The sequence below is a fragment of the Streptomyces flaveolus genome (assembly GCF_000716535.1).
Lineage (GTDB): Bacteria > Actinomycetota > Actinomycetes > Streptomycetales > Streptomycetaceae > Streptomyces > Streptomyces flaveolus_A.
The window spans coordinates 115,344-161,094 of record NZ_JNWV01000022.1; the positions used below are offsets into that span (position 1 = coordinate 115,344).

At 73.3% G+C, this 45,751-nt stretch carries 38 protein-coding genes, 1 tRNA gene and 1 pseudogene (1 of these 40 running past the window's edge); 22 read left to right on the forward strand and 18 right to left on the reverse strand.

Features of this window, described 5'->3' with window-relative positions:
- The 4 genes from OO52_RS24460 to OO52_RS24475 all read left to right on the forward strand — a co-directional run.
- A protein-coding gene (locus tag OO52_RS24460; protein WP_063738813.1) for a serine/threonine-protein kinase crosses the window boundary here: on the forward strand, positions 1–2,117 show its 3' portion. 349 nt of this gene lie to the left of the window's left edge; only the last 2,117 of its 2,466 coding nucleotides appear in the window; the start codon falls outside the window, past its left edge; its stop codon occupies positions 2,115–2,117.
- A gap of 3 nt (positions 2,118–2,120) precedes the next feature.
- Complete coding sequence (locus tag OO52_RS24465) at positions 2,121–3,602, forward strand: PP2C family serine/threonine-protein phosphatase (protein WP_030648867.1); 1,482 nt, start codon at positions 2,121–2,123, stop codon at positions 3,600–3,602.
- Positions 3,603–3,717: 115 nt separating this feature from the next.
- Positions 3,718–5,061 carry a VWA domain-containing protein gene (locus tag OO52_RS24470; protein ID WP_030648870.1) on the forward strand — a complete coding sequence of 448 codons (1,344 nt, stop codon included), beginning with the start codon at positions 3,718–3,720 and terminating at the stop codon, positions 5,059–5,061.
- Positions 5,062–5,095: 34 nt separating this feature from the next.
- Entirely contained in the window at positions 5,096–6,859 is a 1,764-nt protein-coding gene (locus OO52_RS24475; RefSeq protein WP_030648873.1) for an FHA domain-containing protein, read from the forward strand.
- Positions 6,860–6,865: 6 nt separating this feature from the next.
- On the opposite strand, the gene OO52_RS24480 is transcribed toward OO52_RS24475, so the two are convergent.
- Positions 6,866–7,843 carry a methyltransferase domain-containing protein gene (locus OO52_RS24480; RefSeq protein WP_030648876.1) on the reverse strand — a complete coding sequence of 326 codons (978 nt, stop codon included), beginning with the start codon at positions 7,841–7,843 and terminating at the stop codon, positions 6,866–6,868.
- An 86-nt stretch (positions 7,844–7,929) separates the two neighbouring features.
- Here OO52_RS24480 and OO52_RS24485 point away from each other — a divergent pair, with 86 nt between their 5' ends.
- The 4 genes from OO52_RS24485 (at position 7,930) to OO52_RS24500 (ending at position 15,629) form a co-directional block, all read left to right on the forward strand.
- The gene (locus OO52_RS24485; RefSeq protein ID WP_030648879.1) at positions 7,930–8,334 is read left to right on the forward strand and encodes a globin; all 405 of its coding nucleotides are present in this window, start codon (positions 7,930–7,932) and stop codon (positions 8,332–8,334) included.
- 149 nt (positions 8,335–8,483) lie between these two features.
- The gene (locus OO52_RS24490; protein WP_030648882.1) at positions 8,484–11,795 is read left to right on the forward strand and encodes an FtsX-like permease family protein; all 3,312 of its coding nucleotides are present in this window, start codon (positions 8,484–8,486) and stop codon (positions 11,793–11,795) included.
- Position 11,796: 1 nt separating this feature from the next.
- A complete protein-coding gene (locus OO52_RS24495; RefSeq protein WP_030648884.1) occupies positions 11,797–14,592 on the forward strand; it encodes an FtsX-like permease family protein in 2,796 nt (931 codons plus the stop codon).
- An 86-nt stretch (positions 14,593–14,678) separates the two neighbouring features.
- Positions 14,679–15,629, forward strand: coding sequence for an ABC transporter ATP-binding protein (locus tag OO52_RS24500; RefSeq protein WP_030648886.1), 951 nt, complete (start codon positions 14,679–14,681; stop codon positions 15,627–15,629).
- Positions 15,630–15,698: 69 nt separating this feature from the next.
- On the opposite strand, the gene OO52_RS24505 is transcribed toward OO52_RS24500, so the two are convergent.
- From OO52_RS24505 to ettA, 3 genes are read right to left on the reverse strand one after another with little or no spacing between them, the layout of a single operon-like run.
- Positions 15,699–16,379, reverse strand: a complete 681-nt coding sequence (locus tag OO52_RS24505) for a hypothetical protein (RefSeq protein WP_030648888.1) — start codon at positions 16,377–16,379, stop codon at positions 15,699–15,701.
- Positions 16,376–16,819 (reverse strand): acyl-CoA thioesterase, encoded by a 444-nt coding sequence (locus tag OO52_RS24510; RefSeq protein WP_030648891.1) that lies wholly within the window; start codon positions 16,817–16,819, stop codon positions 16,376–16,378. Before OO52_RS24510 ends, OO52_RS24505 begins: the two co-directional genes overlap by 4 nt.
- A 6-nt stretch (positions 16,820–16,825) precedes the next feature.
- Entirely contained in the window at positions 16,826–18,490 is a 1,665-nt protein-coding gene (ettA, locus tag OO52_RS24515) for an energy-dependent translational throttle protein EttA (RefSeq protein WP_030648894.1), read from the reverse strand.
- 364 nt (positions 18,491–18,854) lie between these two features.
- Between ettA and OO52_RS24520 the strand changes: the two genes are divergently transcribed.
- Both OO52_RS24520 and OO52_RS24525 read left to right on the forward strand, forming a co-directional pair.
- On the forward strand, positions 18,855–19,541 hold the full coding sequence (locus tag OO52_RS24520; RefSeq protein ID WP_030648908.1) for a lytic polysaccharide monooxygenase auxiliary activity family 9 protein: 687 nt from the start codon (positions 18,855–18,857) through the stop codon (positions 19,539–19,541).
- A gap of 184 nt (positions 19,542–19,725) precedes the next feature.
- Positions 19,726–20,967 (forward strand): cellulose-binding domain-containing protein, encoded by a 1,242-nt coding sequence (locus OO52_RS24525; RefSeq protein WP_051819073.1) that lies wholly within the window; start codon positions 19,726–19,728, stop codon positions 20,965–20,967.
- 17 nt (positions 20,968–20,984) lie between these two features.
- On the opposite strand, the gene OO52_RS24530 is transcribed toward OO52_RS24525, so the two are convergent.
- The 4 genes from OO52_RS24530 to OO52_RS24545 all read right to left on the reverse strand — a co-directional run bounded on the left by OO52_RS24530 (position 20,985) and on the right by OO52_RS24545 (position 27,806).
- Entirely contained in the window at positions 20,985–22,343 is a 1,359-nt protein-coding gene (locus tag OO52_RS24530) for a Cys-Gln thioester bond-forming surface protein (RefSeq protein ID WP_030658083.1), read from the reverse strand.
- Between the two features lie 330 nt (positions 22,344–22,673).
- Positions 22,674–23,207, reverse strand: coding sequence for a single-stranded DNA-binding protein (locus tag OO52_RS24535; protein ID WP_078876903.1), 534 nt, complete (start codon positions 23,205–23,207; stop codon positions 22,674–22,676).
- 600 nt (positions 23,208–23,807) lie between these two features.
- Positions 23,808–26,195 carry a YfjP family GTPase gene (locus tag OO52_RS24540; protein ID WP_030658088.1) on the reverse strand — a complete coding sequence of 796 codons (2,388 nt, stop codon included), beginning with the start codon at positions 26,193–26,195 and terminating at the stop codon, positions 23,808–23,810.
- A 3-nt stretch (positions 26,196–26,198) separates the two neighbouring features.
- Entirely contained in the window at positions 26,199–27,806 is a 1,608-nt protein-coding gene (locus OO52_RS24545) for a dynamin family protein (RefSeq protein ID WP_030658096.1), read from the reverse strand.
- Between the two features lie 320 nt (positions 27,807–28,126).
- Here OO52_RS24545 and OO52_RS24550 point away from each other — a divergent pair.
- Positions 28,127–28,202 (forward strand) — tRNA-Arg (locus OO52_RS24550).
- A gap of 178 nt (positions 28,203–28,380) precedes the next feature.
- Here OO52_RS24550 and OO52_RS52920 read toward each other — a convergent pair.
- A complete protein-coding gene (locus OO52_RS52920) occupies positions 28,381–28,647 on the reverse strand; it encodes a hypothetical protein (RefSeq protein WP_234338020.1) in 267 nt (88 codons plus the stop codon).
- Between the two features lie 258 nt (positions 28,648–28,905).
- A complete protein-coding gene (locus tag OO52_RS24560; protein ID WP_030658098.1) occupies positions 28,906–29,187 on the reverse strand; it encodes a hypothetical protein in 282 nt (93 codons plus the stop codon).
- A gap of 131 nt (positions 29,188–29,318) precedes the next feature.
- On the opposite strand from OO52_RS24560, the pseudogene OO52_RS52925 reads away from it, so the two are divergent.
- The 6 genes and pseudogenes from OO52_RS52925 to OO52_RS24590 all read left to right on the forward strand — a co-directional run.
- Positions 29,319–29,674, forward strand: a pseudogene (locus OO52_RS52925) (GntR family transcriptional regulator); the annotation flags it as partial.
- 31 nt (positions 29,675–29,705) lie between these two features.
- Positions 29,706–29,954, forward strand: a complete 249-nt coding sequence (locus tag OO52_RS24565; protein ID WP_030658099.1) for a DUF7660 family protein — start codon at positions 29,706–29,708, stop codon at positions 29,952–29,954.
- 1,010 nt (positions 29,955–30,964) lie between these two features.
- Complete coding sequence (locus OO52_RS24575; RefSeq protein WP_030658104.1) at positions 30,965–31,186, forward strand: hypothetical protein; 222 nt, start codon at positions 30,965–30,967, stop codon at positions 31,184–31,186.
- Between the two features lie 365 nt (positions 31,187–31,551).
- Complete coding sequence (locus OO52_RS24580) at positions 31,552–32,061, forward strand: hypothetical protein (RefSeq protein ID WP_030658105.1); 510 nt, start codon at positions 31,552–31,554, stop codon at positions 32,059–32,061.
- 99 nt (positions 32,062–32,160) lie between these two features.
- Positions 32,161–32,595 (forward strand): hypothetical protein, encoded by a 435-nt coding sequence (locus OO52_RS24585; RefSeq protein ID WP_030658107.1) that lies wholly within the window; start codon positions 32,161–32,163, stop codon positions 32,593–32,595.
- A gap of 317 nt (positions 32,596–32,912) precedes the next feature.
- Positions 32,913–33,872 (forward strand): D-2-hydroxyacid dehydrogenase family protein, encoded by a 960-nt coding sequence (locus OO52_RS24590; RefSeq protein ID WP_030658109.1) that lies wholly within the window; start codon positions 32,913–32,915, stop codon positions 33,870–33,872.
- 93 nt (positions 33,873–33,965) lie between these two features.
- Here OO52_RS24590 and OO52_RS24595 read toward each other — a convergent pair whose 3' ends face one another.
- Positions 33,966–34,556, reverse strand: coding sequence for a DUF2087 domain-containing protein (locus tag OO52_RS24595; protein ID WP_037631002.1), 591 nt, complete (start codon positions 34,554–34,556; stop codon positions 33,966–33,968).
- Positions 34,557–34,740: 184 nt separating this feature from the next.
- Between OO52_RS24595 and OO52_RS24600 the strand changes: the two genes are divergently transcribed.
- Complete coding sequence (locus OO52_RS24600; protein ID WP_030658113.1) at positions 34,741–35,034, forward strand: chaplin; 294 nt, start codon at positions 34,741–34,743, stop codon at positions 35,032–35,034.
- A gap of 75 nt (positions 35,035–35,109) precedes the next feature.
- On the opposite strand, the gene OO52_RS24605 is transcribed toward OO52_RS24600, so the two are convergent.
- The 7 genes from OO52_RS24605 to OO52_RS24640 form a co-directional block, all read right to left on the reverse strand.
- Positions 35,110–35,976, reverse strand: coding sequence for a tyrosinase family protein (locus tag OO52_RS24605; RefSeq protein WP_030658115.1), 867 nt, complete (start codon positions 35,974–35,976; stop codon positions 35,110–35,112).
- On the reverse strand, positions 35,960–36,463 hold the full coding sequence (locus OO52_RS24610; RefSeq protein ID WP_030658117.1) for a tyrosinase family oxidase copper chaperone: 504 nt from the start codon (positions 36,461–36,463) through the stop codon (positions 35,960–35,962). The genes OO52_RS24605 and OO52_RS24610 overlap by 17 nt, the downstream gene beginning before the upstream one ends.
- Positions 36,464–36,563: 100 nt before the next feature.
- Positions 36,564–37,076 (reverse strand): hypothetical protein, encoded by a 513-nt coding sequence (locus tag OO52_RS24615; RefSeq protein WP_030658119.1) that lies wholly within the window; start codon positions 37,074–37,076, stop codon positions 36,564–36,566.
- Positions 37,077–37,353: 277 nt separating this feature from the next.
- Positions 37,354–37,857, reverse strand: a complete 504-nt coding sequence (locus OO52_RS24620; protein WP_030658121.1) for a DUF5949 family protein — start codon at positions 37,855–37,857, stop codon at positions 37,354–37,356.
- Positions 37,858–38,017: 160 nt separating this feature from the next.
- Positions 38,018–38,305 carry a hypothetical protein gene (locus OO52_RS24625; RefSeq protein ID WP_030658123.1) on the reverse strand — a complete coding sequence of 96 codons (288 nt, stop codon included), beginning with the start codon at positions 38,303–38,305 and terminating at the stop codon, positions 38,018–38,020.
- A gap of 133 nt (positions 38,306–38,438) precedes the next feature.
- The gene (locus tag OO52_RS52930) at positions 38,439–39,512 is read right to left on the reverse strand and encodes a hypothetical protein (RefSeq protein ID WP_234339651.1); all 1,074 of its coding nucleotides are present in this window, start codon (positions 39,510–39,512) and stop codon (positions 38,439–38,441) included.
- A 171-nt stretch (positions 39,513–39,683) separates the two neighbouring features.
- Positions 39,684–39,923: a chaplin gene (locus tag OO52_RS24640; RefSeq protein WP_030658125.1), complete on the reverse strand. Its 240-nt coding sequence runs from the start codon at positions 39,921–39,923 to the stop codon at positions 39,684–39,686.
- 214 nt (positions 39,924–40,137) lie between these two features.
- Between OO52_RS24640 and OO52_RS24645 the strand changes: the two genes are divergently transcribed.
- Genes OO52_RS24645 through OO52_RS24660 form a run of 4 tightly spaced genes read left to right on the forward strand, consistent with a single transcriptional unit; the run spans position 40,138 to position 45,335 of the window.
- On the forward strand, positions 40,138–41,235 hold the full coding sequence (locus OO52_RS24645) for a hypothetical protein (protein WP_030658127.1): 1,098 nt from the start codon (positions 40,138–40,140) through the stop codon (positions 41,233–41,235).
- A gap of 54 nt (positions 41,236–41,289) precedes the next feature.
- Entirely contained in the window at positions 41,290–42,552 is a 1,263-nt protein-coding gene (locus OO52_RS24650; protein WP_051819075.1) for a glycosyltransferase family 4 protein, read from the forward strand.
- Positions 42,549–43,970: an exopolysaccharide biosynthesis polyprenyl glycosylphosphotransferase gene (locus tag OO52_RS24655; RefSeq protein WP_030658131.1), complete on the forward strand. Its 1,422-nt coding sequence runs from the start codon at positions 42,549–42,551 to the stop codon at positions 43,968–43,970. The genes OO52_RS24650 and OO52_RS24655 overlap by 4 nt, the downstream gene beginning before the upstream one ends.
- Before the next feature lie 3 nt (positions 43,971–43,973).
- On the forward strand, positions 43,974–45,335 hold the full coding sequence (locus OO52_RS24660) for an O-antigen ligase family protein (protein WP_051819082.1): 1,362 nt from the start codon (positions 43,974–43,976) through the stop codon (positions 45,333–45,335).
- Positions 45,336–45,751 lie beyond the last annotated feature (416 nt).

Sequence of the window (45,751 nt, forward strand, 5' to 3'; positions counted from 1 at the left end):
TCTCGGTGCCGCAGGTGCCGCGGCCCGACCCGCGCGCGATGGTGCTGGAGAACCCGGAGGTGCCGGAGCGGAAGCGGTTCTGCTCGCGGTCGGACTGCGGGGCGCCGGTCGGCCGGGCCCGGGGCGACCGGCCGGGCCGCACGGAAGGTTTCTGCACCAAGTGCGGGCACCCGTACTCCTTCGTGCCCAAGCTGAGGGCCGGGGACATCGTGCACGGCCAGTACGAGGTGGCGGGCTGCCTGGCGCACGGCGGGCTCGGCTGGATCTACCTGGCCGTGGACCGGGCCGTCTCCGACCGGTGGGTGGTGCTCAAGGGCCTGCTGGACACCGGCGACCAGGACGCGATGGCCGCGGCGATCTCCGAGCGGCGGTTCCTCGCGGAGATCGAGCACGCCAACATCGTGCGGATCTACAACTTCGTGGAGCACCTGGACCAGCGCACCGGCTCCCTCGACGGCTACATCGTCATGGAGTACGTCGGCGGCAAGTCCCTGAAGGAGATCGCCAACGCCCGCCGGACGCCCGACGGCCGCCGCGACCCGCTGCCGGTGGAGCAGGCGTGCGCGTACGGCATCGAGGCGCTGGAGGCGCTCGGCCATCTGCACAGCCGGAACCTGCTGTACTGCGACTTCAAGGTCGACAACGCCATCCAGACCGAGGACCAGCTCAAGCTGATCGACATGGGCGCGGTCCGCCGGATGGACGACGTCGAGTCGGCGATCTACGGCACGGTGGGCTACCAGGCGCCGGAGGTCGCCGAGTCCGGCCCGTCCGTGGCCAGCGACCTCTACACGGTGGCCCGCACGCTCGCCGTGCTGGCCTTCGACTTCCAGGGCTACACCAACGTCTACGTCGACTCCCTGCCCGACCCCGACACCATCGAGGTCTTCCGCCGTTACGAGTCCTTCTACCGGCTCCTGGTGCGCGCCACCGACCCCGACCCGGGCCGCCGGTTCGCCTCCGCGCAGGAGATGGCCGAGCAGCTGACGGGTGTGCTGCGCGAGGTCGTCTCGCTCCAGACCGGGCGGGCACGGCCCGCGCTGTCGACGCTGTTCGGGCCCGAGACGAAGGTCACGGACACGGAGTTGTTCCCCCGGCTGCACGGCGACGTGTCCCGGCTGGGCGCCCGGCCGCTGCGGAAGGCTCACGCCACCGCACCGCCGCCCCCGCCGGCCCTGGTCAGGCCCGTCGACACGCCGGCCGCCGCGCTCGCCCTGCCCGTCCCGCTCGTCGATCCGAACGACCCCAACGCAGGTTTCCTGGCGGGCCTGCTGGCCTCGGCGCCGGCCGAGCTGATGAGCGTGCTGGCGGCGGCGCCCACGCAGACCGAGGAGACCCGGCTCCGGCAGATCCGCGCCCGGCTGGAGAGCGGTGACCACCAGGGCTCGCTGATGAGTCTGGCCAAGCTGGACGAGGAACGGCCCGACGACTGGCGGGTGGTGTGGTACCGGGGCGTGGCCGCGCTGGTCACCGGCGACTTCGAGCACGCCGCGCTCGCCTTCGACGCGATCTACGACGCCTTTCCCGGCGAGGCCGCGCCCAAGCTGGCGCTCGGCCTGTGCGCGGAGGTGCTGGGCCAGCTGGACAACGCGGGCGAGTACTACCGCCTGGTGTGGACGACCGACCCGAGTTTCGTGAGCGCCGCGTTCGGGCTGGCCCGGGTGCAGCTCGCGGCCGGGGACCGGCGGGGCGCGGTGACGACGCTGGAGTCGGTGCCGGAGGCCTCCATCCACTACACGGCCGCCCGGGTCGCCGCCGTCCGGGCCCGGCTGAGACAGCGCACGGCGAGCGCGGGTGACGTACCGTTCCTGGACGACCTGACGGCCGCCGCCGGTCAGGTCGAGGCACTCCAGGCGTACGGCCTGGACCCGGCGCGGCGCGAGCTGTTGTCGGCGGAGGTGCTCGGCTGTGCGCTGGACTGGATACTCTCCGGGGGCCAGGGCACCGGGCCCGCCGCCGGAGGCCGGGTGCTGCTGGGCAGCGGTCTGGACGAGCGGGGCCTCCGCTTCGGCCTGGAGCGCGCCTACCGCACGCTGGCCCGGCTGGCGCCCGGCGGCGAGGAGAGGATCGAGCTGGTGGAACGGGCCAACCGTTACCGCCCCCGGACGTGGGTGTAGTCGATGTCGCAGATGCCCCAGCAGGCCGCACTGGCGAAGTGCCCGAGCTGCGCGGAGCCGGTGGAGCCGGGTGACCTGTTCTGCGGAGCGTGCGGATACGACCTTTCGTCGGTGCCCGCGCCGCCGCAGGACCACCCGACGCTCACCATGACGGGCCCCGCCGGGCCCGGGGACGGCACGGCGTGGCCCACCCCCGAACCACCCGGCCCCACGGCCTCACCGGCACCCCACCTGCCGACGGACCTGCCGGGCACCGACTCGGGCGGCACACCGCTGTCCGGTGAGGGACCCGACCCCGCCTCCGCGGCCGCACCTCCGCCGGGACAGGAGTTCGGGCCCGCCACGGGCGGCGTGCCGTCGGCGGCGGGTGAGGGCGGCTCCGGCCCGGGCGGCACGCCGCCGCCCCCGCACGGGAACGGCCCCGTCCCCGGTGGTGCGCAGCAGGGCGGGCAGGAGGCCGACGCTGAGCACTCCTCCGGCTCCGGGGTGCGGTTCGACCGGCCGGACGAGCCCGACGAGTACCCGTTGCAGGCGCCGGACCCGCGGCTGGCCTCCGCACCGGCCGATCCGGCGCAGCTCTGCGTGGCCTGCCGGGCGGGCCGGGTGGACAGCGACGGCTACTGCGAGAACTGCGGGCACGCCCAGCCGCGCGAACGCGACCACGTGGAGCGGGAGTCGGGGCCGGTCGCCGCCGTCAGCGACCGCGGCCTGCGCCACCACCGCAACGAGGACGCCTTCGCCGTCGGCCACACCACGCTGCCCGACGGCACGCCGGCCGCGCTGGCGATCGTCTGCGACGGCGTGTCGTCCGCGACCCGCCCCGACGACGCCTCCCTGGCCGCCTCCCAGGCGGCCGGCGACACGCTGCTGACCGCGCTGCCGCGCGGCACCCACCCGCAGGCGGCGATGCACGAGGCGATCGTCGCCGCCGCGCAGGCCGTCAACGCGCTGGCCGAGGAGCCCGCCACCGCGCGCGAGCACGCCCCGCACCAGAACGCGCCGGCCTGCACGATCGTCGGCGCGGTGGTCACCCCGGGGCTGCTGGTCGTCGGCTGGGTCGGCGACAGCCGCGTCTACTGGGTGCCCACCGACCGCACGGCCCCGCCCGCCCGGCTGACCGAGGACGACTCCTGGGCCGCCCAGATGGTCGCCGCCGGCCTGATGAGCGAGGCCGAGGCGTACGCCGACGCGCGTGCCCACGCCATCACCGGCTGGCTCGGCGCGGACGCCTACGAACTCGAGCCGCACACCGCGTCGTTCAAGCCGGACCGGCCCGGCGCCGTGGTGGTGTGCACCGACGGACTGTGGAACTACGCCGAGACGGCCGAGGAGATGTCCGAGGTCGTCCCGCCGGACGCGGCGGACCGCCCGCTGCACAGCGCGCGGGTGCTGGTCGGTCACGCCCTGGACGGCGGGGGCCACGACAACGTAACAGTGGCGGTCCTGCCGTTCCCGGTGCCGTCGCAGGGGGCAGGATCGGCCTGAGGGCCGTATCCGACGGGGGAACGGCACGGGGAAGCCGCGGCGGACCGGAGGGGACCGGTCCGCTCACAGTCGTCGCCTCGCGTCGGCGAGGTGTCCGAGGGGGATGTGAGCGAGCATGGCCAATTTCGCGAAGTCGAACGTGCCACGGTTCTCGGTGGACGTCTACCAGAACGAGTACCTGCCCGAGGGCGGCAGCGAGGTCAACGCCATCGTCACGGTGACCGCGACCGGCGGCGGCACCGTAGGCGGCGCGGTCACCGCGCCGGTCCACGCGCCGGGCGGGCGGCCGTCCGCCGCCGTGGCGATCATGGTCGACTGCTCGGGTTCCATGGACTACCCGCCGACCAAGATGCGCAATGCCAGGGACGCCACGGCCGCCGCGATCGACACCCTGCGCGACGGCACCCGCTTCGCGGTGATCGGCGGCACGCACGTGGCCAAGGAGGTCTATCCGGGCGGCGGGCGGCTCGCGGTCGCCGACGCCACCACCCGCGAGCAGGCCAAGCAGGCACTGCGCCGGCTGAGCGCGGGCGGCGGTACGGCCATCGGCACCTGGCTGCGGCTCGCCGACCGGCTGCTGTCCGCGGCGGACGTGACCATCCGGCACGGCATCCTGCTCACCGACGGCCGCAACGAACACGAGTCGGCGGAGGACCTGCGGGCCACGCTGGACGCCTGCGCCGGCCGGTTCACCTGTGACGCGCGGGGCGTGGGCACCGACTGGGAAGTGAAAGAAGTCACAGGGATCGCCTCGGCGCTGCTCGGCACCGCCGACATCGTCGCCGACCCGGCCGGACTGGCCGCCGACTTCACGCGGATGATGGAGACGACGATGGGCAAGGAGGTCGCCGACGTCTCCCTGCGGGTGTGGACGCCGGTCGGCACGACCATCCGGTTCGTGAAGCAAGTCGCCCCCGCCGTCGAGGACTTGACCGGTCGTCGTACCGAGGCCGGGCCGCGCGCCGGGGACTACCCGACCGGGTCCTGGGGCGACGAGTCCCGCGACTACCACCTGTGCGTGACGGTCCCGCCGGCCGGGCTCGGCCAGGAGATGCTCGCCGCGCGGGTCTCCCTGGTGATCCCGCAACCGGACGGAACCGCCCAAAGTCTCGGCGCGCAGGGCCTCGTACGGGCGGTCTGGACCGACGACATGACCGCCTCCACCGCGCTCAACCCCCAAGTCGCCCACTACACCGGGCAGGCCGAACTGGCGCAAGCCATCCAGAAGGGCCTCGACCTTCGCAAAGCGGGAGATTTCGATGGAGCAACCGCCAAACTGGGGCGCGCGGTTCAGCTCGCGAACGCCTCGGGGAACGCGGATACTGCGAAACTGCTTGCGAAGGTGGTGGACGTGGTCGACGCCGTGACAGGTACTGTGCGGTTGAAGACGAGGGTCGCGGAGGCGGACGAGATGACTCTGGAGACCCGGTCCACCAAGACTGTTCGTGTGAAGAAGTGACCCTCGGAAGCGTAGGAGAAGGGGAAGCACCGACATGCCGACCTGCCCGAACGGACACCAGTCGGGTTCCGACGACTGGTGCGAGGTCTGCGGTCACCGCATGGCCGGTGCCGTACCTCCGCCCCCTCCGCCGCCCCCGGGCGGTTACGGTTTCCCGCCCCCGCAGGGCGGCCCGGCCGGCGCCCGCCCGCAGCAGGGCGCCGGGTCCGACCCGGAGCCGGAGCTGTGCCCGCAGTGCCGTACGCCCCGCGAGGGCGGCGCGCCCTTCTGCGAGGAGTGCCGGTGGAACTTCCTGACCAACACGGCGACCTCCTACACCCCGGCCGCCCCGCGCCCGTCGCAGCCTCGGTTCCAGCCGCCGAGCTCGACGTACGGCGGGGGTGACGGGTACGAGTACCAGGGCTCGCGGCCCTCTCAGGTGAACCGGCCCGCCGAGCCGATCCCGTCCTTCCACAGCGAGCCGTCGGGCCCGACGCCGTTCGGCGGCGACCGCGGCCCGTCCGGTCCGCCGACCTCCCCCGGCCCCTCGGGCCCGCCCGCCTTCGGCGGCGGCAGCCAGCGCCCGTCAGGGCCGCCGCAGGGCTTCGGCCAGGGGCCGGGTCAGGGTGGTCAGGGCCAGGGCGGTCCGGGGCAGGGCCCGGGGGCCGGCGGCCCGTCCGGTCCCGGTGGTTTCGGTGGCCGGGGCACGGTGCCGGGCCAGGGCTCGGGTGGCCCGGGTTCCGGCGGCCCGTCCGGCTTCGGTGGCGGTCCCGGGCAGGGACCGGGTTCCGGTGGTCCGGGTTCCGGTGGTCCGGGTTCCGGTGGTCCGTCGGGATTCGGCGGCGGTCCGGGGCAGGGGCCGGGTGCCGACGGCCCGTCCGGGTCGTCCGGGTTCGGCCGCGGTCCGGGGCAGGGTCCCGGTGGCCCCGGCGGCCCGTCCGGCTTCGGCGGCGGCCAGGGTCCCGGTGGCCCCGGCGGCCCGGGATCCGGTGGCCCGTCCGGTTTCGGTGGCGGTCCGGGGCAGGGTCAGGGTCCGGGTCCGGGTTCCCAGGGCTCCTCCCCCTTCGGGCGCGAGCGCTCCCGTCCGGGTGGTCCCACTCCGCCCGGCCCCTCCGGCTTCGGCGGTGACCCCTCGCGTCAGGTGCCGCCGCCCGGCGGTCCCGGCGGTGCCCCGCAGGCGTTCCAGCAGTCCGGTGCGTCGGCTCCGCCCGCGTTCCCGGGCCAGACCCGCCGGCCCCCGGCCGCCGACGACGACTGGGTGATCTCCCCGCCGGCGTCCACCGGCCCCGGCGGTCAGGGCGGCGCCTACGGCTACCCGCAGTCCGGGGGCACCCAGACCCCGCCGGGACCGGGCGGACCGGGCGGCTTCCCCCAGGCGCCGCAGGCACCGCACGCGCCGCAGGCCCCCCAGCCGACCACCTGGACCGCGACCATCGGCCCGGACCGCGAGTACTTCATGGCGATGATGCAGCGCTCCGGACCCGAGGCCGCGGGTCTGAACCTGCCCGCGTACTCGCCCGAGCAGCAGCGCACGCTGACCGGGAACCAGGTCACCATCGGCCGCCGCCGGCACTCCACCGGCGACACCCCCGACATCGACCTGTCGGTGCCGCCGGAGGACCCGGGTGTCTCGCACCAGCACGCGGTGCTGGTGCAGCAGCCGGACGGCAGCTGGGCGGTCGTCGACCAGAACTCGACGAACGGCACCACGGTCAACATGTCGGAGGAGCCCATCCAGCCGTTCGTACCGGTCCCGCTCCAGGACGGCGACCGGGTGCACGTGGGCGCCTGGACGACGATCACCGTCCGCCGGGGCTGACCGCGCTCAGGGCAGGGGCCAGGCGTACGGCCCCCGCGGGTCGTCCAGCCACGCCCAGGCGTGCTCGCCGGCGACCGTGACGCCGTACCGCCCGCGCCCCGGCTCGCCCTCGCGCTCCCACAGGGCGTACGCCTCCTGCGGGTCGAGCGTGCCGTGGGTCAGCGCGAGCAGGAAGCGGAACTGCTCCTGCTCGCGGGCCCGGCGAGGCAGCCCGGCCGACGAGACGAACTCGGGACGCGCCCTGGGCCCGCCGCGCAGCGGCACGAAGAAGGCGGCCCCGGGCAGGAACGGGCCCTCGGCGTGTTCCGCGTCCCGGACGGTGAGCGTGAGCAGACCGGTGGCGAGCGGGGTGAGGACGCGCGCGCCGGGTCGGCACTGGGCGAGCCAGGCGCGCGGCACCGTGGGCAGCTCGCAGGTGGCGATGATCCGGTCGAAGGGGGCGCGTTCGGGCACTCCGCGCGCGCCGTCGCCGGTGACGACGACGGGGCGGTGGCCGGCCGCCGCCAGGTGCTGCCGGGCCGACTCGGTGATCTCCGGTTCCAGGTCGATGGTGGTGACGAGGTCGTCGGCGCCGAGCCGGTGGGCGAGCAGGGCCGCGTTGTAGCCGGTGCCGGCGCCCACCTCCAGGACCCGGTTGCCGTCCTCGACGCGCAGGGCGACCAGCATGCGGGCCATCAGGGAGGGCTGGCTGCTGGAGGAGAGCAGCTCGCCGTCGCGCAGCCGGGTGGCCAGCGGTACGTCCGCGTAGGCGCCGCGCACCCAGCGTTCCCGGGCCCGGCGGTCGGGGCTCTCGCGCCAGAGGCGCTCGTAGCCGCGCGCCCCGGTGACGTAGTAGTACGGCACGAACAGGTGCCGGGGCACCGACGCGAACGCCTCCCGCCACACCGGGTCGTCCGTCCAGGCCCCGTCGGCGTCGATCTCCCGCACCAGCTCGGCCCGCGCCGCGTCGGCGAGAGCCTCGATCTCGGTGTCGTAGGCGCCCATGGGTCCACAGTAGGGGCGGGCGGTCCGCGGACCGGGCTGGTCCTAAGCCTCGAGTCCTCGGTCACCCGGTCTGAGACGATGGACGGGTGAATGAGATTCGGCGCGGCACGCTTCAGGAGCAGACCTTCTACGAGCAGGTCGGCGGGGAGGAGACCTTCCGCCGGCTCGTCCACCGTTTCTACGAGGGGGTCGCGGAGGACCCGCTCCTGCGGCCGATGTACCCGGAGGAGGACCTGGGTCCGGCCGAGGAGCGGCTGGTGCTGTTCCTGATGCAGTACTGGGGCGGCCCGACGACGTACAGCGCGAACCGCGGCCACCCCCGGCTGCGCATGCGGCACGCCCCGTTCACCGTGGACCGGGCGGCGCACGACGCCTGGCTGCGGCACATGCGGGTGGCCGTCGACGAGCTGGGGCTGTCGGAGGAGCACGAGCGGACGCTGTGGAACTACCTGACGTACGCCGCCGCGTCGATGGTGAACACCCCGGACTGACGGGACGTCACTGAAGGTCGGATTCCGGTCATGCGTCGCCGCATTCCGATCACAATCCGGTATAGACCGGCGGACAACCGCTTACCCGGCGCCCGACCCTCTGCCAGCATCGCCCGAAGGTCTGGAAGCACCGGACACACGGGGGCCGGGTGACGGGGTTCGTCTTCTCACGCGCGCGTGCGCACCGCCTGCTGCTGGGCGCCGCGCTGCTGACGGTGGTGCTGACCACCACCGTGCTGGCGACGCTCACGGCGTACTCGGGGGCGATCGGCGACGCGGCGCTGCGCCATCTCCTCGCCGACCCGCGGGGCGCCGCCGACACCGCGTTGATCGTCAAGGCGGACGTGCCCCCGGCCGAGCGGACCGCGGCCGACACCGCCGTACGCCGGGGCGCGCGCCGTACCTTCGCCGGGTTGCCGGTGACCGTACGGACCCTGCGCCGCTCGGGGCCGTACGCCCTGCCCCGCTCCCTCCAGCCGCCCGCGAGCAGGGCGGGCGACCCGGACCTGACCTACTTCGCGGCCCTGGACCGCACGCAGGTGCGGGTGGCCGCCGGCCGCCTCCCCCGCCGCACCGACGGCGAGGCCGAGGTGGCGCTCCCGGAGACGGCCGCCCGCGCGCTGCGGCTGAAGCCCGGCGCGCGGCTCACCCTGGCGAACCGGCTGCGGGGCCCCGCGGTCCGGGTCCGGGTCGTCGGCGTGTACCGCCCCGCCTCGGTGACCGCACCGTACTGGCGGCTGGACGACCTGCTCGGGCGCGGGGTGAAGAAGTCCGGCTTCACGACGTACGGCCCGCTGCTCGCCGACCCCGCCGTCCTCACCGGCGGCCGGGTCAGCGCCGGTGCGACGGGCTGGCTGGCGTCGGCGGACTTCGCCTCCGTGACGACCGGACGGATCGGGGAACTGCGCGCGGCGGCCCGGGCCGGCAGCGCGGCCCTGCGCGAGCCGGCCGCGCTGAGCGGTACGACGGTGTCGCAGACAGCGCTGCCGGACGTGCTGGACCGGGTGGAGCGTTCGCTGCTCGTGGCCCGTTCCACCCTGCTGATCGTCGCGCTCCAGCTCGTCCTCCTCGCCGGGTACGCGCTGCTGCTGGTCGCCCGGCTGCTCAGCACCGAACGCGCCGACGAGACCCGACTGCTGAGGGCCCGCGGCGCCTCCCGCACCCGGATCGCCGCACTCGCCGGGGCCGAGGCGCTGCTGCTCGCGCTGCCCGCGGCCGCATGCGCGCCCCTGCTCGCCGGCCCGCTCACCGCCCTGCTGGCCGGGCACGGCCCGCTGGCCCGGCTCGGCCTGCGCCTGGACCTCCCGCCCGCCGGCCGGCCCGCCGTCTGGCTGGTCGCGGCCGGGGTCGCCGTCGGCTGTGCGCTGGCGGTGACCGTACCGGCGGTGAGGGGGACGGGGGCCGAGGTGCGCGCGTCCGGGCGCCGGCGCTCCTGGGCCCTGCGACTCCGGGGGAAGGCGGCCCGGCCGGACGGCGCGCGGGCCGTGCCGGCCCCGCTGCGGGCCGGCGCCGACCTCGGGCTGCTCGCGATCGCCGGGGTCGCCTACTGGCAGCTGAGCCGGCAGGACTCCGGCGCCGTGGCCGCCGACCGGTCCGGCGCGCTCGGCGTCGATCCGCTGCTGGTGGCCGCGCCCGCGCTGGCCCTGCTCGCCGGGACCGTGCTCACGCTGCGGCTGCTGCCGCCCGTCGCGCGGTTCGCCGAACGGTGGGCGGCCGGCGGGCGGGGGCTGCCGGTGGCGCTGGCCGGCTGGCAGTTCAGCCGGCGCACCGCGCGCGGCGCGGGCCCGGTGCTGCTGCTCGTCCTCGCCGTGGCCCTCGGCATGCTCGCGATCGGGCAGGCCGCCTCCTGGGACCGCTCGCAGGACGACCAGGCCGACTTCCGGGCCGGGGTGCCGGTGCGGGTCCTGGCCACCGGGGAGGACGAGTTCGGCCGTACGGACCTGTACGCCGGCCTGCCACGGGTGCGCGAGGCGGCCCCGGCCGTGCGCGCCGCCCAGCCGCTGTCCGGTGACCGCACGGCGACCGTGCTGGCCCTGGACACCGCGCACGCGGCGGACGCGGTCCTCATGCGCCCCGACCTGGCGGACGAACCGGTACGGCCGCTGCTGGGCCGGCTCACCCCCCGGGGCACCCCGGCCGGGGCCGAGGTCCCGGCGGGCACCGCCCGGCTGAAGCTGACGGCGCGGCTGCACAGCTCGACCGGACCGGGCACCACGACCACGGTGACGGTGACCCTGACCGACCGGTACGGGGTGCCGTACCAACTGCCGATCGGGCAGCTCACCGCCGACGGGCGCCCGCACGCCCTGATCCTCGCCCTCGGCACCGCCACCGGACCGGCGACCCTCACCGGTCTCCGCCTGGACCTGACCCAGCCCGCCGAACGGGCCGAGCACCACCGCCTCACCATCGACGGGCTGACCGCGTCGGGCACGGACGGCACGGAGCACCGGCTCACGCTGCCCGCCCGGTGGACCACCACCGCGGAGGCCGGCGGCGCCGCCGTACCGAGCGCCGCCACCAGCCCCACCCGCCCCGAGGTCACCGGCACCCACCCGCTGACCTTCGCCTACAGCACCGGCTACCTCCCGGACGCCGACATCTGGACCGTCGCCTCCGTCACCCTCCGGCTCCAGGCCGCCGAGACCGCGCCCGCCGAAGTGCCGGCCGTCGCGACCGACCGGTACCTGGACGCGGCGGGCGCCCGCACCGGGCAGCGGGTCGACCTCACCATCGGCGACCGGCGGGTGCCGGTGCGGATCGTACGGGCGGTACGGGCGCTGCCGGCCACCGCCGACCCGGCGGCCACGGGCGCCCACGACGGCGGCGCCGTGCTGCTCGACCTGCGCGCCCTGAACCAACTGCTCCAGGCCCGGTACGGCGAGAACGCCGCCCCCACCGAGTGGTGGCTCGCCACCACGCCCCGCGCCACCGCGCAGGTGGCCGCCGCCGTCCGGGCGTTGCCGGACGTCGATCCGGGGCAGGTCGTGGTGCGCGACGAGATCGCCGCCGAACTGCGCGACGACCCGTTCGGCGCCGGGCCCGAGGCCGCGTTCACGGCCGCGGCCGTGGTCGCGGCGGCGCTCGCCGCGGTCGGCTTCGCGGTCGGCGCCGCCGGCGCGCAGCGTGCCCGCGGCGCGGAGTTCGCCGTCCTGCGCGCACTCGGCGTACCGCGCCGCCAGCTGGCCCGGACGGTCGCCGCCGAACAGGCCGTCCTGGTGGGCCTGGCACTCGCGGTGGGCCTGGGCCTGGGCACCGTACTGGCCCGCACCGTCCTGCCGCTGATCGTGCTGACCGGCGAGGCGACCCGCCCGGTACCGGACCTGCTGGTCCAACTCCCGCCCGGGCGCGTGGCGCTGCTGCTCACCGCCGTCGCCGTGGCCCCACTGACGATCGCGGCGACGGCCGCCGTACGCCGGGCGGATCCGGCACGGGCACTGCGTGCGCAGGGGGGTGAGTGACATGAGCCGTCGACCGCCGCGCGTGGCCGCTCCGTGGGTGCGCACCCGGCTGCGCGCCGCGCCCGGTGCCGCTGTCGCGCTCGCGGTGCTGGTCGGGCTGGCCGCGTGTCTGGCCGGTGCCTTTCCGCGGGCGGTGGACCGGTACGAGGACGCGGGACTGCAGCTAACGCTCCGGCAGGCCCGCCCGGAGCACACCACCGTACGGGTGTCGGCGCCCCAGCCCGACCTCGGCCTGCCGCCCGAGCGGCGCGCCGCGGCACTGCGCCCCGACGTGCTGAAGCGGCAGTACGAGAAGGTGCTCGGCACGGTCGGCAGCCCGCTGGGCGTGCACCGCGCCCAGTCCGCGTACGGCGTCACCGGCACCGTCAGCCCCGCGGTGCCCGACCCGTGGCTGCCCCGGCCGACCGGGCTGCCCGCCCACATCTCGCTGGCCGCGCAGAGCGGCCTCGCCGACCACGCGCGCGTGCGCACCGGCCGCCTGCCCGGCGCCCCGCACCCGGTCGACGCCACGACCCCCGAGGTGGAGGCCGCCGTCACCGCCGCCACCGCCAAAGCCCTGCACATCCGGGTGGGTTCGGTCGTCCACATGCCGGCGCCCGGCCGCGACCCGCTCGCCGTCCGGGTCACCGGCATCCTCGTCCCGCGCGACCCCGACGGCGCCTACTGGTCCACCGTCCCGTTGCTGCGCACCCCGACCCTGGTGACCCTGCCCACCCCCGGCCCGGACCCGGACAAGTACTGGCTCGGCGCGCTGCTGCTCGCCCCCGAAGCGGCCCCCGCCCTCCTGGGCACCAGCACCAACCCGGCCCGCTACTGGCACCTCGCGCCCGACCTGCGCGGACTGCACGCCCACGACCTGGACCGCCTGCGGCCCGCCGTCGCCGCCCTGGAGTCCGGTCCCGGCCTGCAACGCGCCCGCACCGTCACCGACGACGGCACCGACATCAACACCGACCTGGACGACGCCCTCGCCTCCTTCTCCCGGCTGCGTTCCGGCATCGCCCCACTGGTCTCCGTGGCCGCCGCGGGCACCGCCACGGTCGTCGCCGTCGTCCTGCTGATGACCGGTGGCCTGGCCGCCGACCGCCGCCGCGCCGAACTCGCCCTGCTGCGCGCCCGCGGCGCCTCCCTCTCCGGCCTCGCCGGGCGGCTGCTCGCCGAGACCGCCGTGATCGCCGTACCGGCGGGCGCGCTCGGCCTGGCCGGGTCCCTGCTCGTGGTCCCCGCCGGCCGGGTCGTCCCGGCCGTCCTCTCCGCCCTGGCCGTCACCCTGGCCGCCTGCGCCGCGCTCCCCCTGCGGGCCGCCCTCGCCCACCGCGCGGTCCGGCTGACGGCCCCGCGCGAGGACCTCGCCTCGGTACGGCCCTCCCGGCGTCGTACGGTCGCCGAGCTGACCCTGCTGGTGCTGGCCGCCGGTGCGGTGGCCACCCTGCGCCGGCGCGGCACGACGGGCGACGAGCTGACGGCCGTGGCGCCCGTCCTGGTCGGCGTCATCGCCGCACTGCTGCTGCTCCGCCTCTACCCGCTGCTGCTGCGCCGCCTGTCCGGCCCCGCCGGGCGGCTCCGCGGCGCGGTCGGCCACCTCTCCCTGGCCCGCGCGGGCCGCACCCAGGCCTCCGCGGTGCTCCCGCTCCTCGCCCTGCTGACCGCGCTGACCACGGCGGCGTTCGGCGGCTCGGTGCTGGCGGGCGTGGCCGAGGCACGCGATCGGGCGGCCCTGCTCACGGTCGGCGCCGACGCCCGCGCCGACGCGGGCGCCCCACTGCCGGCCGACGCCCCCGCCCGGGCCCGCTCGGTCTCCGGGGTCCGCGCGGTCACACCCGTCAGCATCGCGTACCAGGCGAAGCCGGAGGACGGCGAGAACGAGGTACCCCTGGTGGGCGTCGACCCGCGCGGCTACGGCGCCCTGACGGCCCACACCGGCCTGGGCACGTTCCCGCCCGACCGGTTGACCGCGGGGGGCCGGTCCGGCACGGGCCGGCTGACGGCAGGGGGTGGGTCCACCACCGGCCACCTCGCGGCCGACGACCGCTCCGGCCCCCTCCCCGCCGTCGCCTCCCCCTCCGTCGCCTCCTCCTACGGCACCCGGCGGCCCTTCCTGGTCCGGCTGGAGGACGGCAGCGCGGTCACCGTGCGGATCGTCCTGGTCCGCGACCGCACACCGGCCCTCTCCGGTCCCGACTTCCTCCTCGTGGACGGAGCGGGCCTCCCCGCCCCGGCCGGCCGCCCCACGACCCTGCTGCTCACCGGCGAGCATGTGGACGCGGACGCCCTGCGGAAGGCCGTGGGAGGCTCGGCCGCCGTACGGGTCCGGGCCGAGGAACGCGCCCGGTACGCCGACTCGCCCCTGCAGTCCGGCGCCGAGCACGTCTACACGGCGGCGGTCGTCACGGGGGCCGGCTTCGCCGTCCTCGCCCTGCTGCTGTCGCTGCTCCGCGCGGCCCCCGAACGGTCCGCGCTGCTGGCCCGCCTGCGCACGATGGGCCTCACCCGAGCCGAGTCCCGCCACCTGCTGATCCTGGAATCCCTGCCCCAGGCACTCCTCGCGGCCCTGGGCGGCACACTGACCGGCTGGACCGCGATCCGCCTCCTCGCCCCCGGCATCGACCTGACGACCATCGCCCTCCCGTCGGCCCAGACCCCCTTGACCGAGACCCGCCTCCACCCGGACACCTGGTCGCTCCTGCTCCCGGCACTCGCGGTGGTGACGGTGGCGGTGGGGGTGGCGGCACTCCAGGCGTGGTGGACGGGGAGGCGGGGCTCGGTGACGGAACTACGGGCGGGGGACGGCCGATGACTGCGCCACGCGGCACCCCGCCGGCACGGGCGAGCGGCCCCCACCCCCGCCGGGCACCAGCACCGCGCACCCTCGCAGGAGACCCCATGACAACCGACCCCACCCTGACCGACCTCGCCAAACGGGTCACGGACGCCAGAGCGACCCCCGGCTACGGCCACGACGCCCTGATCACCTGCGACCGCCTCGTCCGCATCTTCACCACCGCCGGCATAGAGGTCCAGGCCCTCCAGGGCCTGGACCTCCTCGTCCGCGAGGGCGAACTGATGGCCCTGGTCGGCGCGTCCGGCAGCGGCAAGTCCACCCTGATGAACATCCTCGCCGGCCTCGACACCCCCACCGCCGGCGCCGCCCGCGTCGCCGGCCGCGACCTGCTCACCATGACCGCCGCCGACCGCCTCGCCTACCGCCGCGAGGTCGTCGGGTTCGTCTGGCAGCAGACCGCCCGCAACCTCCTGCCCTACCTCACCGCGGCCCAGAACGTCGCGCTCCCCCTCCAGCTCTCCCGCACCCGCAAGGGCCGCCGCGCCCGCACCGAACGCGCCCTGGAACTCCTGGAGTTGCTCCAGGTGGCCGACTGCCGCGACCGCCGCCCGCAGCAGATGTCCGGCGGCCAGCAGCAGCGCGTGGCGATCGCCGTGGCCCTCGCGAACGACCCGGCCGTCCTCCTCGCCGACGAACCCACCGGCGAACTCGACTCCCAGACGGCCACGCAGATCTTCGACGCGTTCCGCACGGCCAACGAGACCCTGGGCACCACGATCGTCATCGTCACGCACGACCAGGCGGTGGCGAGCGAGGTCCGCCGTACGGTGGCGATCCGGGACGGCCGTACCTCCACCGAGGTGCTCCGCCGCAGCGAGATCGACGCGGCGACCGGCCACGAGACGGTCGTGGCCCGCGAGTACGCCATGCTCGACCGCGCGGGCCGCCTCCAACTGCCGGCCGACTACCTCCGCGCCCTGGACATGCGCGACCGCGTGGCCCTGGAACTGGAGTCCGACCACATCGGAGTATGGCCGGACGACACACGGTGAGCCGACGTATGGCCGGACGGCACCCAGTGATCCGTACCGCCCGGCTCGGGACGCACGGACCCGCCCCGCTCAGCGCACGCTGACCCCGAAGGCTCCGAGCAGTCCCGCCTGCCGCACGGCCACCGAGCCGTACGGCGTACGCAGCCGCAGCCACGCCCCCGAGGAGAACAGCCCGATGTCGCCGGGCTCGGTGCGGGGCCGCAGGAAGCCCAGTGACTGGGCCGCGTGCACGGCCCGTACCGGCAGCCGGGTGTCCGCGATCTGCCGGGACCAGATGTCCTGCCCGATCCGGTCCAGCTCCGCGCGGGTACGGCCCTCCGGTCCCAGTTCCTCGGTGCGCGAGCGGAACTCGGCCACCGCGGCGGCGACCGTGGCACGCAGCGCGTCGGGCGCCGGCAGCCCCGGCTCGGGCTGCCAGCCGGCGCGCGGCGGCAGCACCCCCGCCCACGGCGGTCCGGTGACCGCGCCCGGGACGGCGGCGGTGGCCGCGCGCTCGTCCACGGACTCCAGGAACTCACCGGCGGAGACGGTCACGTCGAGGGAGACGTCGAGCCCGTCCTCGTACGGCTTGGCCAGCCGCACCGCGCGAACGGCCAGCACCTCGAAGGACGGCGGCCGGCCGAAGACGGCGAGCGCGGTGCCGGCCGCCTGCAGCCGCACCGCGGCTCCACGGTCGAAGTGGAGCAGCCGGGAGAGGAAGGCGGCGAGGTCCGCCGCCTCCGTCTCGTCGGCCAGGTGCAGCACGGTCATGCCGCGACGGCCTCCCCTTCGGGCTCGGGCTCGGTGGCCACGGGCTCCTCGGCGGTGTCCGTGTACTCCTGGAGGAACTCACGCTCCTCCGCGGTGATCCGCCGCGGACGCTGGGCGTCGAAGTCGAACGGGACGATGACCGTCGACGCCCGCACGTAGACGAGATCGCCGTCCTTCACCTCGTAGGTGAGGGTGAAGGACGCGGCCTTGATCTCGGTGACCCACAGCTCGATGTCCACCGGCTCGTGCCGGTGGACGAGCTGCCGCTTGTAGTCGATCTCGTGGCGCGCCACCACGGACCCCTGCTTGAAGTCCTTGTCCGGACGGAACAGGAAGTCGATCCGGGCTTCCTCCAGGTAGCGGAGGAACACCACGTTGTTGACGTGGCCGTACGCGTCCATGTCCGCCCAGCGGAGCGGGCAGCGGTAGAGGTGGCGCAAGACCGATCAGCCCCGGGTCAGCTTCTTGTAGGTGGCACGGTGCGGACGCGCGGCGTCTGGGCCGAGCCGCTCGATCTTGTTCTTCTCGTACGACTCGAAGTTGCCCTCGAACCAGAACCACTTCGACTCACCCTCGTAGGCGAGGATGTGCGTCGCGACGCGGTCGAGGAACCACCGGTCGTGGGAGACGACCACGGCGCAGCCGGGGAAGTCCAGCAGGGCGTTCTCCAGGCTGGAGAGCGTCTCGACGTCGAGGTCGTTGGTGGGCTCGTCGAGGAGCAGCAGGTTGCCGCCCTGCTTCAGGGTCAGCGCCAGGTTGAGCCGGTTGCGCTCACCACCGGAGAGGACGCCGGCCGGCTTCTGCTGGTCCGGGCCCTTGAAGCCGAAGGCCGACACGTACGCGCGGCTCGGCATCTCGACCTGACCGACGTTGATGTAGTCGAGCCCGTCGGACACGACCTCCCACAGCGTCTTCTTCGGGTCGATGTTCTCGCGGCTCTGGTCGACGTAGGAGATCTTGACGGTTTCGCCGACCTTGATGTCACCGGAGTCCGGGGTCTCCAGACCCTGGATCATCTTGAACAGCGTGGTCTTGCCGGCGCCGTTCGGACCGATGACACCCACGATGCCGTTGCGCGGCAGCGTGAACGACAGTCCGTCGACCAGCACCTTCTCGCCGAAGGACTTGTGCAGGTCGTTGACCTCGACCACCACGTTGCCCAGACGCGGGCCCGGCGGGATCTGGATCTCCTCGAAGTCCAGCTTCCGCATCTTGTCCGCCTCGGCGGCCATCTCCTCGTACCGCGCGAGACGGGCCTTGGACTTGGCCTGCCGCCCCTTGGCGTTGGAGCGGACCCACTCCAGCTCTTCCTTGAGCCGCTTCTGCCGCTTGGCGTCCTTCTGGCCCTCGACCTTCAGACGGGCGGCCTTGGTCTCCAGGTACTTGGAGTAGTTGCCCTCGTAGCCGTGGAGGCGACCGCGGTCGACCTCGCAGATCCAGCCGGCGACGTTGTCCAGGAAGTACCGGTCGTGGGTGACAGCGACGACGGTGCCCGGGTACTTGGCGAGGTGCTGCTCCAGCCAGTTCACGGACTCGGCGTCGAGGTGGTTGGTGGGCTCGTCGAGCAGCAGCAGGTCGGGCTGCTGCAGCAGCAGCTTGCACAGCGCGACGCGACGGCGCTCACCACCGGAGAGGTTGGTCACGGGCCAGTCGCCGGGCGGGCAGCCCAGGGCGTCCATGGCCTGCTCGAGCTGGGCGTCCAGGTCCCAGGCCTCGGCGTGGTCCAGTTCCTCCTGGAGCTTGCCCATCTCCTCCAGCAGCGCGTCCGAGTAGTCGGTCGCCATCAGCTCGGCGATCTCGTTGAACCGGTCGAGCTTGCCCTTGATCTCGGCAACACCCTCCTGGACGTTCTCCAGGACGGTCTTGTCCTCGGTCAGCGGCGGCTCCTGCAGCAGGATGCCGACGGTGTAGCCGGGCGAGAGGAAGGCGTCACCGTTGGACGGCTGCTCCAGCCCCGCCATGATCTTCAGCACGGTCGACTTACCGGCACCGTTCGGGCCGACGACACCGATCTTCGCCCCCGGCAGGAAGCTCAGGGTGACGTCGTCGAGGATCACCTTGTCGCCGTGCGCTTTGCGCGCCTTGCGCATGGTGTAAATGAACTCAGCCAAGAGAAACCGTCCGGCAGCTTGAAATCTGGCAGTGGGCAGATACACCCCATCTTGCCGTACGGCCACCCCTGGGCGGAAACGCGTATGGCCCGGACGCGCTGACCTGGGGCTTCGCTGCTGCGCGCGGCGACTCGTCTGTCACTGTCCGGCACCGTCGGCCGGCCTCGGGCGCCCTCGCGCGGCCCAGGGACAGGATGCTTCGACCGCTCACCGACAGCTCTGTACCGCGCTCTCAGGTTTGGCGGAAACGAACCGTTGCCGCCTCGTGGCCCGCCCCGCAGCCTGGAGGTCGGGCGCGGGAGCGCTCCCATGCGCCGCCGCCACAACCCCACAGTGACCCGTCCCCCACAGGAAGAGCCTCGCCATGCATTGTCATGAGCATGAAATTCGTGAGCGCGCACGTCGTACGGGCAGCCGTCTGGCGCTCGTCCTGAGCACCCTCGTCGCGGTACTCGTCAGCCTGTTCACCTGGGGCGGCACCGCCTCCGCCCACGGCTCGGTGATCGACCCGGCCTCGCGCAACTACGGCTGCTGGCAGCGCTGGGGCAGCGACTTCCAGAACCCGGCCATGGCGGAACAGGACCCCATGTGCTGGCAGGCGTGGCAGGCCAACCCCAACGCCATGTGGAACTGGAACGGCCTCTACCGCAACGGTTCCGCCGACAACTTCCAGGCCGTCATCCCCAACGGCCAGCTGTGCAGCGGCGGCCAGACCGAGGCCGGTCGCTACAACTCCCTCGACGCCGTCGGCCCCTGGAAGACCACGGACATCGGCGCCGACTTCACCGTGAAGCTGTACGACCAGGCCAGCCACGGCGCGGACTACTTCCTCGTCTACGTCACCCGTCAGGGCTTCGACCCCACCAAACAGCCGCTGACCTGGAACGACCTGCAACTGGTCGCCCGGACCGGCAAGTACGCGCCCAGCCAGAACTACTCGATCCCCGTCAGCACCTCCGGCTACAGCGGCCGCCACGTCGTCTACACCATCTGGCAGGCCTCGCACATGGACCAGACCTACTTCCTGTGCAGTGACGTGAACTTCCGCTGACCTGCCCGACCCCGCCCCCCACCGGCCCCACAGCTCACTGTCATCACCCCCGTCCCCACCCAACGGACGCGGCCCGGCCGAGCCGAGACCGGGTCGCGTCCACCTCTGTCGGGAGCGCTCCCAATACCGCGGGGGGCCCTCCCCCTCCCCCTCCCTCCCCGCCCCCTCCCGCTAGGAGCCGCACATGCCCGCCCTGCTCGTGCGATGCCTGCGATGCGTCCGGTGCTCCCGACGCACCCGATGCCCCCGATGGCTACGCCGGCCCTGGACCGCAGCCGCAACCGCACTCGCAGCCACGGCCGCTCTCGCGCTGGTGGTGCCGCTCCTGGTCGCGATGCCCGCCAGTGGCGCCGGTACGGCGACCGGATGCCGCGTCGACTACGCCGTCAACAAGTGGGCCGGCGGCTACACCGCCCAGATCCGCGTCACCAACCTCGGCCCGGCGCTGAACGGCTGGCACCTGACCTGGACCTATGGCGGCGACCAGCACGTCACCTCGGCCTGGAACGCCACCGTCACCCAGACCGGCCACTCCGTGACCGCCGCCGGCCTGGACTGGAACGCCGCCCTGCCCAGCGGCGCCGGTACCGACTTCGGGCTGCAGGGAACCTGGCAGTCCGCCGACCCCGCTCCCACCGACTTCAGCCTCAACGGCGTGCCCTGCGCCGGTGACGGCACCGTCCCGCCGACCACACCACCCACCACGCCGGGCACCCCTCCCCCTACGGACCCGCCCGCCGACTGCGACGGCGCGGCCCTCTGCACCGGCTTCGAGGACCAGGCCGGCACCTCTCCGTCCGGCGACTGGCGCTTCACCGCGCCCGACTGCCAGGGCACGGGCGCGGCCGTCGTCGACACGGCCGTGGCGCACAGCGGCACCAGGTCAGTGCGGGTGGACGGGCGGGCCGGCTACTGCAACCACGCCTTCGTCGCCGCCACCGCCGACCTGTCCTCGGTCGGCCCGGTGCTGTACGTCCGCCTCTGGATCCGGCACACCACCCCACTCCCCTCTTCCCATGTCACCTTCGTGTCCATGCCGGACTCCTCCCAGGGCGGCCGGGCGCTGCGGGTCGGTGGCCAGAACGGTGCGCTCCAGTGGAACCGGGAGAGCGACGACGCCACGCTGCCCGCGCAGAGTCCGGCGGGTGTTGCGCTGAGCAGGCCGCTCCCGACGGGCAGTTGGCAGTGCCTGCGGTTCGCGGTCGACACCTCCGCGCCCAAGCTGGACACCTGGCTCGACAGCGAGCAGGTGCCCGGGCTGCACGCCGACGGAGTGCCGACCCAGGACGTCGACCAGCAGTGGCTCTCCCGGACGACGCCACCCCGGCCGACGGCTCTGCGGCTCGGCTGGGAAAGCTACGGCACCGGTGACGACACCCTGTGGTTCGACGACGTGGCCGTCGGTTCGGCGCCGATCGGCTGCTGACGAGCCCCGTCCCGGGGTCACCCGCCGTGGGTCGACTCCCTCTTTCGCAGCACGATCAGGACGGCGCCGCCGATCACCACCAGCCCGATGGCCACGCCCGCGATCATGGGAGTGATCATGGAGCCACCGGTCGCGGCCAGGTTGGTGGTGTCCGCGGTGTCACCGCCCGCCGTGGCCGGGCTGGGCTCGGTGTGGAGCTGGGCCGTCTCCGTCGTGATCGTGCCCTGGGTCTTGCAGTCCAGGACGCCGGTGAAGCGGTGGCTGAAGCCATGCGGGCCGGTGATCGTGAAGTCGTACGCCTGGTCCTCCTGGAGCGGCACGGTCACCGTGCGGGACGCGCCCGCGGGGATCGTGTGCTCGGTGCCCATCAGACGGAAGGTGAACGGCTCGTCACCCTTGTTGGCCGTGGTGATGTCCACGCCGCCCTTGGCGCAGTTCTTGCGGGCCGAGACCGCCGGTATGGCGCCCTTCTCCGCCCAGCCGGCCGTGGCGGTCGCGGAGACCGTGGACTCGCTGGAGCCGGCCAGGATCTGGGTCTGGCTGCGGCTCTCGGAGGCGAAGGCCCGGCCCACCGGCACGGTCGTCGACGCCTGCACGTTGAGCTGGGCCGCTCCGTCCGCGGCGTCCTCGGGGACGTCGAAGAACAGCTGGCTGCCGTTCCGGGCTGAGGTGATCACCTTGCCGGTCTTGTCGATGATCCGCACTCCGCTGGTGGCCGCGTCGGCCGGCGGGTTCACCGTGACCGCGCCCGCGTTGGTGTGCACGGTCACCGGCCCGAGCAGGTCGCCCGGCCGGCCGGAGACCGCGGGCGGGTCGAGGGTGAGCGAGGCCTGCGGCTCGGCGACGTTCCGGGCGCTCTTCTCGAGATAGTCGGCGAGCTTCTCGGCCTGCGGGTCCACGGCGTCGACCTTCGCGCCGTCGGAGTAGCGCCAGATGGCCACCTGGGTGCCGGCCGCCGCGTCCTGCTCGGTCAGCCCGCTCGCTCCCGCGCGCCGCGCGAGTGCGGCGAGGTCGTTGACCTGGGGGTAGGAGTTCTGCAGGATCCAGCGGATCCGGCCCGCGTCCTTGTTGGTGCCCAGCGAGGTGCCGCTCCAGGGCGTCTCCTGGTATCTCGCGTCCCGCTGGGTGGGGTTGTGGAGGTCGACGCAGTACGTCTGCAGGGTGCCGCCGCCGTCCACGGACATCTCGAACAGGCCCGCGGACACCCGCTGGTCGCCGCCGTCCTCGTGGATCACGGCCTCGCCGTAGGTCTTCAGACCGTTGATCGTGGCCGTCGCGCCGCCCTGGGTCTGCGGTGTGTCCTCGGCCACGGCCGTACCGGCGCCGGACAGCACGCCGGCCGCCATGAGGCCGGTCACCGTGGTGACGGCGGCCATGCGGGCCGTTCCCGTGGATCGGCAGAACCCAGAGAGCGCAGCAAGCACAGAATTCCCCTTCGAGCAGGACCCGTTGGACGTGGGGGACGGTCCCACCAGCAGAATCGGCAGCCCCTAGGGGCACGCCCGGCATCCTATGGATCAGTCGGAGCCTCACCCGCCGGTCGGATCATCCGATGGCCGATCCGATCCGTAATCGTTATCGCCGGGACCGTCCGCGAGCTGGCCGTATCGACAAATCCCCCGGTTCGTACCGCGTGTTCAGAAGCCACGCACAACTCGTGTGGACGGGCTCGGCGCCAACGTATGGGCGGCGACGCCTCGCTGACGTCACGTCACCGCAACTGCCTGCTGTTCCCGTGGCGCGGGTCCCTCTTCCTCCAAGCCCTGTTCGTGCGTGCCCTGCTGCTCCTGGCCGCCCTGTTCCGGCCGGCCGCCCCCCGGTTCCGTCGGCCGCGGTGTCTCCCAGTTCGGCTCCGGGCGTGCCGCCGTCGGTGGCGCCTCCGGTTTGACCGCGCGTTGGAAGAAGGCCATGCCGCGCGACAGGTCGTGGCCGATCGCCACGGCGTCGATGTCGGCGGACGCCCACTGCTGCTGTCCCTGTACCTCCGTGCGCACCTTCAGCCGGCCCTGGACGACGACCGGCTGGCCCACCTCCACGCACGCGGCCACGTTGACCGCGAGCTGCCGGTTGGCCCACACCGTGAAGAAGTTGGTGTGCCCGTCGGTCCAGACGTTCTTCTCCCGGTCCCAGTAGCGCGCGGTCACCGCGAGCCGGAACCGGGCCGCCGGTCCCGTCGCCAGCTCGCGGTAGGCCGGCCGGGTCGCCACGTTGCCCACCACACAGACGTTGGTCTCGTTCATCTCGATCGCTCCCCTCCCCCGCCCGGGCCTTTCCGGCCGGGCGGACACGCGTACGGGCCCGTCCCGTACGGCTGCGTCTGCCGTGCCGGCGCGTACCTCTGCCGTACGCGCCGGCACGTCCCGACGACCGCCCGCACCGCCCGCCGCTCCTCCTGGCCGGACCCGCCGTGCGATCGCCGTGACCTCAGACTGCCTCCGCCGGGACGAGCCCGCTGAGCGCTGTGGACGACCGCCCCCCTGTGGAAAACTCCGCCACCCGCACGGGTGCCGGCCCGCACAGGTGACCCTGCATGGGTGCCGACCCTCGCAAATGACCAGGCACGGGTGCCGACCCTCACAGGTGACCCGGCACCGGCGACGACCCTCGCAGGTGACCCGGCACGGGCGAACGACCCGCACGAGCGGCGACCCACGCGGATGACGACCCGCACGGCTGTCGACCCGCTCGGCTGTCGACCCGCGCGGATGACCACCGCCCGCCACTCCCGTCATCCACCCCTTCCCGGCCGCCTCCCCCCGCGCCGGCCGGGCCTTCTCACCTCACCTCTCCCCGCCCCGGCCGGGCCTTCTCACCCCACCTCTCCCCGCGCCGGCCGGGCCTCACCTCACCCCGCTCCCGGTGCGCACGACCCTCCCGTACTGCTCACGCACCTCCCGGTACCGCAGCAGCTCGGACGCCACCGGATCGAGCACCCGGGCCCGGCCGCAGCTCGCCGCCGCCTCCCGTAGTCGGCGTTCCGCTTCCTGGCCGTAGCGCCGGGCGGGTCCCCGGGCCGCCATCCGGCAGGCCCACTCCACCAGTGGCCCGCCGATGATCCCGCACACCATGAGCAGCACCGGGACACCCAGGTTGGGCGCCATCACCCCGGCGATCTGTCCCACGAGCCACGCGCCGCCCGCGACCTGCAGCAGGGTCATCGCCGCCTGGACCAGTACGGCCACCGGCCACCAGCCCGGCCGGGGCGGGCGGCCCGGTGGCAGTCCGGCCCGCGCCGCCAGGTCGTCCAGCGCCTCGGACAGCCCATGGGAGCCGCGTACGGCCGCCTCGCGCACCGCCTGGGCCCAGGGCGCGGGCAGCCCGGCCGAGGCCCGGTCGGACACCGTACGCACCGCCTGTTCGACGCTCTGCCGGGCCGTGGCCTCCTCGTCGGCCTGGGCGCGCACCACGTGGCGGCCCGTCGTGGAATCGCCACGGCCCTGGTACCAGCGCCACAGCCGCAGCCAGGGCGTGCCGCAGGCGCGGTTGGCATTGCGCAGCCAGGCGCGCTCGGCGGCCTCACCGGCCGCGGTGGCGCCCACGGCGTCCGCAAGCCGCGCGGCGAACTCCTCGCGCGCCTCCTCGCTGAGGCCGACCCGTCGTCCGGTGGCGTAGACGGGCCGCAGCTCGGCCGCGGCGGTGTCCACGTCTGCCGCCACCCGGCGGGCCGCCGCGCCGCGCTCCGCCACGAACTGGCCGAGTGCCTCGCGCAGGTCGCCGACGCCGTCGCCGGTGAGCGCGGACAGCGCGAGCACGGTGGCGCCCGGTTCGCCGTGCTCGCCGAGGGCGATGCCGTCCTCGTCCAGCAGCCGTCGCAGGTCGTCCAGGACCTGGTCGGCGGCATCCCCGGGCAGCCGGTCCACCTGGTTGAGGACGATGAACATGATCTCGGCGTGGCCGGACATCGGCCGCAGGTACCGCTCGTGCAGGACGGCGTCGGCGTACTTCTCCGGGTCCACCACCCAGATGACCGCGTCGACCAGTTTCAGGATCCGGTCCACCTGTTCGCGGTGCTGTACGGCGGCCGAGTCGTGGTCGGGCAGGTCGATCAGGACCAGCCCGCGCAACTGACCCTCGGTGTCGGGGCCGTGCAGCGGGCGGCGCCGCAGCCGGCCCGGGATGCCCAGCCGGTCGATGAGGCCCGCCGCGCCGTCGCTCCAGCTGCACGCGATGGGTGCGGCCGTGGTCGGCCGTCGTACGCCGGTCTCCGAGATGGGCACTCCGGCGAGCGCGTTGAACAGCTGGGACTTGCCGCTGCCGGTCGCTCCGGCGAGGGCGACGACGGTGTGCCGCCCGGAGAGCTTGCGGCGCGCGGCGGCCTCGTCCAGGACACGGCCGGCCTCGGCGAGGGTGCGGCTGTCCAGGCGGGTACGGGAGAGCCCGACGAGTTCGCGCAGGGCGTCCAGGCGGGAGCGCAGCGGGCCGTCGTACGCCAGCGGGGCCGGGGTGTGGCCGCCGGGTCCGCGGTGCGCGGGTTCCGCGGCGGAGGCGCGCTCGGCGGCGAGGGCGGCGGCATTGGCGTCGGTGACGCGCCGCGCGATGAGACCGTCGTCCCAGGCGCCGGAGGAGTCGGGCTTGGCGTCGGAGGAGTCGGACTTGGCGTCGGTGCCGGTGCCGGTGCCATTCACGGAGCCGGTCGGGGTCGTGGTCTTGGGCGGCGTGGCGTCGGATACGGGGCGGGCCTTCGGCGAGTGGGGTTGTGGCCGGGGGACGGAGATGCCGGAGGTGCCCCCCTCCTCGGCACCGTGCCCGCGCGCGGGACGGTCGCGGTCGCCGTTACGGTCGCGGTCGCTGTTGCCTTCCCGCTCGGGGTCGCGGTCCCGCTCGGCGTCCCGGTCGGCGTTCTCGTCCTTCGCGCGCGGCGGGCGCACGCCGCCGGCGTCCGGGCCCTTGCCGTCGCCCCCTTCCGGGCCACCGTCCTTGCCCCTGCCGCTGTCCTCCCCCTCCCCCTCCACCTTGCTCTCCTCGTCCGCGGAGAGGCCGGTGGCGGATGCGGGCCGCGGCGCGTCCGCAGGGCGATCGGTGCCGGGGTCGTCGTCCCCGTGCTTCCCCTTCAGGAGGCTCAGGCGCGCTTCCGGGAGGCCGCCCGCGCGCTCGACGCCGTCCATGGGGCCCGGGCCGGGGCGACCGCCGTGCTCCCTGGACCCCATGTCGCCGCTGTCGCTGCCGTGGTCCATGCGCCTCATGTGCTCGGTGTGATCGGTGTGGTCGTGGTCAGTGACGGCGGTCACCGGTCACCTCTCCTTCTGCAGTACGGACAGCGCGGCGATGAGTTCGGCCTGGGGCTCGGGATGGACGTCCAGGGCGTCGAGCGGGGCGAGGCGCCGCTCGCGTTCGCGGTTCATGACGCGGTCCACGTGTTCGATGAGCAGCCGTCCGGCCCGGTCGCGCAGGCGCAGTACGCCGTGGGCGCCGAGCCGCTCGGCGAGGCCCTCGCCCGCGGTGCGTGCCCGGCGGCCGCCGAGCACGGCTGTGGCGACGAGGGCGGCGACGACCTCCGGGTCGGGTGCGCCGGTGCGTTCCAGCACGCGTACCTCGTCCTCGGCGTACTCCTCCAGCTCGCGCCGCCAGCGCCGGGCCGCGAGCCCGATGCGGTGCTCGGCGCTCTCCATGGAGGCCTCCCGGGCGGCGAGCCCCGGGGCGTCGGCGGCGGGTTCGCGCCGCCAGGCGTCGTCGACGCGCTCGTCGGCGGCGGTCACGGCGCACAGCAGCAGGGCGGCCAGGCTGTCCACGAGGGCGTCCAGGAGTTCCCCGGCGGTGCAGTCCAGGGGGAAGGCCCGCCAGCGTTTGAGGGCGTCCCCGGCGAGTACGGCGCCGGACTGCAGGCGGGCCCGCACGCGCGCGTGTTCCTTGTCGTAGGCGGTCTCGACGGCCGAGGTGAGCCGGTGGGCCGCCGCGTACTGGGCGGCTGCGGCGCTGGCCAGCTCGGGAAGGCGGGACTTGAGCGAGTTGAGCACGCCGTAGGCCGTACGGGTCATGACGTAGTGGCGGGCGGCCGGGTCCTGGGCGTGGTGGACGAGCCAGCTCTTCAGGGGTGCGACGGCAGTGGCGGGCAGCAGCCCGGCACCCCAGGCGGACTCGGGGAGCTCGGGCACGGTGAAGCGGGGTACGTCGCCGAGCCCGGCCTTGGTGAGCAGGGCCGCGTACTGCCGGGAGACCTCCGAGACGACCTGGTGGGGCACCCGGTCCAGGACGGTGACGAGGGTCGCGTCGTACTCCTTGGCGGTGCGCAGCAGGTGCCAGGGGACGGCGTCGGCGTAGCGGGCGGCTGTCGTGACCATGATCCAGATGTCGGCGGCGCAGATCAGCTCGGCGGCGAGGACGCGGTTCTCGGCGATCAGCGAGTCGACGTCGGGGGCGTCGAGGAGGGCGAGCCCGCGCGGGAGGGTGTCGGCGGTCTCGACGCGCAGCACGCGCGCGGGATCCTCGTCGGTGAGCAGAAGCTCGTCGGCGGGGTCCTGGTGGGGCACCCACACGCGGGTGAGCTGGGGGAGCACGCGCATCCCGCTGAACCAGTGATGATCCTCCGGATGGCAGACAAGGACCGGTGTCCGGGTGGTCGGCCGCAGCACACCGGCCTCGCTCACCCGCCGGCCGACGAGGGAGTTCACGAGCGTGGACTTGCCCGCGCCGGTGGAGCCGCCGATGACGGCCAGCAGCGGCGCCTCGGGCTCCCGTAGGCGGGGTACCAGATAGTCGTCGAGTTGCGCGAGGAGTTCGTCGCGGTTGGCACGCGCGCGTGGCGCCCCCGCGAGGGGCAGCGGAAAGCGTGCGGCGGCGACACGGTCGCGCAGAGCGGAGAGTGTGTCGAGCAGCTGAGGCCGTACGTCCAAGGTCACCACATGCGAAGAATGCCCAATTTTAGGGGAATTCTGAAGCATATGGACATGTCTGCGCGCCGACGGAACAGAACGGACGGAAGGGATGACCGGGACACGGGCACAGTCCAGGCATAACGAGTGCACAACACCCGGTGCGTCAGGCGCCAAAAGCGGTGCACGATTCGTACCTGCCTGCGATTATCAGGACCGCTTCACCGAACCTCCACATCGAGCCACGGAGGCGAGGCGACAGGGTCAAGGAACCGGGAGCCCTATCCTTGACCCCGGCAACGTCACGGGTCAGCCCCCACCAGGGCACCAGGCACGAGGCCATCCCACCGGCCCCCGTAGCTCAGTGGATAGAGCAGGCGCCTTCTAAGCGCTTGGCCGCAGGTTCGAGTCCTGCCGGGGGCGCCATTCTCCGCCCTCCCGCTCGGGAGGGCTTTTCGCAGGTCAGAGCGGATGTCAGCGGGCACGACGAAGCCCCGGACGCCCTTTTGATGATCAAGGGCAGACTCCGGGGCCGTCCGGCTGTCACCGGGTTCTCGCGGGTGGCCGTGTCGAATACGTGCCGAAGTCCTAGACCGGTCGAAGATCAGCCAGCGCCCGGCACCTCCGCCTCCGGAAGACCACCCGCGACTTCCAGCCGCCGCTTCAGGTCCGGCAGCTGCCCGTCGACGCACCGGGCGTAGGTCGCCAGGAGCACGGCCACGCTGTTCCCGGCCCACCCGGCCACCTGGGCGGGCGGGATCCCGTCGTTGAGCCACTCCGTGCGGCGCGTGTTCCGGTTGTCGTACACGCGCCGCTCAGAGGCTGACTCGTAGACATGCGGGGGCAGTACGGCCTTCCGTGCGCGCGCCACGTCGGCGGATGACGGAGCCGGCGAGGATGCAGCCGGGCTCACCCCGGAAGAGCAGATCACCCGGGTGGAGCTGTTCATCGGCGATGCGCTGCCGCTCTCCGGCGTCGCTGTGTGGATCAGCAGCTCGCACTGGTCGTCGGCATTGAACGTGGGGGCTTCTCTTGCCAGGAGGCGGCGTACCCGCGGGTGAGTGTCCCGCAGTACGCGCCGTCGACGGACCAGTGACTCGAAGCTTCAGCCGAAGTCGTTCCACCGGCATCAGTTGTTCGGGGACAGCTCTCGACGCATCAGGTCTCGGTAGTCGTAGTGGCGCTTCTGGAACTCCATGGCTTCATCCATGGTCATGCCTTCCTTGGCTACGTAGACCTCAGCTGCGGCAGTCTGCGCTGTGTGCGCCTGTTCCCTCAGGAACCCCAACAACTCACTGGCCGTGGCCTCTGGATGCAGTTCTAGCCATGTCTCGGCCATCTGGTAGCAGTACGTATGCATCATGGCTTGGTTGTGCGCCAAGAAGTCGTGGGTGGCGTTACGGCTGGTCATGGTTCAAGCATGTCGCTTCTGGCGCAGCCGCGTTGCCTCTTTGCTGAGCCCCCTCCGGGGCATGTAAGGGTGCTCAGCGACGACCAACGCGCACACCCGCCGACAGCGCTCCCACGGGGACCACGACCGACCTGACCGGGGTGAATCCGCTTCCCTGGGAGCCCAGGGGCCGTCCGCAGTCCCGCGTCCAGACCGGCCAAAGTGCGGGGTGGGCGAGAACGGGGTCCGCCGGGCTCAGGAACTGCTGACTTCCCAGGGTGCGCTGGAGATCCACGCCGCTTCGGGCTGCTACGTCGCCGAGCCCCGGCAGCGGGTGCGGGTGGTCCGTTCGTCCGCGCGTGAGCGGCCCGACGGGTCTCCGTTCCGGCGGACATGAAGGCCGGGGGTAGACAAGGGGATTGGGAGAGCCGGACCGAGGCCAAGGTGCTGGCCGGCGGACATCACGGCGCGGCTCGGCATCGCCGAGGGCGACCTGTGTGTCGGGACAAAGGTTGGCGTGCCAAGTAGGGTCCGCAGACATGACCACCTCTCCCGATAGCGTCGGCAGCAGAGAAGACCTGGCAGCGTTCGTCCGTTCCCTGCATCACAGCCACGCCGAAGAAGGAAGCTCGTGGGAGAACGCGGACCTTCCGAGCTTCTTGGAGGCCTTGGCCGCCTGGATAGACGATGCGGACGGGTGGTACAGCAACACGGGCCGGGAGTTGCCGCCCGGCGGTGACTGGACCTTCTTCGCTCGAGCCCTGCAAGCGGCGACCGTGTACGAGTAGGCCGAGCCGTGTCGAATGCGTGTCGAAGGCCAGTCGATGACGCGCGTGGCACGCGAAGAAAAGCAGATCAGCAAGGGTGTGACCCAGATCCACCAGGTGCCTTCCAAACACTTGGCCGCAGGTTCGAGCCCTGCCGGGGGCGCCAGCGCTACCTGCGAGAATCTCGCTTCTCGGTCACCGATGATGTCGCGCACGATGTGCGGCAGGGACGCCGGTGCCGGGCAGCAAGGTCACCCAGGTGTGCTGGAGATCGTGGAAGCGGACGTCCAGACCCAGACGCTCGCGGACCGGGGACCCGTGTCGGTTGAGGTTCCGTGACTCGATGGCCATGCCGAGCCGCGGGGTGAACAAGACCCCGGACTCGCGCCGGCGCAAGGCGTAGACGCACACGCAGACGCGAGGCAGCGGCACCGGCCGCTCGAAGCGGCGTGTCCTCGGCACAGTCAGGACTCGTCGACACGCTCGAGCGCCGTACGGACCTCCAACGAGCCGTCCCCCAGGTCGACGGCGGCCCGGTGGAGACCGCGCAGTTCCCCACGTCAGAGTCCGGGGTGGAGGGCGACGACGTACGCGGCACCCGGACGGTCGTCGGTCCACCTCAGTAGGAGTCGCCTCCGGGATGGGGTTGGGACGGGGCGGTCCAGGGGACCCCGGCGGTCTCGAACGCTCCTGGTGGCGTACTTGGCGATGTACGCGGCGACAGTCGGCTGGACAGCTCCGAGGTGCCCGGGTAGCCGGCGGAGTGGATCGGACGGATGCCGAGCTGTGCGCCGAAGCGGACGGTGTACGAGCGGCCGTCGAGGACGGGGCCGGGGGTCTCTGGGTGGTGGGCGTCCGAGCGGGTGTTCTGTGATCGAGTTCCGGTCTCTCGCGCCAGGTACTGAAGCCGCAGGTCACCGGTGCGACGACCCGGCTCCTCTCCTGCTGTGGACGTTGCCGCCCGGGTATGTGTCGAACCCGACGTGGACGGGCGCAGCGCACGAGATGCCCGCGGGCGCATACTGGGGGCAATGACAAAGCCTGCTGCACTGAAGCGCCATTTGCCCACCAGCCCCTTCAAGGCCCGGGTCACGCCGGCTCCCCAGCACTTCGCGGTGGGCGACCAAGTGACCCACGACATGTACGGCCTCGGTCGAGTGATCGGTGTCGAGGACGGGATCGCGGCACTCGTGGATTTCGGCTCGACGCAAGAGCGGATCCTGAGCCCGTACGCCAAGATGACCAAGCTGTAGGACCTCTGTGTCCAGTCAAGAAACGCCAGGTCCGGCCACGGATCTGTACGGAAAAGGGAGACCTCTCATCGACCTGACCTCGTTGTTCTCCGCTCCGGAGGGGGCGCCTCGTTCCTCTGCCACAGCATCGCCGTCTCCGACGACGAATCCCTTCCAGGCCCCGGACTTCGGGGAGGACGAGGCCGCTGTGTTCGAGGACGAGCAAGGACACGTCTCCGGCGCGAGTACAGCCTGATCCAGTGCGGCCGGCTCCCACCGGTCACGGGGGACTCGGCGGCCGACGCGGGCCTTCCGTGTCCGTTCCCCCAGCGCTACGGAGCAGCAGGCCCGACATCCACGGCTGAACAACGCCGGAACGAACCAGGGTGTACACCAGCGTCTCCGTCCGGCTGCCGCGCCAGTCGAGGGGCAGCGGCCAGCGGCCGGAGCGGGCCGCGGGCCGAACTCCTGTAGTGAGTGCCGGCTGCCTGCGCCTGCTTCGGCAGAGCGTCAGCCGGTCGCCGGCACTTTCCCCGATCACGGGGTTCATGGTGTCAAGCATCGTCGTTCAGTACACCGATCTCCTGCGCACCAGCGACCACGACCTGTGGAGCCGGTTGCGGGAGCTCCTGAAGGGCCAGGGACTCGATCCGGACCGAACGATCGTCGTCGACCTCTTGCAGGAGGGACCCGGTCACGAGGACGGTCAAGTCATCTCCGAAGACGGCAGGGTCTACCGGTTCACCCTCTTCTATGACCAAGCAGCGGAGCACGGCGCGCGCAGCGCGTACCTCCACGGCTGGACCGACGTCACCGATTCCTGGCGCATCGGATCGCTGGCCACCCGAACAGCGGACGCCTTCGCTTGGCTTTCTTCGCCCACCGGTTCGAGTTGACCGCCGACGCAAGGCGGTCAGCCGATGGCCGGCTGAGTGTCCACCGCGCGTCCACCGCCCCGGCGTAGCGAGTTTGCCGTTGACGTGAGCGGCAAGCCGATGTCCATGACTGCATCGAACAGCGGCACGAATCAGACTTCCGACTCCAAGCGGAATGCGTCCGCCAAGGCCCGCCAGGCCACGGCGAAGGCGACTGCTCCCGCGTCGCAGGCGGCGGACAAGGCGGCCGACAAGACCCGTGACGTGGCGTCATCGGCCGCGAACGGGGCCGAGCGCGTGGCCGGGACGGGCACCGCGGTCCTGCACAGCGCGGCCGAGCGGGTCCAAGCCGGCCGCCAGGCCGTCGTCGCGGCCTCGGGGCAGGCCGTGACCTTCGCCAAGACGGGATGGACGCTGATCGCCCAACGAAAGCTCCTCGCCGCCGGTGTCGGTGCGGGCTTGTCGGCGTTGGGTGCCACGTCATACATGGCGGGTCGCCGCGCGGGGCGCCGCACGCTCGGTCCCATCACCCGTCTGACCGGCGGGCGGATCTGAGCGGTAGCCAGAACCGCGGCCGACGGCGGCGCTGACGACAACGGCACTCGACAGCCCGGCGCGGCACTCGCAAGGTGCGACGGGCCACGCCACCAACGCCCGCCCTCAAGCGCGCCGGCAGGGTCCGGCCACACGAAGAAGCTGCCGGCGAAACGCCCACCTTCAGAGCGGCGAACGCGTGTGGGGCTTGCGCCGGCTCTGACGTCTTTCGCGTTCCCCACCCGGGCTGCCGCATGTGATCGACGGCTGGAGGTGACGGGGAAGTGGCAGGGGCCAGAGGGCCGCGCGCTACAGTCCCCGGCAAGGAGGGAGATCGCGTGCGACTTCGCTGTGTGGTGCTGGACGACTTCCAGGGTGTGGCGGCCCGATTGGCCGACTGGTCGGTGATCGAGGACCAGGTCGAGGTCGTCGCGCTGCGCGAGCACCTTGACGGAGAGGACGCCGTCGCCGCGGCGCTCGCCGACTACGACATCGTCGTCACCCTGCGCGAACGCGTACCCTTCCCCGGCTCGCTGATCGCCCGCCTCCCCCGGCTGAAGCTGCTCATCGCCTCCGGGATGCGCAACAGCGTCATCGACTACGCCGCCGCCGAGGCGCACGGCGTCACCGTGTGCGGTACGGCGAGTTCCAGCACCCCGCCGGTCGAGCTGACCTGGGCGCTGCTGCTCGGTCTCGCCCGTGGGATCGTCCAGGAGAGCGAGGCGCTGCGCGGCAACGGGCCGTGGCAGTCGACCGTCGGCGCCGATCTGCACGGCCGCCGGCTGGGTCTGCTCGGGCTGGGGAAGATCGGCAGCCGCGTCGCCCAGGTCGGCCTCGCCTTCGGCATGCGCGTCAGCGCGTGGAGCCAGAACCTCACCAGGGAGCGCGCCGAGGAGGTGGGCGTCGAACTCGCCGGGTCGAAGGAGGAGTTGCTCCGCGACAGCGACTTCGTGTCCGTCCACCTCGCCCTCGGCGACCGCACCCGCGGTCTCGTCGGCGCCGCCGAACTCGCCCTGATGAAACCGACCGCCTACCTCGTCAACACCTCACGCGCAGCGATCGTCGACCAGGACGCGCTGCTGGCCGCGCTGCGCGAGGGTCGTATCGCCGGCGCCGGCGTCGACGTCTTCGACATCGAACCGCTGCCGGCCGGTCATCCGATGCGCACCGCACCGCGCCTCCTCGCCACGCCCCACCTCGGCTACGTCTCCCACGCCAACTACACGACGTACTACGGCCAGGCCGTGGAGGACATCCAGGCATATCTGGCGGGCTCCCCCGTACGACGGCTCCCCTGAAGGCGGACCGGTCCCGGCGGACCCGTCCTGGCACAACGGTCCTGGCGTAACGGTCAGAACCACCAGGTCAGGACCACCAGGTCAGGATTGCGGTCAGGCCGCCCGGCCCGGCACACGTACGTACACGCCCTCGCTCCGGCGCAGCTCGTGCAGGTCCACGAGGTACCGTCGGAGCGCCACATGGTCGATGTCGTCGGAGCCCTCGCACCACGCCCGCAGGCGCTCGTTCACGACCCGCTCCGGGTAGGCGACACCCGGCTCGAAGGTCCGTTCAGCGATGTGCCGCAGCACCTGCTGCTTACGGGTCCACTGGGCCGGCAGCCGCAGCAGCCGGCCGTCCCGGACGAAGGTGCTCACCACGTCGCCCCCGGCAGGGCGCGCGGAACGCTCCGGTCGCTGCGGGCGGGCCAGTTCGCGCAGGAGGCCGTAGGCGACGGCCAGGCCGTCCTCCGGTCCGTCGGACACGGCTCCCTGCTCGCGCAGCCTGAGCAGCGCGAGGGCCGTGTCCTTCGGCGGGAGTCCTGCCGTCTCGGCGACCTCCCGCGTGCTCCGCGCCCCCAGCGCCACCGCCGCGAAGGCCCGCAACCTGTTCTCCTCGGCGAGCACGCCGATGAGCTGCCGCGACCGCTCACGTGCGTCGGGACCGGCGCCGGGAACGCTGCCGGGAACGTTGTCCGTGTCCATACCCGCAGGGTAGGGGCGGGGCCCGGGCCGACGCCCGTGAATAAACACCGGCAGCACGGCGGCGCCCACGTTAAAAGAGTGATCCCCCGCTGGTCACCGTGACCAGCCTGGTGCGGCGCCGTTGAACGGGAAGTGCGGTGGCTGCTCCGCCGTCGCGCTTCCCGAGCTACAGAAGGAGAATGTGATGTCTCGCATCGCGAAGGCAGCCGGTGTCGCTCTCGGCACCGGTGCCGTGGTGGTCAGCGGGGCCGGGCTGGCCCTGGCCGACGCGGGTGCCGAGGGTGCGGCCCTCAGCTCGCCCGGCGTGGTCTCCGGCAATGTGATCCAAGTTCCGGTGCACGTCCCGGTCAACGTGTGCGGGAACACCGTGGACATCATCGGGCTGCTGAACCCCGCGTTCGGCAACGCCTGCGCCAACGACGACGGCCACGGCAAGACCGGCAACCCCGGCCCTGGTCAGAGCGGCTACGGCAACTGAGCGGATCGACCCCCACAGGCAAGAGCCCCGGCACTCCGAGCGCCGGGGCTCTTTCCGCATGCGGGCACGACCCGTTCACACGTACCGGTAGATCCCGCTCACGTCCTCCAGCTCGTCCGGCGTCTCGTCCCACGGCGGCAGCTTCTCGTGCCGGGCGACGACCCGCTGGTGTTGCCGGTCGGAGGTACCGGGCGGCTCGGCCGGGAGGTAGCGGTGGTTGCGGTGGGCCCGCTGCCATCGGTACCACTGGAGGTCGATGAAGGCGTGGTGGAGCCAGAACACCGGGTCGTTGACGGACGCACCGCCGAGCATCGCGCCGCCGACCCAGCGGTGCACCCGGTTGTGGTTCTTCCAGGAGCCGCTGCCGCTGCCGGCCCCCCAGCCCTCCAGTTTGTTGCGGAAGCCTCTGCGGACGGTGGAGTCCCAGGGCCAGGCGTCGTAGACGGGGTCGTCCAGAGCCCACTGCAGCTCTCTCCGGGTGGGCAGTCGGAGAGGTGCGGCGGAGCGGCCGAGGTCCCGGGTGAGGAACTTGCCGTCGGTGACCCCCTCCTTGAGGGTCCAGTAGCCCGCCGCATAGGCGAACGGACCGGTCATGACCTGCCGGTCGGAGCGCCGGCCGTTCCCGCCGAGCAGGTCCTTCGTCCACGGCACGGAGGCCGTCGTACGGTCCCGGGTCCAGTCCCAGTACGGCACCGTCACCGAGGAGTCGACACGGCGCAGCGCCCGCTCCAGTTCCAGCAGGAACCTGCGGTGCCAGGGCAGGAAGGACGGCGCCATGTGGGCGGTGCGCAGCCCGTGCTCGCCGTCGGTGGTGTAGAAGTCGATGTGCAGGCGCACGAACTCGTCGTACTCGCCGCGCCGTTTCAGCGTCAGCAGCGCGTTCACGAACCGTCGTCGCTCGCCTGCGGTGAGCGTGCCGACGTTCTTACGCACGTACGTCATGCGGGCCCCCCTGGTGCGCCTCTTCCCCGGTGTGTGCGCCGAAGTGTCCGACGAATGGGCGCGGCGCCAGGTCGCGCAGCCGCCGGCCGGGCCCGATCTCGTCCACGGCCGCCCGGGTCGCCTCCAGCGGCGTCCGGTACGACGTGTAGTGGTCGATCATGCTCAGCCAGGTGCCGTCGGCCCGGCGCATCAGGTGCAGCGGCCTGCCATCGATGGTGATCCGCCACTCGATGTCGGCCTCCTCGCGGCCTGCGGCGGGTACCAGCGCACCGCGGATACGGCGGCCCCGGTAGGTCTCGTCGAAAGAGCTGCCGCTGGGGTCTTCGGCCGGTGGCGCCGGCCGGGAGGCGGCGACGAGCGGTGCCAGCGCCAGCGCGGCGGCGGAGGCCAGCAGCCCCCGCGCCATCTCCCGCCGGGACGGTCTGGCCGCCCTCACCCCGGCCCGCCGCTCCGCACCGACCCCTGCTCCGCCCACACCGACGACCATGCTCGCTCCTCGTCCGGTTCCGATGTCCCTACCGGCTAACCGGCTGGGAGTGCGCGGAGTCACCGCAAGGGAGCCATACGGCGGGTACGGTCGTGCCGGGCTACAGTCCCGGGCCCGTGCCCACGTTGCCGTCCGCGACGGTCCGCACGACCGGGGGAAGGACACCCGCCTGCGGAACCCTGGCGCCCGGCAGACCGAAGTCGCCCCCGGCGGGTGCGCTCAGGGGGGCGTCCAGGGACAGGCCCGGAGTGAGGGCCCGCAGGTCGCCGGTGGGTGAGTCCACCTCGACGTGGTCGAAGCCGTCGTCGAGGAGGTGCGGCAGCGGAGCCCTGGCGTCCAGGCCGGGCAGCCCGCTGCTCACCGGCAGTTGGGGCAGGGTCCGGTCGGGGACGAGGCGGCCCGTCACGTACCGGGGCCCGTCGGGGGCGCCGGGCTTCAGCAGCGGCAGTTCGGCGCCGGCCTTGGGAGCCTCCATGCCCAGCGACCGGGCGGCGCCGCCCAGGGGCACGGGGACGGGGACCGTGCCGGATGCCGCGGCGGGGGCCGCGGCGCCCACGGTGGCCGCGACGCCCGTGACGACGGCGGCAAGCGTTCCTCGGGTGATCGGCTTCATGTCAGGTACGGTCCCTTCAGGAATTGCGGGGGTTCGAGGTCCGTACCGGGTAACGAGCGGAAAACGCCGTCATTTCGGAATTCCCCCGAGTGCCGTAATAGTCGGCTCGTCCAGAAGTCTCACCAACGCACCGCTCAGGCTGCACGGGGACGGAGCCCGGGTCCTCCAGCAGCGCCGACTCGTCCGCGGCGATGACCGGCGTGGCGAGCAGGCCGGCAGCTCCGGTGAGGATGAGCGAGGGGGCGAGGCCGCGGCTTCCGCCTGCGTCACCGAAACGTCAAGCGCGCAGCCTGCGGGCGGGCAGGTAGACGTGCGCGGCGGCGTTCGTCGTTTCCGGGGAGCCCGCGAACGCGGCCAGCTCCGGGCCCGCGACCGGCCGGCGGGGGCCGGTCGTGGGGCAGACGCGCGTGGTGAACATGAAATAGGTGTAACCGAGGTTCCCGACCGCCTCCAGCCACTCAGCCGGCGGTGTGACCTGAGTGGTGACGTTCGGCATCTGCAGGACGATCTGGCCGGCGACGACCAGCATGCTGACCTTCAGGCTCGGCCGGGTCGTGCCGTCGATGGGATCGCCGCCCACCGGCAGCCGCATGTCGTCCAGAAGCCGGGCCGCGGCGGCGGACGCGCCTTCCGGGCCGCCCGGCCCGTCGCCCAGGGAGCAGGCGAGCAGGCAGGGGGTCCTGCCGGTGCCCTCCTCGTTCCTGGCCATCCAGGCGAGCAGGGCGAGCGTCCCGAGGTCGGCGGCGCGGAAGGGGCGGATTTCGCTGGGTACTGAGGTCACCGCGCGACCCTATCGACGGGCCGTGGCGCGCCCTGACAGCTTGTCACCCTTCCGGAGCAGCGTCCGAAGCCACTCCACACGATCGGGGGACGGCCCCCGTCATACGCCGACGGGCCGGTTCCGCATGGCTGCGGGACCGGCCCGTCGGGGGCGGAGGGTGTCAGCGCTTCAGGGGCAGCCCACCGAGCAGCGGCCGGTGGTTGACGGACGTGGTGACGTCCTTCAGGTGACCCAGCACGGAGTCCTTGTTCTCGGTGTCGAGCGCCTTCGACTGGTGCTGTAGCGGCATCAGGTCCTTCACCTTGGGGGGCTTCTCCGCGAGGTGGGCGAGCGCACCGTTGACGCTCATGGGCGGCAGGTGGTGGGCGTCATAGGCGAACGCGGGTGCGGCGACGCCGACAAGGGCCACGGAACCGGTGACTACGGCGGCGGCCTTCAGGGACTTCATCGTGTTCCTTTCTTCGGCAACTCACGTCACCCAGGGGTTTCTGACGCCGTGACTAACGATGTCCGGCCGGGCCGGAAACTCCGCATCGAGAAGACATATGAAATTGCCGTGCGGCCGCCGGGAACCACACGCCTCAGCCGGTCGCCGACTGGCTGGGCTCCGTGGGGAGGCTGGGCAATGAGGGCAGGGATTCGACGCTGGGAGCGGGCGTGTCCTCACCGAGGAGGGTCGCCCCCACCAGGTCGACCAGGCCGGACACCACGTCGGTCGCGGACGACAGGAGCTGGTCGAGCTGCCCGGTGACCGCCTTCACCAGATTGTCGATCGCGGTCTGCAGCGCGGAGAGCGCGTCACCGGCCAGGTCACGGGACGAGGGCAGGCTGACGATGTCCGCGTGCCGTTTGGCCGCCTGCACGGTGAGGGCCGCCGGGACGCCGGAGACCGCGGGGGCGGAGGCTGACGCGGGGGTGGATGGTGACGCCGGGGCGGACGGTGACGCGGGGGCGGTGGGGCTCGCGGGGTTGGCAGAGGCCGCCGGGGACACAGGAGCGGTCGGCGTGGCGGTGGTGATCGGCTTGGCGGGCTTCGTCGCCACCGGGGAAGTCGCCGGCACCGAAGGAGTCGCGGGTTTCGCGGTGGTCGCCGGTGAAGCGGGTGCCGCAGGCTTCGCCGCAGCCGCGGGCTTCGCCGGTGCGGCAGGAGTCGCGGATGCCGTCGGCGTCGCCTGAGCCGCGGGCTTGGACGCCGTCGTAGGTTTCGCGGCCGTGGACGTCACGGGAGCCGTGGGCTGCACGGACGCCGCCGGCTGAGTGGGCGCCGACGGCTGGGAGGGGGTCGACGGGCGCACGGGAGCGGTTGCCTGGGCCGGAGCCGTCGGGGCGGCCGGTTTCGGGTCGGTGGCGGCCTTGACGATGGCCTGCTTCGCCGCCTCCCCAAGTCGTCTGGCGTCCTCGGCGGGCAGTTTGCCCTTCTCCAGCGACTGGTTGAGCAGGTCGACGACCGGATCGAGGACGGAACCGGCGGTGCCGAGGGTCCTGACCTGTGCGAGCAGCTTCTCCTTCTCCGCTGCCGGGACAGGCGCCCGGGAGGCGGCACGGTCGTGCTCCCGGGACGCGTCGGCGGCGACCGCGATCGGGCCGGTGATGCCGATGAGAACGGACGCGCACAGGACGGTGGACGCGAGACGCCGGACAGGCAGATCACGCATGGGTGTTCCTCTCGGTGAACAGTGGGGACCTGTGCCCACCGTCGATTCACCGATCTCCGTGCGCAACCGCTCGCGTACGGAATGTGATCCGTTCGGAGGAGCGCAAAACCGGCCGCCCGCCCCGCGACGAGCGCGCGGGGCGGACGGCCGGCCGAAGGATGCGTCCCGATGTCAGTCGTTGACGCAGGCGTTGCCGAACGCGGGGTTCAGCAGGGCGATGACGTTGACGGTGTTACCGCACACATTGAGCGGGACGTGGATCGGGACCTGGATGACGTTGCCCGACAGCACGCCCGGCGACTTGGCGGCGGCGGCGCCCGCACCGGCGTCGGCGGAGGCCACGCCGGCACCGCCGGCGACGGCCGCGACGGCGGCGGAGGTCAGGACCAGGCCCTTCGCGATACGCGACATGGAGAGGTGCTCCTTGGGGTCGACACAAACATCCGAGCGGACGCCCGGCGCAGTGTCAACGCACGTCGCCGCCGGGGGTTGTGCCGCCAATGGGGTGATGTGAGGACGGGGTGCCTTCACCTTTCCAACACACTTGCAAATCTTGTCCGGATTTGTAGGTATATCGACTAGAGTTGCGGATCTCTTCGGGACGTGCGAAAGGGCACCGCCGGTCATGCGCAATCTCATGGGTCCGCTGCTGCGTACAACGGCGGGCGCCCTCGCCTCCACGACCCTCGCCGTCCTCCCGGTCCTGACGACCCCGGCCGCGGCCCGGACGGGCGCGCCGCCCTCCCCCGAGGCCGCACGCCAGGTCTTCGCCCCGCGTCACCACGCCGTGCAGCACGGCGGCTTCGTCCGCGCGGCCAACACCTCCGTCAGTTGCCGCGCCTCGAAGGCATCCGCATGCCAGGCGGTGCGAGCAGGACTGACCGCGGCTAACGGCGACTTCGACATGGTCTACGTCGACGTCGACAGCGACCCCCGCACCTACAACTCTTCCCGGGCCGAGGTCCGCGTCCCCGAGGGCGGCCGGGTGACGTACGCCCGGCTGTACTGGGGCGGCAATCCTCGCTCCGGCGAGCAGAAGCCGCCGCGCGACAACGGGCGGGTACTGATCGCCGGACCGGGCGGCACGTACAGGGAGGTCCTCGCCGACACGGTCGAGGGCCACCGGGAGGCAGCCGGCGTGGACGCCTTCCAGGCCTCGGCCGACGTCACCCGGCTGGTACGGGAGAGCGGTTCGGGACTGTACACCGTCGCGCAGGTCAACATCGCCGCGGGCGGGCCGACGGCCGGAGCGTGGGGCGGCTGGACCCTGGTGGTGGGATACGAGAACCCCGCGGAACCGCTGCGCGAGCTTGCCCTCTGGGACGGCTTCGAGTCGCTGGACACCCCCGTTGACGTCCGTCTGACAGGGATGCGCGTACCGGCGGGGGCGGGCGGACGCGTCGGCCTGGTGGCGTACGACGGCGACCGGGGGAGCGTGGGCGAGACGCTCACGCTCTCCGTCGGCCCCCGGCGTACGCCCGTCGCACTGCGCGACTCCGCCAATCCCTCAGACGACGTACTCAACTCCACGATCAGCGAACCGGGTGACGTACCCGCCCGGCGGATTCCGGCCTACGACAACACGCTCGGCTACGACTCCGACGTGTTGGATCTCGGCCGGGCTCTGCGGCGCGGTGGTGACCAGCCTGGCTTCCGGCTCGTTTCCCACGCGGACGCGGCATGGGCCGGCGCGCTCTTCGCCGCCGTGGACGCCCGTAAGTAGAAGCCGCGTTCACCACCGCAGTCCTGAGCGCCCCCTGAGCGAGGTAACCCGCGCATGCACCAGCCAGCACCCGTCCTTCGGCCCCGGCTCCTGCACCTCGCGCAACCCGTCGACGGCGGTGTCGCCCGGGTCGTGCTCGACCTGGCGCGGGCCCAGCTCACGGCGGGCCTGCGCGTCACGGTGGCCTGCCCGGACGGCCCACTGGCCGCCGGCCTGCGGCACCTGGGCGCCGACGTCCGGCAATGGCGGGCGGGCCGCTCCCCGGGGCCCGGTCTGCCGGGCGAGGTACGTCGGCTCGCACATCTGATCGACGAGGTTCGGCCCGAACTGGTACACGCGCACAGCGCCAAGGCAGGTTTGGCCGCGCGGCTCGCCGTCCGCGGGCGCGTGCCGACCGTGTTCCAGCCGCACGCCTGGTCCTTCGAGGCGGTCGGCGGCGTCACCGCTGCGCTCGCCCTGCGCTGGGAGCGGTGGGGGGCGCGCTGGGCGGACCGGGTGGTGTGCGTCAGTGAGGCGGAGCGCACGACAGGTCTGCGCGCCGGGGTGCGCGCGGCCTACACGGTCATCCCCAACGGCATCGACACGACCCGCTTCTCCCCGGCTCCACCCTCCGGCACCGCGCCCGGCCGCTCGACAGCCCCCTCACCCGCACCGCGAGCCGCCGAGGAGCTCCCGCTGGGATCACCCGCACCCGGCGACGAGGGCCGTCCCCTGGTGGTGTGCGTGGGCCGCCTCTGCCGCCAGAAGGGTCAAGACGTACTGCTACGGGCCTGGGAGGAGGTCGTCGGCGTGCTGCCACGGGCGAGGCTCGTGCTCGTCGGTGACGGCCCCGACCGCGAGGCCTTACGACGACAGGCACCCTCCTCCGTCCACTTCACCGGCGCCGTCCCCGACCCCGTGCCCTGGTACCGGGCCGCCGACCTGGTGGTGCTGCCCTCACGCTGGGAGGGCATGGCGCTCGCCCCGCTGGAGGCACTGGGCTGCGGAACACCCGTCGTGGTCACCGACGTCGACGGTGCCCGGGAGAGCCTGCCGCCCGCGCTCGCCGAGCGTTGCCTGGTGCCGCCACAGGATCCCACCGCACTGGCCGGCGCGGTCACCGGGCTGCTGTCCGACCCGACACTGCGCGCGGCGCTCGGCGACCAGGGCCGTCAGTACGTCCTGTCCACGCACGACGTGCGGCTCACGGCCGAACGGTTCGCGGCCCTCTACCGCACCCTCCTCGGCACCGCCGACACAGACTGCGACGCCCCGGCGGCGACCGGCGGAACAACCGAGCTCGTGTCCTCCGAGTGCAGGGAGTCCAACCACTCGTGACTGCGGAAAGCACCGTCCCCTCCCCCGGCGCGCAGCCATGGGACCACGGATTCTCACCTGTCTCCGTCCTGCCGGCCCGCGGCGAAGGCGGCTTCCGGTTCCCGCCGCGACGCCCGCCCGAGCGGTCCGCCTCACCGCTGCCCTTGCTCGCCACCGACCTGCTCGCCGCACTGGTGGGCGGCCTTGCGCTCGACGAGGCCACCCGCCGCCCGCTGCCGGTCGCGGTGCTGGTGTCCGGCGCGCTGCTGCTGCGCCCGCCCTCCGCGCGATCGGTGCACGGCGTCCTCGACGAACTCCCCGCGGTGTGGGGGCGGATCGCGGTGGTCTGGCTGTGCCTGGCCGCCCTGCTCGCCACGTACGCCCCCGGCAGCGCCCTCACCACCTCCACGCTGCTGCTGGGCTGCGCTCTGCACGCGGCGGCGGCCGGTGCGGGGCGGGGCGCGGTGCACTGGCGGCGCCGGGTCACGCTGCGCCGCCACCCGCGTCCCGCCCTGGTGATCGGGCCGGCGGTGACCGCTCGGCGGGTGGCCGCCGCGCTGCTCCGGCAGCCGGGCTGCGGGGTGCGCCCTGTGGGCGTGGTCGCGGAACACCCGGACGGCGCCGGCGGGCTGCCGGTGCTCACCACCGGCGAGGAGGTGGAGCGGGCGCTCATCCAGAACGGGGTCGGAGTCGTCCTCACCGTCCACCCGGCCGTGCGCACGGAGAAGGCGCCGCTGCTGCGGGCGCTCGCCGAGTCCGGCTGCACGCTGTGGGAGGTGGACGCGGACAGTCCGGCGTACGGGATGCGCGACCAGCTCGCCGGGTTCGCCGTGCGCCGCCTGGACCTGGGCGCGCGGCGGCGGACGAGCGTGGCCAAGCGGCTGCTGGACATCGCGGTGTCCGGGGCGTTGCTGGTACTGGTCAGCCCCGTGCTGCTGGTGTGTGCGGTGGTGCTGCGGCTCACCGACGGGCCCGGGGTGGTGTTCCGGCAGGAGCGCATCGGCAAGGACGGCCGGCCCTTCACACTGCTGAAGTTCCGCACCCACCGTCCGGCCGACGAGCACGAGGCGGCCACCCGGTGGAGCGTGGCCGGTGAACGGAGGATGAACCCCTTCTGCCGGTTCCTGCGGCAGACCTCGTTGGACGAGCTGCTCCAGCTGTGGAACGTCGTACGGGGCGACATGAGCCTGGTCGGCCCGCGCCCCGAACGGCCCTATTTCGTCGCCGAGTTCAGCCAGACCTACCCCGGTTACGCGGCCCGCCACCGCATGCAGACGGGCATCACGGGGCTCGCCCAGATCAACGGGCTGCGCGGCGACACCTCGATCGAGGACCGGGCCCGCTTCGACAACGCCTACATCGACAACTGGTCGCTGTGGCAGGACGTCTGCATCATGCTGCGCACCGCCGCCGCGCTCGTACGGTCCACGGGGAGCTGACCGATGGCCCTCACCCTGCCGTTCCACCGCCCCGCGCGGCCGTCGCCGGCGCTGCCGGTGCTGGCCGTCGTCGCGCTGCTCGCGCTGCCGGTCGCCTCCGGCGACGAGGGCGGCGCGGGCCCCGCCGACGCCTTGTCCGCGCTGGTCGTCCTCTTCTGCGCGGTACGGCTGCTGCGTGCGCGCCGCCGCCCGCTCACCCGCACCGCCGCGCTGATCCTCGGGCTGCCGGTGGCCGGTCTCGCGCTGGCGGCGCTGCACGCGGTGGCGCCGGGTGCCGGGATCACCGGGCTCGGCCGTTACCTCCAGGTCTTCGTCCTCGTTCCGGCCGCCGTCGTCCTCCTCGTCCGCGGCCGGGCCGACTTCCGGTTGCTGGCCTGGTCGGTGGTGGCCCTCGCGGGGTGGCAGGGGGCTTTGGGCGTGCACCAGTACGTCACCGGCACCGGTGCCTCCTACCAGGGCCAGGACATCCGGGCGGTCGGCACCTTCGGGGCGACGGACGTGATGGGCATGGCGACGGTGGTGTCCTTCGGGCTGGTGTGCGCCGTGGGCCTGGCGTTCGGCCGGTCCACGGAACGAGGGCGGGCGTTCGCCGCCTGCTGCGCGCTCGCCCTCGCGGTTCCGCTCGCCCTGTCCTTCAGCCGGGGCGCCTGGATCGCGACCGCGGTCACCGTCACCGTCCAGCTGGTCCTGGCCGGCCTGCGCCGGGCACTGAAGGCGGGGGCTGCCGTGCTGGCTGCGGGTGTGGTGCTGGTGGGCGGGTTCGGGGTGGGTACGACGATGCTCCAGGAACGGTTCGACAGCATCACCCAGGTGACCGACGCGCCCGACCAGTCGGTCACCGACCGGTACACGATGTGGGCCGCGGCCATCGACATGTGGCGCGAACGCCCGCTCACCGGCGTCGGTCTGAAGGGCTTCCCCGAGCACCGCGACGGGCACGCCTCGCTCGCTCTGTCCTCGGGCAGTGACATCGCGGGCGCGGGCGCCGCCTACCGCCGGCAGCCGCTGCTCTCACCGCACAACATGTACCTGCTGGTCCTCAGCGAACAGGGCTTGCTCGGACTGCTGTGCCTCGCGGGCTCCTGGCTCGCCCTGCTGGTGTGCGCGCTGCGCGGCCTGTGGCGGACCCGCGCGGCCGGCGGCCGGAGCCTGGACTGCGCGCTGATCGCGTGCGGCCTGTTGGTGTGGCAGCTCGTGGACTTCGCGTATGCCGACATCGGCGGCCCGTCGACCGTACTGACGGCGGTGTGTTTCGGTCTGGTCGCCTGGTGGGCGCTGGTCGGCGCAGACCGGGCCGTCTCCTGCGGCAGCACATCCTCCCTCGTCACGCGGGAGAGGGTGACGGGGGAGGCGGCCCTGCGATGACGGTCATCCACCCGGCCCGAAGGCGACAGCCGGCACCCCACCGGACGCTGCCCCACCGCAACCGAAGGCCGATGAAATGACGCGCTCCGGAACCGGCGGCGCACCGGGGCCGTGGCCCGGTCCGGCATGCGGGCCGACGGTGGACGCCAGGACGCGGCCCGGTACGGCGCACCGGCCGACGGTGGACGCGAGACCCGGGGCGGGAGGGGTCGCTCTGCCGGTGGCCCGGTCGGCCGAACCCCCCACGGTGAAACCCGCCCCCACATCGGGCCAGGCCCATCCGCCGGCACACCCCGCCCCCACCGAGACGAACCCCGCCGTGACGCCGGTACCACCGCCCCTCGACCCCACCCCCACGCAGCAGCCGCCTGCCCCGGCCCAGCCGCCTCTCCCCCCTCCGGCCCCCACCCCCCCGG

What these genes read in the sequence shown, in the direction of transcription:
- OO52_RS24465 (WP_030648867.1), top strand. Translation starts at nt 2,121, where the DNA reads ATGTCGCAGATGCCCCAGCAGGCCGCACTGGCGAAGTGCCCGAGCTGC.
- OO52_RS24470 (WP_030648870.1), top strand. Translation starts at nt 3,718, where the DNA reads ATGGCCAATTTCGCGAAGTCGAACGTGCCACGGTTCTCGGTGGACGTC.
- OO52_RS24475 (WP_030648873.1), top strand. Translation starts at nt 5,096, where the DNA reads ATGCCGACCTGCCCGAACGGACACCAGTCGGGTTCCGACGACTGGTGC.
- OO52_RS24480 (WP_030648876.1), bottom strand. Translation starts at nt 7,843, where the DNA reads ATGGGCGCCTACGACACCGAGATCGAGGCTCTCGCCGACGCGGCGCGG.
- OO52_RS24495 (WP_030648884.1), top strand. Translation starts at nt 11,797, where the DNA reads ATGAGCCGTCGACCGCCGCGCGTGGCCGCTCCGTGGGTGCGCACCCGG.
- OO52_RS24500 (WP_030648886.1), top strand. Translation starts at nt 14,679, where the DNA reads ATGACAACCGACCCCACCCTGACCGACCTCGCCAAACGGGTCACGGAC.
- OO52_RS24505 (WP_030648888.1), bottom strand. Translation starts at nt 16,379, where the DNA reads ATGACCGTGCTGCACCTGGCCGACGAGACGGAGGCGGCGGACCTCGCC.
- OO52_RS24520 (WP_030648908.1), top strand. Translation starts at nt 18,855, where the DNA reads ATGCATTGTCATGAGCATGAAATTCGTGAGCGCGCACGTCGTACGGGC.
- OO52_RS24525 (WP_051819073.1), top strand. Translation starts at nt 19,726, where the DNA reads ATGCCCGCCCTGCTCGTGCGATGCCTGCGATGCGTCCGGTGCTCCCGA.
- OO52_RS24530 (WP_030658083.1), bottom strand. Translation starts at nt 22,343, where the DNA reads ATGGCCGCCGTCACCACGGTGACCGGCCTCATGGCGGCCGGCGTGCTG.
- OO52_RS24535 (WP_078876903.1), bottom strand. Translation starts at nt 23,207, where the DNA reads ATGAACGAGACCAACGTCTGTGTGGTGGGCAACGTGGCGACCCGGCCG.
- OO52_RS24560 (WP_030658098.1), bottom strand. Translation starts at nt 29,187, where the DNA reads ATGACCAGCCGTAACGCCACCCACGACTTCTTGGCGCACAACCAAGCC.
- OO52_RS24565 (WP_030658099.1), top strand. Translation starts at nt 29,706, where the DNA reads ATGACCACCTCTCCCGATAGCGTCGGCAGCAGAGAAGACCTGGCAGCG.
- OO52_RS24575 (WP_030658104.1), top strand. Translation starts at nt 30,965, where the DNA reads ATGACAAAGCCTGCTGCACTGAAGCGCCATTTGCCCACCAGCCCCTTC.
- OO52_RS24585 (WP_030658107.1), top strand. Translation starts at nt 32,161, where the DNA reads ATGTCCATGACTGCATCGAACAGCGGCACGAATCAGACTTCCGACTCC.
- OO52_RS24595 (WP_037631002.1), bottom strand. Translation starts at nt 34,556, where the DNA reads ATGGACACGGACAACGTTCCCGGCAGCGTTCCCGGCGCCGGTCCCGAC.
- OO52_RS24600 (WP_030658113.1), top strand. Translation starts at nt 34,741, where the DNA reads ATGTCTCGCATCGCGAAGGCAGCCGGTGTCGCTCTCGGCACCGGTGCC.
- OO52_RS24605 (WP_030658115.1), bottom strand. Translation starts at nt 35,976, where the DNA reads ATGACGTACGTGCGTAAGAACGTCGGCACGCTCACCGCAGGCGAGCGA.
- OO52_RS24610 (WP_030658117.1), bottom strand. Translation starts at nt 36,463, where the DNA reads ATGGTCGTCGGTGTGGGCGGAGCAGGGGTCGGTGCGGAGCGGCGGGCC.
- OO52_RS24615 (WP_030658119.1), bottom strand. Translation starts at nt 37,076, where the DNA reads ATGAAGCCGATCACCCGAGGAACGCTTGCCGCCGTCGTCACGGGCGTC.
- OO52_RS24625 (WP_030658123.1), bottom strand. Translation starts at nt 38,305, where the DNA reads ATGAAGTCCCTGAAGGCCGCCGCCGTAGTCACCGGTTCCGTGGCCCTT.
- OO52_RS52930 (WP_234339651.1), bottom strand. Translation starts at nt 39,512, where the DNA reads ATGCGTGATCTGCCTGTCCGGCGTCTCGCGTCCACCGTCCTGTGCGCG.
- OO52_RS24640 (WP_030658125.1), bottom strand. Translation starts at nt 39,923, where the DNA reads ATGTCGCGTATCGCGAAGGGCCTGGTCCTGACCTCCGCCGCCGTCGCG.
- OO52_RS24645 (WP_030658127.1), top strand. Translation starts at nt 40,138, where the DNA reads ATGCGCAATCTCATGGGTCCGCTGCTGCGTACAACGGCGGGCGCCCTC.
- OO52_RS24650 (WP_051819075.1), top strand. Translation starts at nt 41,290, where the DNA reads ATGCACCAGCCAGCACCCGTCCTTCGGCCCCGGCTCCTGCACCTCGCG.
- OO52_RS24660 (WP_051819082.1), top strand. Translation starts at nt 43,974, where the DNA reads ATGGCCCTCACCCTGCCGTTCCACCGCCCCGCGCGGCCGTCGCCGGCG.